We start from the raw sequence: 55,388 nt of genomic DNA, 5'->3' as shown, positions 1-55,388 counted from the left end.
GCCTGCAGATCATCGCGCGCGCGCGTGAGGCGGGCTGGCGGCTCACGCCGCGGCAGATCTTCGAGCATCCGACGATCAGCGGTCTCGCGCAGCGCGCGCAGCGGCTGGACGCACACGCGACGCAGGAAGCAGACGACGGCGCGCCGCTCGCACTGACGCCGATCCAGCGCCTGTTCTTCGAGCGTTATCCGCAGGGGGAATCGCACTGGAACCAGGCCGTGCTGCTGAAGGTCCGGGGGCGGCTCGCGCGTGCGGCGCTGGAGCGGGCGGTAGCGGCGCTGGAGGCGCGTCACGACGCGCTGCGGCTGCGGTTCGTGCGCGAGGCGGGGCAGTGGAAGCAGATGGCGGTGCCGGCACAGGCACAGGCACAGGCACAGGCACAGGCACAGGCACAGGCAGACAAAGCTGCTCCGGAGATCGGCGTATCGCAACGCGCCGACACACCCCAAACCGCAATCGTCCGCCACGAACAACTCGCGTCCCTCGCAGACCTGACAGCCGCCTGCGAGCGGATTCAGTCGAGCCTGGACATCGAGCACGGCCCGCTGTGGCGCGTCGGCCACTTCGAGACAGCGGACGAAACGCGTCTGCTGATTGCGATCCATCACCTGTCGGTGGACGGCGTCTCGTGGCGCGTGTTGCTGGAGGAACTGCAAACCGCCTACGAGCAGGCCGAACGCGACGAGCCGGTCCAGCTCCCCGCGCCGTCTATGCCCTGGCGTGCATGGGTGCGTGCGCTTCATCAGTATGCCGAATCATCTGAGCGCGTCGCCGAGCTGGCATGGTGGCAAACTGCACTCGACTCACCCGCACTGCGCGCCGGTCCTCTCTTCGCCGCCCTCGCGCCGGAACCTCAGCCGCAGAAGACACTGCTGAAAAAGCTCTCGCCCGAGCTGACCGCTGCGCTGCTGCGCGAAGCGCCGCGCGCGTACCGGATGCGCGTCGACGAAGTGCTGCTTGCCGCACTGGCGCGCGCCATCGGCGACGAGCTTTCACGCGACGAAGTGCTGATCGAGCTGGAGGGCCACGGTCGCGAGGACGTGATCGACGGTGCAGACTTGAGCCGCACGGTGGGCTGGTTCACGACCCAGTATCCGCTCGCGTTGCCGCGTGGCACCAGTTGCGCCGACGCGCTGCTGCGCGTGCGCGAGCGTCTTGCGGCAGTCCCGTTGCGCGGACTCGGCTGGGGGCTTCTCACCTGTTGCGCGGACGCCGCGAGCCAGGCAGCGCTGCGCGCGTTGCCCACGCCGGAGATCGGCTTCAACTACCTTGGCCGCTTCGACCAAACGTTCGACGACGCAAGCCGCTTCGGCTTTGCCACCGAGGCGTCGGGCGATGCTATCGCGGCTCGCGCCAGCCTGCCCGATCGCGCGCTCGACATCAACGGCTGGATTGCCGGCGACTCGCTGGCGCTCAATTGGGGCTACGCGCCGCAGTTCATGTCCGACGCTCTTGCAGAACGACTGTTCGCGTCGTTCGAATCCGCGCTTGGCGAGCTGCTGGAGCACTTGCGCGGCGCGGCGCCTGAACCGGAGGTGCCCGCGTTGCGGCGAGCTGTTCCCGAGTCGCTCGAGACGCTGGCGCGACACGATGCCGTCGCCGCGAGCTGGACCGCGCGCGCCGTCTACGAGGCAAGCCTGCCTGTGCCGCCCGTCGACGCGCTGGCCGCGTGGTTCGCGCGACGCCGGCGGCAAGAGGCCGAGGTGCGCGTTGGCGCTGCGCTGTCGGCGGCCGTGCCGTTGAATGCGCTTGGCGCGCCTGCCACTTTATTCTGCCTGCATCCCGGCTACGGCATGGTCGGCGAATACCGGACGTTCGCGCAGGCGCTCAACGGTCGGGTGACGCTGATCGCGATCCAGGCGCCCGCGGTGCGCGGCGCGCGATGGCAGGGCGAGACTTTCGAGGCGCTCGCCGCCTACTACGCCGACTGCATTCAAGCACTGCAGCCAACCGGTGACTACGCGCTGCTGGGGTGGTCGTTCGGCGGCCGGCTCGCGATCGCCATTGCGGACCGGTTCGAACGGCTTGGCCTGGGCGTGTCGTTCGTCGGCATCGTCGATACCGCGACGCATCGGGACGAGGGCGCCGGGTCTGCTGCCGAAAAGGACGCGGCCACGGCCACTACCCAGGAAGAGGGCGCGCCGGCCGCCGCGCTCGCGCTGCTCGAGCAGTCGGAGTCGTCGCTGCTCGGAGAGGCGCTTGCCGCCGACGCCCTGCACGCCGAGCTGATGTCCCGACATCGGCTGCCGCGGGTCGGCTGCGATCTGCATGTGTGGCGCGCACTGCGCATTGCCGATCCGCGCCGCAGAATGGCGTGGGGCGACCATACGCGCGGCCGCTTGCGCGAGTTCGAGATCGATGCGAGCCACTCGAGCATCGTTCATCATCCGCTTCTGGCTACGCAGCTTGCGCAGTGGTTCGCGCAACGAGAGGCCGAAGGGGCCGCAAGGCATTCATGATCCGGTGAGCCGGGCCGCGGACGGCCCGACAAACATCGCCGTAAGCATGGGCGCGGGCAGCGCCGCAAGCAGCGCTAGACTTGACGGCGCTCAGCGCGACAGTCAGCGCAACACTCGGCGCAACACTCGGCGCAACACTCGGCGCGACAGTCAGCTCAACACTCAGAGCGGCGCTCAGCGCGACAGTTAGCCCGACACTCAGCGCAACACTCAGCCGCCGGCCGGTAGGCAACACACTCCCGGCCGGCTGCGAGGTCTCCAGCCACACGCGAACCGCTCGTGCGTCGCACACCGCTCGCCAGTCACCGCGCACTTCACGCGATGCCCCACGCGGCCGCCTCCACCGTCTCCAGGCGGCGCGAAACTCCCCTCATTCGGCCAGCCCATCGCACGACACCATGCAAACCATCCTGTCGCCCGCTCGCCACAGAAATATCCACATTGAATGCGAACGATTATTGTTTACATTAATATCCCGTCTTGAGAGAATCGCCGGGCACCAGCAACGGCGTCCACACGCCGAGCCTGGCTCGGGGATAAAAGAATGGGGATCAAGAAGAATGAACGTTGAGAAAGCAGGCAAATGCAGTTCTCTGCGCAAGCGCGGCTTGCCGCATCCGCGCCCGATTTACATTGCAATGATGTTGGGTCTGGCGAGCCTTGGCGCGCATGCGCAGCAGTCGCCGGCCGCCGCGTCCGGCACCGACGCCTCGAAGGAGCTGCCCGCCGTTCAGGTGCGTAGCGCTGCCGAAGATCCGCAAGGTCCGGGCGTCGGCTATGTCGCCAAACGTTCGATGACCGGCACCAAGACCGACTCCTCGTTGCTCACGAATCCGCAGAGCGTCTCCGTCGTCACGCGCCAGCAGATGGACGATCAGGGCGCGCAAACCGTCGACCAGGCGCTGCGCTACACGCCAGGCGTTTATTCGCAGGACGGCACCGACATCCGCTTCGACCAGCTGTATGGCCGCGGCTTTACGCTCGACTCGTATCTGGACGGCCTGCATCTGTACCAGTCGCCGCGTTTTGCGACGCCGCGCATCGACCCGTACTTCATGGAGCGCATGGAGGTGCTGCATGGCCCGGCTTCGGTGCTGTACGGGCAGGGCAGTCCGGGCGGTCTCGTCAACTACGTGAGCAAGCTGCCGATGGAGCAGCCGTATCACGAAGTGATGATGCAGATCGGCAACCACGACAACTATCAGCTGGGCTTCGACCTGAGCGGTCCCGTCGACAAGAACGGCACCGTGCTGTACCGCCTGACGGGCGTGGCCCGCACCGCGGAGACGCAGGTCAGCCAGATCAAGGACCAGCGGCTTGCCATCGCGCCGTCGGTCACCATCCGCCCGAACCGCGATACGACGTTTACGCTGCAAGGCAGTTTCCAGCGCGATCCGAATGGCGGCCTGTTCAATCCCGTGCCGGCAGGTGCCACACTGTTCAGTAACCCGAACGGTCAGCTTGGGCCCGACAAATACTTCGGCGATCCGGACCGCGACGGCATGCACCGCACGCAGTACTGGTTCGGCTATCAGTTCGACCACGCGATCAACGACAAGATCAGCGTGTCGCAGAACCTGCGCTATCTGCACATCGACCAGCATTACTACCAGACCTCGGTGACGAGCGCCCTCGGCGCGAATCAGCGCACGGTGTCCATGTGGGGCAACGTCGATAACGAGCACTACACGCAATTCCAGGTCGACACGCACGCACAGGCCAAGCTGGCGACCGGCGAGGTACAGCACACGCTGCTGTTCGGTCTGGACTACCAGCGCTCGATGCTTGGCGACACCGAAGGCAATGCCGTGGTCGGCACCGTGGATCTGTACAACCCGAATTTCTCGGCGCTGCCCACGCAGCAGGCCAACACGCGCCTCGACTATTCGCTGAGCACGGTGGGCGTGTATGCGCAGGACGAAGCGCGCTGGCGCAACTGGGTATTGACGTTCGGCGTGCGTGAAGACTGGACGGGCGGCAATCAGCAAACCACGTTGCTCACCACGGGCAAAGGCACGACCTACCACTCGAACGACCATGCGTTCACCTGGCGCGCCGGGCTCGCCTATGAGTTCGAGAACGGCATTGCGCCGTACATCGGCTATTCGCGATCGTTCCAGCCGGTGCTCGGCGCCACCTATTCAGGCGCCCCGTTTGCGCCGACCAAGGGGCGTCAGGTCGAAGCGGGCGTGCGTTACCAGCCGAAGTGGTTCGACGGCTTCTTCTCGCTCGCGGCGTTCACGCTGACGCAGGACAATGTGTCGGTGACCGACCCGAACCATCCGACCAACGCAATCCAGACGGGTCAGATCCGCTCGCGTGGTATCGAATTCGAAGCACACGCCAACGTCACGCCGGAGGTGAAGGTGATCGCTTCGTACACCTACCTTAACCAGGTGGTGACGAACAGCACGATGGCCAACCTCGGCAAGCGGCCGACCATCGCACCTCGCAACACGGCTTCGCTGTGGGCGGATTACACGTTCCACCACGGTCCGCTGCGCAACTTCGGCGTCGGCTCCGGCGTGCGCTACATGAGCAGTTCCGCGGGCGATCTGGCCAACACGTTCACGGTGCCGGGGCGCGTGCTGGTCGACCTGGGCGCGCATTACGACATCCAGAACTGGCGCCTGTCGCTGAACCTGAACAATGTGTTCGACCGCGAGTACATCTCGTACTGCACGACAGCGGCGGTCTGCTACTGGGGCGCGACGCGTACGGTGCTCGGCACGGCTCGCTACCAATGGTGATGGCAATGTGCAAGGCGCGCGCGCAGCGCATGCGGCTCACGTGGTCATGACGGTAGGCGCTCGCTTTAGCGGCAAGCGGCGCCTCGCGCTTGCCGGGCTCGGGGCGGCGGCGCTCACGGCGGCGGGCGCTGCGTGCGCGCGCGCGGCGGCGGACGGCTTTGCGAGCGTGTCGGCCGCCGGTGCAGTCGAAGGCGCAAACCGCAAGCCGCCCACTCGCGTCGTGGTGCTGGACTGGCCGCTCACGGAAGTGGTGCTGTCGCTAGGCGTGGTGCCGGTCGGCGTTTCGCGCCCCGCCTGGTATGCCAGGCTCGACGGGGTTCCGGCGTTGCCGCCTTCAGTCGTCGACACGGGTCTCCTGTATCAGCCGAACTTCGAGGTGCTCGCGGCGCTCAAGCCCGAACTCATCGTGATCACGCCGTGGCATGCGCCGCTGCGCGGCTTGCTGGAACGGATTGCGCCGACGCTTACGGTGCCGCTCTTCGGTCCCGGCGTCGACGTTTATCCGGCGGTGCAGGCCGCGACGCGCAAGCTCGCCGACACCCTCGGCCGCGGCGCCGCGGCGCAGGCGCTGTTCGCGCAAGCCGACGCGAGTCTCGCCGACGCGCGCGCGCGTCTCGCGGGTTTTCGCGCGACGCGGCGCCCTGTCTATCTACTGCGTCCGATTGACGACCGGCACATCGCCGTGTTCGGCAGAAACAGCCTGTTTGGCGGCGTGCTGCACGCGCTCGGCATCGATAACGCCTGGCAGGAGGCCGCCGATCCGCAAGGCACGACTGAGGCGGACCTGGGCGCGCTCGCCAAACGTGCCGATGCGCAGGTCGTGACAATCGGCGTGCCGCCCGGCGTGGCCGCACAACTTGCGCGCAGCCCATTGTGGGGCGCGCTGCCGTTCGTGAGGCAAAACCGCGTGCAGCACATCGGTCCGCTTCCGGCGCTGGGCGGCCTCGTTGCGTCGATGCGTTGTGCCGACAGCCTCGCGAAAGCACTCGAAGGAGTACGCACATGAACCGCTCGACGGCGACTCTTGCCGCCGCCGCGCCGCGCGCGTGGCGGCTGCCCGCGCTGCTGCTGATACTGGCTGCATGGCTCGTGTATCACACGTTGTCGGCGCGTCTGCCTGTCGCGCAATGGGCCGGTGCGCTGTTGCCGCACGCCGATGCCTCGCTGGCGCAACTGGTCGTGCGCTATGGCTGGCTGCCGCGTCTTGCCATCGCGCTGATTGGCGGCGCGGCGTTATCGCTTGCCGGCGTCGTGTTCCAGCAGGTGCTGCGCAATCCGCTGGCTGAGCCGCTCACGCTCGGCGTGTCGGCGGGCGCCTATCTGGCGTTGACGATAGCCGCGGTGGTGGCGCCTGCGCTCGCCGCGGACCTGCGCTTCACGGTCGCGCTGGCAGGCGCCGCGCTCGCCATGCTCGCGGCCATGGCGATGACGTGGCGCAAAGGTTACGCGGCGGTTTCCATCGTGCTTGCGGGAATGATCGTCAATCTGTACTGCGGTGCATTGTCAGTCATCCTGACTATTGTGTTCGAGCGCTCGCTCACCTCCGTGTTCATCTGGGGCGGCGGCTCGCTCGTGCAGAACGGCTGGGCTGGCGTGCTCTGGCTGCTGCCGCGCGTGCTCGCGTGCGGTTTCGCCACGGCGCTGCTGGTGCGCCCGCTCACGCTGTTTTCACTCGATGACGGCAGCGCGAGCCAGCTCGGCATGTCGCTCAAGTGGACGCGGCCCGTTGCGCTGGCCGTCGCTGTCACGTTGAGCGCGTTCGTGACGAGCGCGGTGGGCGTGATCGGCTTCATCGGACTCGGCGGGCCGGTGCTCGCGCGCCTGATGGGCGCGCGGCGCGTGCGCGACCAGTTGCTGTGGGCGCCGCTCGTCGGCGCGCTGCTGCTGGCCATTGCCGACCAGGCCGTGCAGAGCCTGCCGGGCGTGCTCGGAGAACTGCTGCCGACGGGCGCTGCGGTCGCGCTTTGCGGCGGCCCGCTGCTGCTGTGGATGCTGCGCCGCGTGCATATCGAGGCACCGCGTCCGGCGTCGGCCGACACTGCGCCGCCGCGTCGCGCGCTGACAGTGCCCGCGCTGCTGCTCGGCGGGCTGCTGGTTGTCGGGACGGTCGTTTCGCTGGGCTTTTCGATGACGCTGCACGGCTGGCAATGGACCGATGCGCAGCAATGGAGCGACGTGTGGTTCTGGCGCGTGCCGCGCCTCGTCGCCTCGCTCGGCGCCGGCGTCATGGTGGCGCTGGCGGGGACGATCCTGCAACGGGTCACCGGCAATCCGATGGCAAGCCCGGATCTGCTCGGCGTGAGCGGCGGGGCGATGCTCGGCATGCTGGCCGCGGCGCTGCTCGCGGCGGCGCCGTCGACTCCCGTGCTGCTCGCCGGCTCGTCGGCGGGCGCGCTGATCTGCCTCGTGACGATCGTCGCGCTTGGGCGGCGCAGCGGCTTCGCGCCGGAGCACGTGCTGCTCGCGGGCATTGCCATCAGCGCGTTTTCGCAGGCGGTGGTCATGCTCGCGACCGCGAGCGGCGGCGCCTATGCCAACTTGCTGCGTCCGCTGCAGTACGGCTCGACCTATCTGATCGTGCCCGCGACGGCAATTGCGGTCAGCGTGTGCGCGGTGCTGGCCGTGGTCATCGCGTATCTGGGCGCGCGCTGGCTCGAGATTCTGCCGCTGGGCGCCAACGTTGCCAATGCGCTTGGCGTCGGCGCGCAGCGCGCGCGGCTTACGCTGCTCGTAGTGGCCGCGGTGCTGACGGCGGGCGCGACCGTCGTGATCGGGCCCATGTCGTTCGTCGGCCTAATGGCGCCGCACCTCGCGCGGCTGCTTGGCTTTCCGCGCGCACGTTCGCAGATGCTCGTGGCGGCGCTGATTGGCGGCGTGCTGATGGTGTTGTCCGACTGGCTCGGAAGGAACATGATCTTCCCGCAGCAGATGCCTGCCGGAGTGATCGCGACGCTCCTCGGCGGACCTTATCTGATGTGGTTGTTGCGTCGCTGAAGCAGGTGCATGGTGCGCGTTTGGGGCTCGCGCTTGAGGCGCACGCTTTGAGCCCGTGCTTAGGGTACGCGCTGTGGGCTTGTGCTTCGGGTACGCGCTGTGGGCTTGTGCTTCGAGTCCGCGCTTAGGTCCGCGCTCAGGCCCGTGCTTCGGGCCCACGCTGGGGGCCCACGCTTCGGGCCCGCGCTCGCGCCCGCGCTTGGGGTCCACGCTTGCGACCCGTGCTTAGGGTTCACGCTTCGAGCCCACTCTTCGGCTCACGCATTGACCGCTTCGGTAATGCATTGCCCATCGTTGGAGCCAGGGGCCGGGCCCCGGCTCCATCACAAACGCCTTCAGAACGAGAACGTCGTGTTCAGCATCACGAGCCGCGACTCTCCGACCGCGATAATCAGATTGCTGTTGCTCGACGGATAGTAGGTCTTGTCGAACACGTTCTTCACGTTCAGCTGTACGTGCGTCGGAATCTTGCCGAGCTTGGTGTCGTAGGCAGCGAACACATCGGCTACGACATAACCCGGCAGCGTGAAACTGTTCGCGGTGTCGCCTGGCCGTTTGCTGACGAGCCGCGCACCGCCGCCAAAACGCCATTGCCCCGGCAGGTAAGGCAGCATCGTGTCGTAGACGGCGAACAGGCTGCCGGTATGACGCGCCGCGTTGACGAGGCGCGTGCCGTCGTCGCGGTCCGTGGCATTCGTGTACGCATAGCTGCCGATCAGGCTGACATGCTGCGTGAGCCGTCCGGCGACATCCAGTTCGATGCCCCGCGAACGCGCGCTGCCCACCGTTTCGGTCGTATCGCCGACAGTGACCGCCACGTTCTGCTTGTCGATCTGATAGACGGCGAGCGTGCCGGTAATGCCGTGCGCGTCGAACTTGAGGCCGGTTTCCAGAACGCGCCCGCGCTCCGGCGCGAGCGGCTCGCTCACCTCGGTGGCGACGTTCGGCACGAACGACTTGCTGAAGTTCGCATACGCGGAAAGCGCGGGCGTGAGCCGGTAGACGAGGCCGAATTGCGGCAGCCAGACCTGCCCATGCGAGTGATCGGCAATCACGAACGGACGGCCCACGCCCGACAGTTGCTGCCAGTTTTCCCAGCGCACGCCGCCGACCGCAATCAGTCGGTCGGTCAGATGAACCGTGTCCTGAGTCACCACGGAGTACGTGTGCACCTTCGAGAGGCTGTCGCTTTGCGTGCGGCTCGGCGTGCCGCCGGGCGACAGCAATCCGTAGACCGGGTCGTACAGATCGAAGCCGGAGACCGCCTTGCCGCGAATCGTATCGCCGCGGAAGCTGCGCTGGCGTTCGTACTCGCCGCCTACGTAGAGTTCGTGACGCATGCCCGCGAGGTTCAGGTCGCCGATCACGCCGACGGTCGCGATTTCGTCCGAATCGTTGCGTTGCAGATTCGCATCCGACGAGCGCGTCATGATGCCGGTCTTGCTGTTGAACGCCGTCGCACGCGTGATGTACTGGTCGTAGCGATCGCGGCTCCACCCATAGGTCGCGCGCACGCGCCATTCGTCGGAAAAGCGATGCTCGATCTTCGCGCGCAGCGTTTCCTGCTCGCCCGAGCTTTGCGCCCACGCTTCTTCGTAGCGCGTGTAGCGCAGCGCATCGTCGGGATGACCGTTCACCAGTACCGTGCCGCGGTCGAACGGCGTCGTGTAGTCGACGTACTGGTAGCTCACGTCAATCGACGTGTTCGCATCGTGCCAGGCCAGCGACGGCGCGATGAGCGCGTCGCGCTGACGGCCGAAGCTGCGCCAGTAGCGCGCCGTGTTGTACTCGCCGGTCAGGCGGAACGCCAGCGTACCGCCGGCCACCTGGCCCGGCTGGCCGATCGGCCCCGTGAGATCGAAGCCCGTGCCGCTACCGCGATGGCTCGTGTAGTTCGCGGACACCGAGCCGTGGAAAGTGTCTTCCGGCTTGCGCGTAATCAGGTTGATCACGCCGCCTGGCTCCTGAATGCCATAGAGCAGCGAAGCCGGGCCTTTGAGCACTTCCACGCGGTCGATCGTCGCGAGATAGTTGTGAAGCGTCGGCGAGCGCATGCCGTCGACCAGAATCGAGCCGTCGTCGTTGGAACCGAAGCCGCGCTTGATGAACGCGTCGCGCGTGCCGCCCAGCGTGTTCGTCTGCGTGATGCCGCTCACGTTGCCGAGCACGTCGTCGAGCGTGCGCGCCTGCTGGTCCTGCATCACGCTCGAACTGACCACCGCGACCGACTGCGGGATGTCGCTGATTTTCGTGGCGATGCCGCTTGCCGTTTCGCTGGTGCGCGGCCGATAGCCGACGGTCGGCTCGGCGAGCGCCGCGGCCTGCACCGCAACCGCCGGCAGTTCGGTCGAGGCCGCGGGCGGGGCGCCCGTGCCGTCGGCGGGCGCGGCGGCCAGCGCGGCGGGCGCGGTTGCGAGGTACATCCAGAGCGAAACGGGCAGGCGGAGAGCGGAACGACGAGGGCGGCCTGGCGGCGCGAAGGTTTTGACGGAGCGCATGGACGAATCGGACGGCGCGGTGTCCCACGCCGCAGCAGCGGCCGGGACGGGCCGGCGCCGTCACTTATTATTAAGGATGCGAGAGGATAATGTAAATGAGAATGATTATCAAATGAAAACTTAATGACGCTGTGTGGCGTGAGGTGACGTGGCGTGAGGTGAGGTGAGGTGGCGTGATGTGTCGTGTCGTGTCGTGACGCGACGTGACGTGACGTGACGGGACGTGGCGTGACGGGACGTGGCGCAGCGGGGCGCGGTCGAGGTGCGGAGCGGGCAGGTCGGCGCGCCGTGCGCTGTCATCAACCGTGGACATGCGCGTCAAGGCGCTGCGTCGCGCGCGAGCAGCAGCGACCAGGTTGCTTTACACTAGCCGCCGCTCCAGCCAGCCACGTCCACGCCACGACCTCGATGCCCCCCTTTCCCGCCGACTCCGACGACGCCACCCCTTCCACGCCCGTCAGCCTGCCGAAGCAGCCGGCGTTTCAGCGCTTCTGGTGCACGCGCATTCTCTCTTCGCTGTCGTTCCAGATGCTCGCGGTGGCGATGGGGTGGCATATCTACGCGCTCACGCACAGCGCGTTCGCGCTCGGCCTGGTCGGCCTCGCGCAGTTCCTGCCGATGTTTTTGCTGACGCTCGTCGTCGGCCATTTCGCGGACCGCTATGACCGGCGGCGCATCGCGGCGATCTGCCAAGGCCTCGAAAGCGTCGCCGCCGTGCTGTTTGCGTGCGGCACCTTCGGCGGCTGGATCAGCGCGCCGGTGATCTACGTGCTCGCGGCGTGCGTGGGCGCGGCGCGCGCTTTCGAGTCGCCGGCGGTTGCATCGCTGCTGCCCGGTGTGGTGCCGCGCGGACAATTGCCGAAGGCGACGGCCTGGGCGACGTCGGCGAACCAGACCGCGCAGATCGCCGGCCCCGCGCTCGGCGGCCTGCTGTATGGCATCGGTCCGGGCGCTGCGTATCTCGCGTGCACCTTGTCGTTCGCCGCGGCGGCCCTCGCCGTGTGGGGCATTCCGCTGCGCGCGAAGCCGGCGAGCCGCGCGCCGGTGACGCTCGAATCGGTGTTTTCCGGCATCGCGTTCATTCGCCGCGAGCCTGTGATACTCGGGGCGTTGTCGCTCGATCTGTTCGCGGTGCTGTTCGGCGGCGCAACCGCGCTATTGCCGGTGTTCGCACGCGACGTGCTGCATACGGGGCCGCTCGGGCTCGGCCTGTTGCGCTCCGGCACCGCGATCGGCGCGCTGGCGGGCACTATCTGGCTCGCGCATTTCCCGCTGCGCAACCGGCCCGGCGCGGCGATGTTCGGCGGCGTGATCGCGTTCGGCGTGGCTACGCTCGTGTTTGGCATGTCGCATCAATTCATTGTCTCGCTGCTCGCGCTGATGGCGCTCGGCGCGTCGGACACCATTAGCGTGGTCGTGCGTTTGTCGCTCGTGCAGTTGCGCACGCCGGACGACATGCTCGGGCGTGTCAGCGCCGTCAATTCGCTTTTCATTGGGACATCGAATCAATTAGGCGAATTCGAATCAGGCGTCACGGCCGACTGGTGGGGCGCGCGAACCGCGGTACTGGTGGGCGGCATCGCGACGATCAGCGTCGCACTGCTGTGGATGAAGCTGTTCCCCGAATTGAGGAACACGCGTTCGCTCGAACGCGAAGAGGAGTTGGCGCCGAGTGCGTGAGCGCCTCCTGGTGCTTGGGCGACTCGACTGGCGAGCTGTGCGGTGTGATGGGTTGGTCGACCGGGCTGGTGAGCGGGCGAGCGACTGAGCGCCCGAGAGAAGCGGAGGCGCACGGACGCAGAGGCAAAGAGGCAAAGAGGCGGAGAGGCCCGCCAGCGCGCTTCTCTCATCGAATGAAAAGCTGACTCTCGCGGAAGCGGGCTTCTGCACGACGACTCACGCGCGTAAAGTCGGATGCGTCTACCTGCGGAACAGTCCGCGAAGGAGCCGGTTCATGACACGCCTCGAATCACCGCCGCATGCTTATCCGAGTGACATCGCTTTCACGCCCACGGTGAAGGCATTGCAAAGCCGCCACGGCTCACGCGACGCGTACGCGCGCATGGAGGAAGAGCACGGCTGGCAGACGCGTCTTACGCCGGACGTCGCGCGTTTTATCGAGCAGCAGACGAGTGTGTTTCTCGCCACCGTCAGTTCGGAAGGGCAGCCGTATATCCAGCACCGCGGCGGTCCGGCCGGTTTTCTGCACGTGCTGGATGACCACACCATTGCTTTCGCCGATTTCGCCGGCAACCGGCAGTACGTGAGCGCGGGCAATCTTGCGGACAATCCGAAGGCGCATCTGTTTCTGCTCGACTATGCGCATCGGCGGCGCATCAAGATATGGGGCGAGGCGCGCATGATCGACGACGACCCCGCGCTGCTCGCGAAGCTGATGCCCGAGGGTTACAAGGCGCGCGGCGAACGGGTGCTCGTGATGACCGTGCGCGCCTGGGACGTGAATTGCCCGAAGCATATTCCGCAGCGTTTCGACGCTGCCGACGTGGCCGCCGCATTGCAGGAACGCGACGAGCGGATTCAGCAACTCGAGGCGCAGGTGGCTGAACTCAAACGTAACGCGGTGAACACGCGCGCTTGATGTCCGGGCGGTGGGTCTGTATGTGCGGACAGCGGTTGTGCAGGAGCGGGCGCTGCTTCTACAAGGGCGGGCGCAGGTTCTACAAGCGCGGGCGCTGGTCTGCAGTAGCGGGTGCCGAGGAGCGGGCGCTGCTTCCGCAAACGCGCGGCGCCTGCCGTGTCATGCGAGAACCGCCCCGCGCCAGCCCCTTCAGTTCGACAACAGTCTCACGCAGCCTGCGCAGCCGAAATGAGCGCCGTCCGTATCGCATTCGCGAGTTCGCTGGCCTGGAACTTCGCGACGTAGCCGTTGGCGCCGGCATTCTTCACATGCGCCTCGTTGGCCGCGCCTGTCAGCGACGAATGAATGATCACCGGAATGTCGCGGGTCCGTTCGTCGGCCTTGATCTGACGGGTCAGCATGAAGCCGTCCATCTCGGGCATTTCGAGGTCGGTCAGCACGAGCGCAATCCTGTCCTTCACGCGCGCGCCGTCAGATTGCGCTTCCTCGGCGACCTGCTGCAAGGTCTGCCAGGCTTCTTCGCCGGTCTTGGTCATCACGAACTCCGCGCCGATCGCGGTCAATGCCTGCTCGATCAGCTTGCGCGCGAAGCCGGAGTCGTCGGCCGCGAGAATCCTGGCGCCTGGGCGGATGCCGAGTGCGTCGCCGACAGAGGTCGGGTCCACGCTCGGATGCTGCGACGGGAATACGTCGCGCAGCACCTGCTCGACGTCGATCACCTGCGCGAGTCGTGAGTCGCCGGTATTGCCGTCGATCCGCGCAATGCTCGTGACGAGGTTGCCGCCCGCCGCGCCTTCCGCCGAGAGCACCTGATTCCATTCGAGCCGCACGATGTCGTCCACTTCTTCGACTGCGAAGGCCTGCGTGGAGCGGGCGAATTCGGTCACCAGCAGAATGTTGAGCCCGCGCGTGGGCTCGCAGCCCATCAGCCGCGGCAGGTCGATGACGGGAATGATCTGCCCGCGAATGTCGACCGCGCCCATCACGAACGGCGAGGACCCGGCGATCGGCGTGACCGGCGGCATGGTCGAAATTTCGCGGACCTTGAACACGTTGATGCCGTAAAGCTCGTGCGCGTCGCTGCCGGGCACCGACCCCAGCCGGTACAGCAGCAGCTCGAATTTGTTGGAACTGGTCAGGTTGGTGCGTTCATCGTGCGAGCGGTTATCTGCTGCCATGGAATCTCTCCGGGATTGCGGTGCGTGGGCGCGCGCGTGCGTCAATGCCGCCGCGCTCCTTACTTTCTGTTATCGGCGCGGCTGCCGAAAAATTCAGCGCCCCGACAGTTTTCTGCTCGCAATCCCTGGGTCAACTGTCTAGCCGCGCATACCGACGCGCGTGATTCGTGTGAAGGTTACCTAACGTTACACAAGCCACAGCGTCGTATCACATGGTGCGGCGCGTCGCTTCTAGAATTTTTCGACGATGAACACGCCGCTTCGCTATTAATCCAAGGAGAACATATGATCCGCTTGCCTCTCGCCACTTTTTCCAGCGCCTGTATGGCGAGCTTGCTGATGCTCGCTGCCTCGGCGACGACAGCCAGCGCCCAGAGCACGCCGGACGCGGGCCGCCTGCACGCGGCCGACCAGACGTTCATCGCCGAGGGCACGAAGGCCGTGGCCACGCAACGCGATGCCGCTCGCATCGCGAGTTCGCGCTCGACCGACCGCGACGTCAAAGCCTTCGCTGAGCGCATCTCGACGGATAACGCCAGAATCTCGGACGCACTGCGCGCCGCAAGCCCGCGCGGCGTCGATGTGCCGAAAAACAACCCGGACACGGCCGTGCTCGCGAGCATCAACAACCTGCGCGGCGCGGAGTTCGACAAGACGTATATCGAGCAGGTCGCGCTCGCCGGCGAGCAGAAGGCGCTGTCCGCATTCCAGGCCGAGATCGCGTCGGGCCGCGATCCGCAACTCAAGGCCGCGGCGCAAAAGGCGTTGCCGACCATCCAGGAGCATTACGCGATGGCGCAGGAACTGGCCAAACGCAAGCATCTGCCGAGCGCCGCGCAGTGAAGTCATGCAGTCACGTCACGTAGAGTCACCCAGTAAGGTCGCGCAGTAACGGCGCGAAATCGGGCCGCACGGTAAGGCGGCACAGCATAGGCGCAAAGCGCGCTGGCGTCGCGGGCTCTGATTGCGCGCGACATGGATGAACGCACACCGACGCCGCGTATTTGCACAGCGCCTCAGTCAGCCGGGGGGCCGCCCGGATCGGCGGCCCCTTCAAGCGGCCTTTGAGGTGAACCGTTGAGGGCAGTTATTCAGCAACCCTTCCAAGCAGCGCTGCGCCGCCCACTGCGCTCCCCGCCGACGCTCGCCCCCCGACCGGCGTAGACTGACTCTCCGTTCAAACGACGGCTATGCCACGGAGATTCATCAATGGAATATCGACATCTGGGTGCATCCGGTTTCAAGGTGCCTGTGCTGAGCTTCGGCACGGGCACGTTCGGCGGCAAGGGCGAATTCTTTCAGGCGTGGGGCTCGACGGAGGTCGACGAAGCGCGGCGCCTGATCGACATCTGCCTCGATGCCGGCGTGACCATGTTCGACACGGCCGACATCTATTCGAGCGGCGCGTCGGAGTCGGTGCTCGGCGAAGCGCTGAAGGGCAAGCGCGACAAGGCGATCATCTCGACCAAGGCGACCTTCCGTTTCGACGACGGTCCGAACAATGTCGGCTCGTCGCGCTTCCATCTGATCCAGGCGGTCGATGCGGCGCTCAAGCGTCTGCAAACCGATTACATCGACCTCTTCCAGTTGCACGGTTTCGACGCGCGCACGCCGGTCGCGGAAGTGCTGTCCACGCTCGACGACCTGGTGCGCGCGGGCAAGATCCGCTACACGGGCGTGTCCAATTTCTCGGGCTGGCATCTGATGAAGTCGCTCGATACAGCGGACCGCTACGGCTATCCGCGCTATGTCGCGAACCAGACGTATTACTCGCTGGTGGGCCGCGACTACGAGTGGGAGCTGATGCCGCTCGGCATCGACCAGGGCGTGGGAGCGGTGGTGTGGAGTCCGCTCGGCTGGGGACGTCTGACCGGCAAGCTCAAGCGCGGCCAGCCGTTGCCCGACACGAGCCGCCTGCACAAGACCGCCGACATGGGGCCGCCGGTGCCGGAGGAGTATCTGTTCCGCGTGCTCGACGCGATCGACGAAATCGCCTCCGAAACCGGCAAGACCGTGCCGCAGATCGCACTGAACTGGCTGCTGCAGCGCCCGACCGTCTCGACGGTGCTGATCGGCGCTCGCAATGAAGAGCAATTGCGCCAGAACCTCGGCGCGGTCGGCTGGAACCTCACGCCCGAGCAGGTCGCGCGGCTCGACGCGGCAAGCGCGGTGCGGCCCGCCTATCCGTACTGGCATCAGGAAGGATTTGCCGAGCGCAACCCGAAAGCGGTGTAGACGCGCGGCCTGCCGTCGCGGTGCGTCGCGCTGGCCCGGTGCCCCTTGTCCCGCGGCCGAACCAGCGCGCGCGTCATGCCAGCCCGCCGTTCGCGCGCAACACCTGGCCGTTGACCCAGCCGGCCTGCGAGCTCGCGAGGAACGCCACCACCGACGCGATATCGTCCGGTTGGCCGAGCCGCTCGAGCGGCGGCATTTTTGCGAAGTGCTGGATCTGCTCGTTGGTCTTGCCGTCGAGGAACAGCGACGTGGCAACCGGCCCTGGCGCGACCGCATTCACAGTGATGTTGCGCCCGCGCAGTTCCTTCGCGAACACATGCGTGAATGCTTCCACGGAGGCCTTCGTCGCGTTGTAGATCGCATAGCCCGGCATGTTCAGCGCCAGCGTGGTGCTCGAAAAATTGACGATGCGGCCGCCGTCGTTCATGCGGCGCGCCGCTTCGCGCAACGTGTTGAAGGTGCCGCGCACGTTGGTGTCGAACGCGCGGTCGTACAGTTCGTCGCTCGTGTCGGCAAGCGGCGTCGGCTTGATCACGCCGGCATTGTTGACCAGCACGTCAACCTTTCCCAGTTGCTGCTCCGCCGCCTCGAACATGCGGCGCACGTCGCCGGCGCTCGAGACGTCGGCTTTCACTGCTATCGCCCGGCCGCCGGCTGCATTCAGTTCGGCGACGAGCGCTTCGGCTTCGCCCGAGCTCGCTGCGTAGTTCACGACGACGGCAAAGCCGTCGGCCGCGAGACGCCGTGCAACGGCTGCGCCGATGCCGCGCGAAGCGCCGGTGACAATCGCAATCTGAGCGTTTGTGGTCGTGTTCATGGTGCGTTTCCTCTTGAGTGTTGAATCGGTGAGTGAATGATCGGCTTTTTTCGTTCTGGGATAATCGGGTCGCTATGACCATCATCATTCCAATCTCTTCAACAATATTCACGACGAGGCGCGGCTGACATGGATCGTTTCGAGGAAATGCGCGTTTTCGTACGCGTCGCCGAGCGGCAGAGCTTCACGCGCGCGTCGGACGACCTGCAGATACCGCGCGCGACCGTCACCAACCTGGTCAAGCGGATGGAGGAGCGGCTGGGCGCGCGGCTGCTCGAGCGCACCACGCGCACGGTGCGCCTGACGCCCGACGGGCAGGCGTATTACGGCCGCTGCGTGCGGCTCATTGCTGACCTGGAGGAAGCCGAGGGCTCGTTCTCGAACCTCGCGCCCAAGGGCCTGTTGCGGGTCAACCTGCAAGGTACGCTGGCGCGACACTTCATCGTGCCGGCCTTGCCGGCGTTCCTTGCGCGCTACCCCGGCATCGAACTGACCATCGGCGAGGACGACCGGCTCGTCGACCTCGTGCGTGAAGGCATAGACTGCGTGCTGCGCGCGGGCAACCTGCAGGATTCGTCGATGGTCGGGCGGCGCGTCGCGCAGCTGCCGCAAGTCACGGTGGCAAGCCCGGAGTATCTGCAAAAGTACGGCGAGCCGGCCGACCCGCAAGCGCTCTCTGCACACCGCGCCGTCAACTATGTGTCGAGCGCCACGGGCAGGCCGTTGCCGCTCGAGTTCAGCATCGAAGGACGCAACACGCCGATGCTGCTGCCGGGCGCGGTTTCGGTCACGGGCGTGGAGCTTTACACCGGCTCGGCGGTGGCCGGGCTAGGAATCGTGCAGGTGCCGCGCTACCGGGTGCGCGACGAACTGGCGGACGGGCGCCTGAAGATCATTCTCGCCGACTTCCCGCCGCCCTCGTTGCCCGTTTCGGTGCTGTATCCGCAGAACCGGCAACTGTCGTCGCGCGTGCGGGTATTTTCACAGTGGCTGCGCGATGTGTTCGAGACGGCCGCCACGGAGTAGGCGCGGCGCGGGCGCCGACTGGCGCTTCGGATAAAGCACCGGCCGGCGCCCGCGGCGGTTCGTGGAAAACTGTATAGATATACAGTATAGTGTCCAACTGCACGCGGGCGCGCCTCCACCTCGCCGCGCCGCTTGTGCTGAACTTGCGCGGGCGCGCGGCGTCCGTGAGAGGTGGCCCACTCATTCAGACGGTCGAAAAATTGTCATCCAACGGCATTATCAAGATTCGCGGCGCGCGCCAGCACAACCTGAAAAACGTCGATCTCGACGTGAAAACCGGCGAAATGACGGTCGTAACGGGCCCGTCCGGTTCCGGCAAGTCGAGCCTCGTGTTCGACACGCTCTACGCAGAAGGGCAGCGGCGCTATGTCGAAACCTTCAGCGCCTACGCCCGGCAGTTTCTCGACCGGATGGACCGGCCGCAGGTCGACCGGGTGGACGGCGTGCCGCCCGCCATCGCGATCGACCAGACCAACCCGGTGCGCAGTTCACGCTCCACGGTCGGCACCATGACGGAGCTCAACGACCACCTCAAGCTGCTCTACGCCCGCGCGGCCGAGCTGTTCGACCGCAAGACGGCGCGGCAAGTGCGGCACGACACGCCGGAAACCATTTACGCGGAGCTGCTCGAGCGCACTGAAGGGAGCGATCCGCGGCTGGTGGTGACGTTTCCGGTCGAGTTGCCGGAGTCGGCTACCGAGCAGGAGGTCGAGCAATGGCTTTCCGCAAGCGGCTACACGCGCGTGCAGGCACAGCGTGAGGTGGATTCGCCCACCGGCAGGCGCAAACTGCTCGACGTGGTCGCCGACCGCTTTCGCGTGCGCCAGGCCGACAAGCAGCGGGTGATCGAGGCGCTCGAGGCGTCGCTCAAGCGCGGCGGCGGGCGCGTCAATATCTATGTGCTGCCGGCCGCCGAGGCGCCGCTCGCGCCCACGGCGCAGCCGCCGGAGCCGGAAATCTGGCGCTTTTCAACGGGGCTGCACAGCCCGGAGAGCGACCTGCGCTATGCCGACCCGCAGCCTGCGCTGTTCTCGTTCAACTCGGCCTACGGCGCGTGCGAGGTCTGCCGCGGCTTTGGCCGCGTGATCGGCGTCGATCTCGGCCTTGTCATTCCCGACGCCCGCAAGACTCTGCGCGACGGCGCGATCAAGCCGATGCAAACCCCCGCGTGGAAGGAGTGTCAGGACGATCTGATGCGCTACGCGGCGAAGGCCGACATCCGCCGCGGCACGCCCTGGGGCGAACTGACGGATGCCGAGCGCGACTGGGTCATCAACGGTTCGCCGGACTGGAACGGCAAGTGGCAAAGCCAGTGGTATGGCGTCAAACGCTTCTTCGAATATCTCGAATCGAAGGCGTACAAGATGCATATCCGGGTGCTGCTGTCCAAGTACCGCAGCTACACGCCATGCGAAACCTGCGGCGGCGCGCGTCTGAAAACCGAATCGCTGTTATGGCGTCTGGGCAGCAAAGCGAATGCAGACCAGGTTCTGCCGGCCGCGCAGCGCTTCATGCCGCGCGGTGTCGAATGGAATCGCGCACAGCTCGAGGCGCTGCCCGGTTTGACCGTGCACGACCTGATGCTGATGCCGATTGAGCGCATCCGGCGCTTCTTCGACGAGATCAGCCTGCCAAGCGCGTTGCTGGACGACGCGCTCAAGCTATTGCTCGCCGAAGTGCGCACGCGCCTGAAGTATCTGTGCGACGTCGGGCTCGGTTATCTGACGCTGGACCGGCAAAGCCGCACGCTGTCGGGCGGCGAAGTGCAGCGGATCAACCTGACCACCGCGCTCGGCACCTCGCTCACCAAAACGCTCTTCGTGCTGGACGAACCCAGCATCGGCCTGCATCCGCGCGACCTGAACCGGATCGTGGAGGCCATGCACCGCCTGCGCGACGCGGGCAATACGCTTGTCGTGGTGGAGCACGACCCGTCGGTCATGCTGGCGGCGGACCGGCTGATCGACATGGGGCCGGGGCCCGGCGAGCGCGGCGGCTCCATTATTTTCGACGGCGCGCCGGAGGCCATCCGCTCGTCGGGCACGCTCACGGGCGAATACCTCGGCGGGCGCCGCCATGTCGCGGACGCCGCGCACTGGTCGCGGCGCCCGGTGGATGCAAACACGCCGCGCATCGTGCTGGAAGGCGCGACCGAGCACAACCTGCGCGACGTCACGGTGGAAATTCCGCTGCAGCGGCTCGTCTGTGTGACGGGCGTATCCGGCTCGGGCAAGTCCACGCTGTTGCAAGACGTGCTGTACCCGGCCATGGCGCGGCACTTCGGCCTCGCTACAGAATCGCCGGGCGCGTTTCGCAGCCTGAGCGGCGCGGACCAGGTGACCGACGTGGTGTTTGTCGACCAGTCGCCAATCGGCAAGACCGCGCGCTCGAATCCGGCCAGCTACGTGGGCGCGTTCGACGAGATCCGCAAGCTTTTCGCCAAGGCGCCGCTCGCGCAGCAACGCGGCTACGGGCCCGGCATGTTCAGCTTCAATTCGGGCGACGGGCGTTGTCCGACTTGCGGCGGCTCGGGCTTCGAACACATTGAAATGCAGTTCCTGAGCGACGTCTACCTGCGCTGTCCCGATTGCGACGGGCGCCGGTATCGCGCCGAACTGCTCGAGGTGAAGATCGAACGGGGCGAACCCGCGCGTGCCTTGAGCATTGCAGATGTGCTGGAGCTGACCGTGAGCGAGGCCGCCGGCTACTTTGCGAACGACGCGGAAGTGCTGCGCGTTCTGCAGCCCATTGTCGATGTCGGCCTGGAGTATGTGAAGCTCGGCCAGCCGGTGCCCACCCTGTCCGGCGGCGAAGCGCAGCGGCTCAAGCTGGCGGGCTTCCTGGCCGAATCGGCGCAGGCGCGCAGCGCGCGCAATGCGAAGCAGGCGGTCGCGAGGCGGCTCTTCATGTTCGACGAGCCCACCACCGGCCTGCATTTCGACGACATTGCCAAGCTCATGCAGGCGTTCGGCAAGCTGCTGGCAAGCGGCCATTCGCTGATCGTGATCGAGCATAACCTCGACGTGATCCGCGCGGCAGACTGGATCATCGACCTCGGTCCGGAAGGCGGCGACGGCGGTGGCCGCGTGCTGTGCGCGGGCACGCCCGAAGAAGTCAAGGCCTGCGCCGAATCGCATACCGGCGAAGCGCTGCTGCAGTACGACCGCGCGATGAGCGCGGTCGCGCAACCGGCGGATACCGCTTCGCAAGGCGTGCCGTTGCAGAAGGCGCTGAGCGCGGCGCGGGCGCGCCGCGCCATCGAAGGCGAGGACGTGGTGCGCATTGTCAATGCGCGCGAGCACAACCTGAAAGCGCTGGATGTCGACATTCCGCACGGCAAGTTCAATGTGATTACCGGCGTGTCGGGTTCGGGCAAATCAACCCTTGCGTTCGACATTCTCTTTCACGAAGGGCAGCGCCGTTACCTCGAATCTCTGAATGCGTACGCGCGCTCCATCGTGCAGCCCGCCGGGCGTCCGGAGGTCGACGCCGTGTACGGCATTCCGCCGACCGTCGCGATCGAGCAGCGTTTGTCGCGCGGCGGTCGCAAGAGTACGGTCGCGACCACCTCGGAGGTATGGCATTTCCTGCGTCTGCTCTATGTGAAGCTCGGTCTGCAACATTGCATTCATGACGGCACGCCTGTCACGTCGCAAAGCACCGAGTCGATCGCGGCGCAGTTGCTGCGCGACCACAAGGGGCAACACGTCGGCTTTCTCGCGCCGCTCGTGGTGAACCGCAAGGGCGTGTACACCGATCTCGCGAAGTGGGCCAAGGCGCGCGGCAATACGCATCTGCGCGTGGACGGCGAATTCGTGCCGGTGGACCCGTGGCCGAAGCTCGACCGCTTCCGCGAGCACACGATTGAATTGCCGGTGGCCGACCTGATCGTGTCGGCGGACAACGAAGCGGCACTGCGTCACGCGCTAGACCAGACCCTGGACCTCGGCAAGGGAGTGATGCATCTGCTCGCGCCGCTCGACGGCTTGCACGACGCGATGCACGGCGGCCTGCCCACCGCGAAGCTCGGTACCGTCAAGGTGCTGTCCACGAGGCGCGCCTGTCCGGTGTGCGGTACGAGCTATCCGGAACTCGACCCGCGCATGTTCTCGTATAACAGCAAGCACGGCTGGTGCACCACCTGTGTGGGCACGGGCCTCGCACTCACGCGCGAGCAACGTGCGGCGTACGACGACACGATCGTCGTGGACGACAATCGCGGCCGCGAACAGAGCTTGCCGTCGGAAGAGCAGGAACCGGAGGGCCTTGTCGACGAACCATGTCCGGACTGCGCGGGCACGCGGCTGAATCCGACGGCGCGCGCCGTCACGTTCGACGCGCACGCCATTACCGACGTCGCGCAATGGACCGTCTCGGACACGCGCGCGTGGATCGACAGCTTGCAGATGACAGGGCGTGACGCGGAAATCGCGCGCGACGTGGTGAGCGAAATCGGCAGCCGTTTGCAGTTTCTCGAAGAAGTCGGGCTCGGTTATCTGAGTCTCGACCGCGCGGCGCCGAGCCTGTCGGGCGGCGAGGCGCAGCGCATCCGGCTCGCTGCGCAGTTGGGCAGCAACCTGCAAGGCGTCTGCTATGTGCTGGACGAGCCGACCATCGGTTTGCATCCGCGCGACAACCAGATTCTGCTGAACGCGCTGCGCAAGCTCGGCGACAAGGGCAACACGCTGGTGGTCGTCGAGCATGACGAAGACACGATCCGGCGGGCCGATCACATCATCGACATTGGGCCGGGCGCCGGCAAGCGCGGCGGTACGCTGATCGCACAAGGCAGTGTGGCCGACCTCTCCGCGCAACCCGAATCGCTCACCGGGCAGTTTCTCGCCACGCCCATCGTGCATCCGCTGCAGCCGCGCCGCAAGGTTGTTGCGCCGGGCAAACGCGCGGCGGCGGTGCCGGAAAACTGGCTGACCGTGCACGGCGGCAAGCTGCACAATCTGCGCAATGTGACGGTGGGCATTCCGCTGTCGCGGCTCGTCGCGGTGACGGGCGTGAGCGGATCGGGCAAATCCACGCTCGCTCGCGACGTGCTGATGGCCAACCTGCTCGACGCCGTTGGTCGCTCGGTGTTGTCGTCACCGGCCACGCGGCGCGCCCGCGCGGCCGCCGAGGAACAGCCTGCCTCCAACCGCCGCTCGAGCGTGCTCGCGCGCAGCGCGCCGCGTGCGCCGCTGAACGTCACACATGCGTGGCAGGGCTGCGATTCGATTACGGGTTGGGAAAGCATCGACCGGGTGCTGGAAGTCGATCAGACGCCCATCGGCAAAACGCCGCGCTCGTGTCCTGCCACCTACATCGGCGTGTGGGACGCAATCCGCAAGCTGTTCGCCGGCACGCTCGAGGCGCGGGCGCGCGGCTACACCGCGTCGCGCTTCTCGTTCAATACGGGCGAGGGCCGTTGCCCCGCGTGTGAAGGGCAGGGCGTGCGCACCATCGGCATGAGCTTTTTACCGGACGTGAAAGTGCCATGCGACGTCTGTCATGGGCAGCGTTTCAATCCGGAAACGCTCGCGGTGACATGGCGCGGCAAGAATATCGGCGACGTGCTGACCATGGAAATCGACGAGGCGGTCGAATTCTTTGCGCCCATCTCCAACATCGCTCACCCGTTGCAGTTGATGAAAGACGTCGGGCTCGGCTACCTCACGCTTGGCCAACCGTCGCCTACGTTGTCGGGCGGGGAGGCGCAGCGCATCAAGCTCGTCACTGAACTGAGCAAGGTGCGCGACGACGTGACGCGGCGCGGCCAGAAAGCGCCGCACACGTTGTACGTGCTCGACGAGCCGACCGTCGGTCTGCACATGGCGGATGTCGCGAAACTGATCCGTGTACTGCATCGTCTGACGGACGGCGGACATAGCGTGGTGGTGATCGAGCACGATCTCGACGTAATCGCCGAGGCGGACTGGATTATCGACCTCGGTCCCGAAGGTGGCGTGGGCGGCGGCACCATTGTCGCTGCGGCGGATCCGGAAGGCATCGTTCAGGTTCGCGCAAGTCATACAGGGGCCGCATTGAAGCCGGTGCTCGAGCGTACCGCCAGCGGCGGCGCGGGCAGACGAGCCGCCGCGACAGTCGCAACTGTCGCGGGCGAGGAAGCAGGCGAAGGCACGCACGGCTAGCCCAAGTTGTCAGGCCATGGCAGTAGTTCCGCATTCCGCACGAGGGGGGCGGAGCTACTGCTACCTGCCGCGTTTCCGCCGACTTTTGAATACGGCTTTAAATCGTCTGGCAATTCCGCAAGGCAAATGAAGGCGCCGTCCCAAACTTTAAAATCAGACAAATACCCATGCGATGTTTCATAATTGAAACATTTCCGCGCACTCCCGTACTCCGAATATATTCCGTTAATTCCCCGATTTGATTTGCGAATGCTGAATTGCCAATGGAAAAGCGGCGGATTCAGGATTGGCGAATAACCAACGCAATCAAAACGGCCACGCCGCTGCATACGCGTGTTCAGTTGTGAAACATTTCTCGCGGAAGCCAAAAGCGGCCGCCCGTGTGACCAATGCATATCGCATCGTGAAGCGCCGCCGTGTCGTGGGCTGGGAGGCCGCAGCCTGGGCCGTTCTACGAGCAGTCGGAGTTGCGGACGGTATGTTTTTCCGCTGCATATCAATGCACCGTCCATTATTACTTGCACCGAATGAGAATATTCTCGTCATACATTTAATCGGTTGCTATTTTCCATTGTTTTCAAATTTACTAACGCGATTCATTCGGCTAACATCGCTAATAATCCATCCAGCGGCGTTTCCGATCTCGAATTGCGATTATCAATTCGCTGATATCGTCGGACTAACGCGCGTCCTCGTCCAACCAAGTAGACATTTTGAGGAAGACCATGTCCCACATCCACGTCGATTCTGCGAGGGTTACCTGGTTACATACGCCGACCGTCAATGTCCGCACTGCCGCGCGCCGCATCGGCGTGTTGCTGTTCGATGGTTTCTGGCTGCTAGGCCCCGGCACCGTCGTCGAAATGTTTCAGACCGCCAACGAACTGGCCGGCACGCGACCTGGTGAAGAGCCGCCGTATGAAGTGCAATTCCTGTCGCTCGACGGCGGCAGCGTGCCGAGTTCCTCCGCCGCGCGCATCTGGACTGACCGCATCGACACGCGTTATGGAACCGGCTTCGACGTTCTGTTTATTGCCGGCGGACACGGCGCGCACCAGGCTGCCCGCGACCAGCGGCTGCTCGGCTGGCTGCGCTCGGTCCAGGCGCGCACCCGTGCAATCGAAACCATTGGCGAAGGGCGGCTCGTGCTGGAAGCCGCCAATCCCGGCGAACCGGAGGCGCTGCAAATCGGCCGCTACGGTCATGGCGCGGCAGATGCGATTCTCAGCGCATCAAACGATCGCAACGACTGCGCCCGCAGCGCGCTGATGTTCATCAAACGCGATCTCGGCGCCGAACTGGCGCGCAGCGTTGCCGAGCGCGTGATGCCGGGCATGGCCGCGACGTGGGTGCCGCTGCCTGCGGAAGGCGGCACGCTGAGCGTCGCGGAGAAGATTCGCGCGGCGGCGCGCTGGATGGAAGCCAACTGCGACCGGCCGGTATCGGTAGCGGACGCGGCACAGGTCGCTGCCATGAGCGAGCGCAATTTCCTGCGCCGCTTCAAGCATGAAATGCATGTCACGCCGTCCGACTATCTGCTTCAGGTGCGCTTGCGCATTGCGTGCAATTTCCTGACCGAAACCGAATTACCCGTCGACAAGATCGCGCGGCGCAGCGGTACCGGCAACGGCGACCGTCTCGCAAAGATTTTCCGCAAGCGCATGGCATTGTCGCCAACCGAGTACCGGGCCCGCAGCCGGCTTGCCTCGTCGGAGCTCTGACACACTCAACCGCGCCGCACACGCAGGCGTGTAACGACCGCTGCGCGAGCGCGCGGCGGTATCCGTTTTGTCGGCAGTTTCTTACGGGCATAGTGGCATGGGCAACCAGGTGTTGGGGACGGCACTACCGGAAGTGAAACTGATCGAACCCGAGGTGTTTGGCGACGAATCCGGCTTCTGTTACGAGAGCTTCAGCGCGGACGAGTTCGTGGACGACGTCGCGCGCGGTTTCGACTTCGTGCAGGACCGCCACCTGCGTGCGGTGCACGGCGTGCTGCGCGGGCTGCACTATCAGGTGCAACGACCGCAAGGCCGGCTCATGCAGGTCGTGGTCGGCGAGATATTCGACGTCGCCGTGGACGTGCGGCTCAATTCCCCCAACTTCGGCAAATGGTGCGGGGCTTATCTGAGCGCGGAAAATCACCGACAGGTGTGGGTGCCGCCCGGCTTCGCGCATGGCTTCGTGGTGCTGTCCGACGTCGCCGAATGTTTGTGGAAGGCAACCGAATACTGGTTTCCGGAACTGGAGCGCTGCATCTTGTGGAGCGATCCGGACATCGGCATTGAGTGGCCGATCGACTTCGAGCCGATTGTCGGCCCCAAGGATGCGGCGGGGCGTCGTTTGTACGAGGCGGAGAACATGGCGTAACGGCGCGGGCGTTGCATGGCGCGCTCGCCTGTGTGTGCGTGTGTGGTGCGGTGTGCGTCCGGCCAAAGGCGCGGCGGGGGAGCCGACGCGCGGCGGCGGCCACAGTGCCGACACTCGTGGCTTCACTCACGCTCTAACGCGCGCGTCGCTAGCTCGGGAAGCATGAAGCCCGACTCACAGCAAGAACAGCAATAACTCGCAGTCAGTGTGCCGGCTATCGCGCAGCCACCACAGCGCCGACGCTTGCGGTCACCACCAGCAGCGTGCCCGCGATCTGCAAAACACCCATCGGCTGATGCAATACGACAAAGCCTGCTATCGCACCAATCGCCGGCTCGACACTCATCAGGATACCGAACGATCCTGCCGGCATGTGACGCAGTGCCACCATTTCGAGCGCATACGGCAAAAGCGGAACCAGAATCGCGAGCCCTGCCGTGGTCGCAAGCTGACCGGCCGCGACATGCATGCCGCTTTGCGCGAGGCCGAACGGCGTGGCGACGAGCGCCGCCGCAATCAGCGAGACCGACAGTCCCTCGAGTCCGGCAAACAGCTTGCCGGTCTTTTTCATGAGCACGATGTAGCTGCCCCAGCCGCAGGCCGCCGCGCAGGCGAGCAATACGCCGAGCGGCTCGCCGACCCAGCCGGCGCGATCGCGCGAGAGCAGCACCACGCCGGCGATGGCCAGCGCCGGCCACAGCAGCGCGCGGGCGCGGCGCACCGAGAGCGTGGCGACCGTGAGCGGTCCGAGAAAGTCGATGGCCACCGCCAGTCCCAGCGGAATGCGCTGGAGCGCCGTGAAAAAGCACAACGTCATGCCGGCCATCGCGGCGCCGAGCGCGCCCGCGGCCAGCCAGTGCGCGCGCGAGTAGCTGCGAAAACGCGGACGCACCAGCACGGCGAGAACGAGTGCGGCCCAGCTCAGGCGCAGCCACGTAGTGCTGAGCGAACCGTAAACGGCCATTGTCGGTTCGGACAGTGCAGCGCCAAATTGCACGCTCGACATGGACAGCACGCACAGCAACGCGGCGCCCGCCGCGGCGCTTACGGGCTTGGCCGGGGAAGGGTCAGGGGCTTGGTCGGCTGTGCACTTGATCGTCGTGTCCGGCATGTATGTTTGCATCGCTGTGAAAGGTCTACCTATCTTATCGGCTCCCGGGCCACTAAGATAAGTTGATATTCCTTATGACGACTTCAATTTTCCTGATGAGCCGTGATCTCGACAGCAGTCTGCTTCGCACCTTCGTGACCGTCGCGGAAACGGCCGCAGTGGGCGTGGCCGCAAGACGCCTCGCGCGCACCCAGGCAGCCGTGAGCATGCAATTGCGCCGCCTTGAGGAAGATCTGGGCCAGCGTCTGCTCGAGCGCTCGCCGCGCGGCGTGCAGCTCACCGAAGCCGGTCACCTGTTGCTGCCTTACGCGCACACCATTCTTGGTGCGGGTGCTGATGCGCGCCGCGCGCTGAGCGCGGGGCAGGTGTCGGGCACGGTGCGGCTCGGCATGCTCGAGGACATTGCGGTTGGGCGTCTGCCCCGCGCGTTGCGGCGCTTCTCGATTGCGTATCCGCGCGTGGCACTGGAAATCGTGGTGGACAGCAGCGCTGCGTTGTCGAACCGTCTTGCGGATGGCGCTCTCGATCTGGTGGTTGCCGATCCGGCCTTAGTCACCGGCACGCCGCTTTTCACGTGGACGCTGCCGCTCTTCTGGGTCGGTGCACGCGGCTATGCGCGCGATCCGCAGGCGCCGCTGCCTCTCGTTGCGTTCGGCGGGCCTTGTCTGTGGCAGCAGCAGGTGTCGACGGTGCTGCGCCGCGCGAGCATTGGCTGGCGGATCGTCTGCACCAGTACGAGCCTGCCCGCCGTGCAGTCGGCGGTGGAAGCGGGGTTGGGCGTGTCCGTTCTGCTCGAAGGCAATATTCGTTCGGAGTCCATGAAGATTCTCGGCCGCGCCGATGGCTTACCCGATGCGCCTGCTGCCGACTTCGGTCTTTTCATGCGTGAAGTCGCGAGCGCGCAGGCAGCGGCCGTGCACACGTTGCAAGGTTTCTTGTGCGAAGAATTGCATCTGGGCTTGCCGTCACGTGCGCACGACAGCGAAGCGCAAATGCGAGTGGGGCAATAGCGAGAACGGGGTTGACGCGGAAGAAGAAGGAGAAGAAGCGGCAGCCTTGCTTTCGAAGCGCAGCCACACGAGCCTGAGCACTGCAACCGCAATTGCGCGTGCTGCGTTGCGGGAGGCCCCGGCGCAGCGGCAACTATTGCAATACGCCGTGGCAGGTATTGCAACAGGCTGCTCGCGCGCGCGCCGGGGCCGGTATTGCTCCGCTTACACGGTCCGTGCGGCGATCATCGCCGCATCACGCCCATCAGCAAGGTGACGAGGAAGATCACCACGAAGATGAAGAACAGCACCTTGGCGATTTCGGTCGCGCCGGCGGCGATGCCGCCAAAGCCGAATACCGCGGCGATGATTGCGATGACGAAAAAGATAGCAGCGTATCGAAGCATGAGGCCTCCCACCGATGAGTTGCTGGATTGACGTTAAACGGCGACTCGCAGGCGGCACAGCGTGCCTTGCGCAAGCGATCTACCGGCGTGCGGAGTTCAGCAATAGCTGTGCCCGTGCGTTGCGCGCCTGGACGGCGTCCGGATACCGCAGCCGCGACGCGCCGAGCGAAAACTGTCGCTTCACTGCAACAAGGCGGCTGTCGGGCCGGGCGCGACGATATGGCCGTGACCGGGCGCAACATGCGGCGCACCGGGCGGCGCACCGGGCGGCGCGCGTTGCGCACGCGAAAACGTCCGATGAACGAGTTTGCATTCACGGCAACGTTTGCGAGCGTTAATAACGACCGCAATTAAACCATTTGGTCGGTCGTCGGAAAAAGGTTGTCCGTTCAACGAACTGCTTTCAAAGTTCAAATGGTTAATTAAGTTTTAACAGAGTTTGACCTATGCAGGCTCAATTCGCATTGGCCGGTGCGAAAACGCATGGAAAAATTCCGCGGACCTGCTTGCCAAGTGCTTGAGAAGCACGCCAGAATGCGCGCTAGACGGGTGCGGCAACGCATCGCGCAACGCCGGTTGAAACCGGTGCGAATGGTACGGCTCCAATTTGGGTAAACCATGTGCATACCGTGCGCAGCGCAAAACCGGCTATCCGTCGAATGAACAATAAATAGATATTCCGGGTTCAGGCGCATTGAAATTAATCCAATGCCGCGGCCCGCGGGGTGTGAAGCAAAAAACCAAATAGGGACCGGGGGTGGTCATGTCAATCAAGGTTTTGTCGATTTTCGGCACGCGGCCGGAAGCCATCAAAATGGCGCCGCTCATCAAGCAGATGGAGGCCGATGCCGCAATCGACTCCGTGGTGTGCGTCACGGGCCAGCATCAGCAGATGCTCGACCAGGTGCTCGAGCTTTTCGCCATCCAGCCGGACCACAACCTCGCGCTCATGACGGCCAACCAGACGCTGAACGGGCTTGCTTCGCGTCTGATCGCCTCGCTCGACGAGGTGCTCGCGAACGTGCAGCCCGATCGCGTGCTCGTGCACGGCGACACGACCACGGCATCCGCCGCCGCACTCGCCGCGTTTCACCGCCGCATTCCCATTGGCCACGTCGAAGCCGGGCTGCGCACGCGCGACCTCTCGCAGCCGTGGCCGGAAGAAATGAACCGCCGCATCGTCGACGTCATGAGCGATCTGATGTTTGCGCCAACCCCCGGTTCGAAGGAGCGGCTCGCGGAGGAAACGCTGCAGGGGCGCGTCGTCGTCACCGGCAATACGGTGATCGACGCGCTGAATCTGACCGCAGCCCGCATCGACAACGACCCCGCCTTGCGCGCTTCGCTCGACGCGCGCCTGCCGTTTATCGACGACGCGCGGCCCATGCTGCTCGTCACAGGCCACCGGCGCGAGAGTTTCGGCACCGGCTTTGCCAACATCTGCGCGGCGCTCGGCGATCTCGCCGAACGCGGCACTGTGCAGATTGTTTATCCGGTTCACCTCAATCCCAATGTGCGCGGCCCCGTGCAGGAATCGCTCGGTTCCCGGCGCAATGTTCATCTGATCGATCCGCTCGACTACCTGGGTTTTGTGCGGCTGATGCAACGTGCTGCGCTGATTCTCACCGATTCCGGCGGCGTGCAGGAAGAAGCGCCGGCGCTCGGCAAGCCGGTGCTCGTGATGCGCGACGTGACCGAGCGTCCCGAGGCAGTTGCGGCCGGCACCGTGCGTCTGGTCGGCACGCAACGCGAGGCGATCGTGCGGGCCGTCAGCGCGCTCGTCGACGACGCAGGCGAGCGTGAACGTTTCGCACATCGTATGAATCCGTATGGCGACGGCCATGCGTCGCGGCGCATCGTGGCCGCACTGACGGGCCGTCCGTTCGACGAATTTGCGCCCGCAGCGCCGGCCCGGTCGCCGGAGACTGCATTGGCAACCTCGTTGGCCACCTCGTCGGCAACCTCGTCGGCAACCTCATCGGCCATTCCAGCGGCCAACTCATCGCCCGGCTCGCCGGTCGGTTCTCCAGCCCTTGCCTCGATGCCGCGCGTCGCCGCGGCAGCGTTCGCGAAGTAAAACCCGAGCGAACGCGGGCCCAGGTCCGCGTTCGCACGCGAGCACAGGCAGGTGGTTTTCCCGGAGCAGGGCATGTATCGGCACAGGGCGCCTTCAGGTCACGCGCGAGCGTGCCGATATACCGGACAGGACGACTGGCGAAACGGGGCATGCCCCGCGGCGGCCGTCGAAATCCGGCAGAGTGCGCAGCTCAGGGCAGACCGCGGCCTTACTCCTAGCTCATTCAACCATGGCGGGCAACGTCGCATGTGTCGCCCGCAGGCCAATCCAGGTCAAGACAATATGATGCTCACCACGAAGCTGCGAATTCAGGTTTCCGAAGCGCTTTGCGCGCGTCCATCCCTCGTCCCGAGTCCACGTTTGACCGCGCTCGCGGGGCTGCTGCTGTGCGCATTCGGCGCGCATGCCCAGCAGCCGGCGGATCTTGCGGCCAGTTTCGCGCAGCTTGGCCATGGCCGTCTCGCGAGCCGCAGCATATCGCTGGCCGAACTCGGCATGCGTGATCCGCTCGTGCTGCGCGCGCCGGGTGCCCGCCAGGAACTTTATCTGCCGGTGCCGGCCGGCGTGCCGCTCACGGACGCCAGCTTGCAGATCGACGGCAACTATCTGCGCGGCAACGGCGGCCGCACGACCATGCTGGTTTCGCTCGACGGCTCACCGGTACTCTCGCGCAGCCCGACTCAGGAGCAGGGCGACGGCTCGGCGACGCTCGGCGTGGACGGCGCCGCGCGACCAGGCGGCTTCGTGCGGCTGGGCCTGGACTGGTCGTCGGTGATCAACGACAACGTCTGCGCCGACCAGACCGCGATCGGCAATGTCTGGCGCATTGCGCCGACGTCCCGCCTGACGTATCGCTACGATCCCGACGCGATTGTCGATCTGCGCGGCGCGTGGAGCGCGCTGCCGCACAAGCCCGTCGTCATGCTCGGCGCACGCAGCGTGGCTGCGCCGGCGTTCAACGCGGGCTGGCGCGTCGAAGCGCTGCTGCAACGCGAAGGCCGCACACCGGCCACGCGCGCGTGGCCGGCCGCGGGCGACACGGTGAACCTGAGCGGTATCGAAGTGCCCGCGCCGTTGCGCGCGGTTCCCGCTTTCGCCGCGCTTGCGGCGGGCGGCTCGCACAAGCTGGCCAATCCCGCGGAAGCCGGTGCGCTGATCGCGCTCGCGCCCGGCGCGGCATTCGCGCCCGACGTGATCGTCGCTGACGACGCGTTGCGTACAGCCGTGAAGACTTCGCTCGACGCGCTGCGCGAACAGGTGGCGGGCGTATCACCCGCCGCAGCGGAAGCGTTCGACGCCTGGCGCGCGCGCAGCGTCGAGCCGGTCGAAAAGCCGCTTGCGGCCGGCGAAGTGCGCGTCGCGCACGTCGGCGGGCAAACCGCCATCGTGGTGGGCGACAACGACGGCGTCGCAGTGCTCGCGCAGACCTGGCGCCCCATCGACGTGGCGAGCCGCCTCGTGGTCCATCAGATCGACAACGCGCCGGATACGCGCGGCGATCAGATCGCGCTGTCCTTGCTCGGCGGCGAGCCGCGCACGCTCGACGTGCAGGTGCGCGCGAGCTGGGACGCGAACTTCGATCTCGGCGCGGCCTCGGGTAACGGCAAGCTGCCGGACGCCGTCGTGCTCGACGTGGCCGCTGCGCCGACGCTCGACGATTCCGGGCAAACCGCGTCGGTGTACTTCAACGACGTGCTGATCGGCTCGCAATTGCTCAGCGCGAACGGCAAGCTGCAACGTATCACCGCGCACGTGCCGCGTTTCGCGCTCGCGCCGCGCAACCAGGTGAGGGTCGAGTTTCAGCGTCAGCCGGAAGGCGGTTGCCGTGCGCGCGACGGGGGCCATCCGATTGCGGTGCTGCCGAGCAGCCATTTGCGTCTTGCCGACGTGAGTCTCGGCGACGACTTCACCGGCATGGTGGCGCGCTTTGCTTCGCAGGCCGAAGTGATCGTGCCGGCAGCCTATCTCGGCGATGCGACCGAGGCGCTGCCGCGCGTTGCGCGTCTCGCGAACGCGAGCGGCATTGCGCCGACGCGCGCGGCGTTCAGCGTCGCGCGTGACGGCGAGGCGGTAAAGCCGCAAGGCGCGTTTCTCGCCGCGGACGTTGCGCTCGCCGATGAAAAGAGCATTGCGCGTCTTGCCAAAGACCGCCTGTCGTTCACGGATCCGTCCGGCAAGATGCTCGCGGATCTGTCGGGGCTGAACCGCGTCGGCGTGATTGAAGTGGTGAGTTCGGGCAGTGTGCAGGGCGTGTCCTACCGTACCGTGGGCGACACGCCGGCGGTGCTGCCCGCTTCGCTGCAACTGTCGCGCGGCGACGTGGCCATTGTCGACGGCAGCGGCACGCTGCGCCAGTTCGATACGCGTCATCCGGGGCAGGTGATCGACACGCGCGACATCGAAGGTCCGTGGATCATGCAGAGCTGGCTGCGCTGGGGCGTGCCGGCTGCGCTGATCGGTCTTCTCGTCGTGCTGCTGCTGGTGGCCAATATTGCGCGCCGCAGGAACCGGGACAAGTCGTGAGCATCGCGCTGATCAAATGGTATGCGGGCTACGCGGTAGCTCACTACTACCACGGGCTCGAATACCTTGCCGCGCTGGTGGCGTTCCTGATCGTGCTCTCCAGCATCGACGACCTGTTCATCGATCTCTGGTACTGGAGCCGCATGCTCTACCGCCGCCTGACTGTCGAGCGGACCTACAAGCCGCTGACCGCCGCGCAGCTTTATCAGCGCGAAGAGCAGCCGATTGCGATCATGGTGCCCGCGTGGCACGAGTACGACGTGGTCGCGGCGATGATCGAAGATCTGGTGCGGGTGATGGACTACCGCAACTATGTGGTGTTCGTCGGCACGTATCAGAACGACCCGCAGACCATCGCCGAAGTGGAACGCATGCGCCGCCGCTACAAGCAGTTGCGCCGCGTGGAAGTGCCGCACGACGGCCCCACCTGCAAGGCCGATTGCCTGAACTGGGTGATTCAGGCGATCTTCGCTTACGAGCGCGAGGCGGGCATCGAATTCGCGGGTGTCGTGCTGCACGACAGCGAGGACGTGCTGCATCCAGTCGAGCTGCGCTTTTTCAATTACCTGTTGCCGCGCAAGGACATGATCCAGTTGCCGGTCGCGTCGCTCGAACGCAACTGGTTCGAACTCGTGGCCGGCACCTATATGGACGAGTTCGCGGAGTGGCACGCCAAGGACCTCGTGGTGCGCGAGAGCCTGGTGGGCTCGGTGCCCTCGGCGGGCGTGGGCACGTGTTTTTCGCGGCGCGCGCTGCTTTCGCTGATCGCCGAGACCGACAATCAGCCGTTCAACACAGAGAGTCTCACCGAAGACTACGACGTCGGCGCGCGCCTCGCGAAGATGGGCATGCAATCCATTTTCGCGCGCTTTCCGGTGCAGTTCGCGACGCGCCGCAAGGCATGGTTCGGCTTCGGCGCCGAGCGCGACATTACGGTGACCATGCCTTTGTGCGTGCGCGAGTTCTTCCCCGATACGTTTCGGACCGCTTATCGGCAACGCGCGCGCTGGACGCTCGGCATCGGTCTGCAAGGCTGGAAGCAGACCGGCTGGACTGGCTCGCTCGCGAACCGCTATCTGCTGTTTCGCGACCGCAAGGGCGTCGTGACCGCGTTCGTCGGCATGATTGCCTATGCGCTGGTTCTGCAGTTCCTGCTGTTCGCGGGCGCGAGTCTGCTGGGTTTGATGCCGGAGCTGATCGCCTCGCCGTTCGTCGACTCGCCGTGGCTGCGCGCGTTGCTATGGGTGAACGCGGCGGCGCTCGTATTGCGTGTCGTGCAGCGCGTCTACTTCGTCACGCGGCTGTATGGCTGGGAGCATGGCGTGTTGTCGGTGCCGCGCATGGTGGTCGGCAACTTCGTCAACTTCATGGCGGTCTCGCGTGCATGGAAGATGTTCATCGTGCATCTCGTGACGGGCAAGCGGCTCGCATGGGACAAGACCATGCACGATTTTCCGTCCGCCGACGGCTTTAACAATCGCCGCCAGCGTCTGGGCGAACTGCTGCTGTCGTGGCAGGCCATCGACCCCGACAGGCTCGAGCAGGCACTCGGCGAGAGCCATGCGCGCGAGGCGCCGCTTGGCCGCGTGCTGATGGCCAAAGGCTGGCTCGACGAGGAGACGCTCGCCGAAGCGATCGCGTTCCAGACCGATTTGCCGCGCGGTCGCCTGAACCTCGAACAGCTTCGAAGGGACGCCGCTTGTCTGCCGCTCGAGACAATCGTGCGGCACCGCGTGCTGCCGCAAATCGACGTCACGCATGGTTCTCATCGCCGCACGGTTCTGCTGAGCGCGAGTCCGCTTTCCGACGAAGTGCTCGCTCAACTGAGCGCGCTGATCGACGGCCCGGTGGCTCAGGAGATCGTGCGCGAGGGCGAGATCGCGGCGGGTCTGCGCATGCTGCGCGGCGTCGACATGGCCGTGCCCGCCGACCCAGGCGCTGGTTCCACGCCCGCGCGCAGCGTGCCGCTGATCGGCGATCTGCTGATCGAACACGGGCACGTGCGCCGCGAAGACTTCGAGTCCGCGATGCAGCACTATCGTCCGGACCGTCATGGCCGTATCGGCGACTATATGGTGGCACGCGAGGTGATCTCGATTGCCGCGCTCGAAAACGTAATTCAGGAACAGCGCCGCCTGCAGGCCGCGTTGGCGGCGACAGAATGATCGACTCGATTTTTATGCGGCGCGCAGACGCGCCGCCGGCGCACGCGGTCCAGCGCGTGCCGCGTTCATGGGGACTGTTGACCGCGACGCGCGAAGCGCGCGCGTCGCGCCAGCGCAGCCGTGCAACTCCGTTCGTGCTGCGCGCTATTGCCGCTGCGGCAGTAGCCGGCGCACTGGGCCTCGCGCCACATGCCTATGCACAGAACCCGGCCGCTGCCGCGCCGAACGCGCTGCCGCTTAGCGGGGCCGCTTACCGTGTCGCGCAGGAAGCGTACGCCGCCTATGCGCGCGGCGACTATGCGGGCGCCGTCGCGCGAACTCGCGAAGCGATTCGCCAGCGACCCGACGTGGTGTCGCTGCGCGTGCTGCTCGCCAACTCGCTCGCTGCTGAGCGCCGCTATGGCGAAGCGAGCCGCTCGCTCGGCGACGCAATCGCGCAACTCGGCCCCGATCCGGCGTTGACCGCACGGCGCAGGCAGATCGACGCGCTGAACGCGTCGACCCGCGCGGTTGCACGCGGCGGCCGTCAGCCGGCGGGCGACCCGAATGCGCTGAGCGGCGCGGCGCTCGACGCGGCCCAGCACGCATACAAAGCCTATGCGGCGAAGGATTTTGCGGCCACCATCCGCTATGCCAACGACGCGCTCGCGCTGCGTCCCGACCTGTTGCGTCTGCATCTGCTGCTGATCGACGCGGCGAGCGCCGCAGGCGACGATGCCGGTGCATGGGCCGCCGACCTCGAGGCGGTGAAGCGCTTCGGTGACAACGACGAGCTGCGCTTGCGGCGCGGTTTCATCGGCAGCCGGCTCGCGCCGAAGTCGGCCGCGGCCTCCTATGAAGCGCGCGAGCAGGGCGACGAGGCCCGCGCCGCGGCACTCGCGCGCGAGGCCGTGCTGTATGCGCCGGAGCGCCTCGGCTACCGGATGCAGCTGATCGACGCGCTTTTCGCGGCGAACGACCTGCCCGCCGTGCAGGCCGCCGCAAGCGCGGCAATCGCCGATTTGCCCGCCGCCGACGCGTCGCTCATGCCGCTCACGTTGCGCGGCTATGCGTTGGCCGCGCAGGGCCGCGCTTCGGATGCCGATGCGGACTTCGCGCGCGCGTTGAAGGCGAGCCACGCAAGCGCGCGAGACCAGCGGGTCGCGCGCATCATCATTGCCGATGTGTGGATTGCGGCCGGCGAGCCGCAGCGCGCGCTGGATCTGCTCGCGCCGTTGCAAGCCGAGCGCGACGATACGGATGCGGCGATTGCGCTGCGCCGCGCGCGGGCGCGGGCTGCGTTGGCGCATCCGGTGGCGGCGTCGCTCGATCCGTTGCGCCGGCCGATCATCGAGTGTCTACTCGACGAGTATGGCTCGAGTTGCTATGTCCATCCAGCCGATCCGGGATTTGCTGCGGCACGCGCTGCGCAGAAAGCGTCCGCGGCGAACGACAGGACCGCTGCGCTGCGCGAAGCGCGCGCGGCGGTGCAAGCCGCGCCGGATGATCCGCAACATCGCGTGCAGCTGATCGACGCATTGGTAGCCGCGGGCAACCCGCGCGAGGCAGACGACGAGGCGCGCCAGATGGTCGCTACGGGCATGCTCGACGCGCTGCCGGACACCACCGCAGCGTACATCGCGCAACGCGCCGGCAACGCGCGCGTGGCCTCCGAGCGCTTCAGCCTCGCCGACAAGGCCGGCGCACTGCCGCCGGGCGCGGCCGCGGATGCCGGCTATGCGGCGATGCACGCGCATCGCAATCGCGAGGCCGCGCAGTACTTCGAGCGGGCCATCGACGCGAGTACCGCGCCGTCGTCCGACGCGCGAGGCGTCGCTGCGCCCACGGAATCGACGCCCACGCAACTGAACGATCTGCGCAGCGCGCACGCGGACGTGACGCGCAACTGGGGCTTCAATGCATCGCTCAATTATCGCGGTGCGGGCATGCAGCCAGGGTACGCGTCGTCGCCCACGCCGGGCACGTCGAACAACTGGCAAAGCGGTGTGGAAGCCTACTGGCGGCCGTTCGGCAGTCTCGGCGAGCGCATGTTCGAAGTCTATGCACGCGGCTACGAAAGCTTCGGCGTGAAGAACGGCGGCGCCACCGGCGTCGATACGTTGCAGGCGACGCTCGGCGCGCGCGCCAAACCGTTCACGCAGATCGACGCGATCGTCGCATTCGAGCGCATCATTCCGATCGGCTCGCGCGTCAATCCCGACTGGCTCGCGCGGCTCGCGTATTCGGGCGGCTTCGGCACCGAGCGTCGTGTGGACGTGCCCGCGTGGTGGACCACGCGCATCTACGCGGAAACGGGCACGTATCTGAACACGGGTTCCGTTTATGCGACCACCAACGTGCAGATGGGCCGCACGTTCCGCATGGACAGCTATAGTCCGAAGTGGACCGTATTCCCGTATCTGGTGCTGGGTGCGGATTACGATTCGAGCATCAATCACAGCATTCCGCTGGGCGCGGGCGCCGGCATCTCGACGCGCTACTGGTTCCGCGACAGCCAATACGATGCGCCGCGCTCGTATGTCGATCTGTCGGTGCAGTACCGGTTGAAAATCAGCGGCGACGAGCGTGCGCGTGGTGTGTTCTTCGGCGCGGTGTTTGCGTATTGACGCGGCGGGTATTTGTTGGCGAGTCTCTGTTTCGACGCAGCGAGGTGGTATGTCGAAGGCTGACGGCAAGGGGAAATGCGATTCGCGAGACCGCCGCGCGGCGCTCGCGGGTCCACGCTCGCGGCGCCGTCGCGCGCTGCTGGCCGCAGGGGCGTTGAGCGCGTTGCTCGGCGGCTGCGCAACGAACCGTTCCGGCGACGCAGACGGCCTCGCGCAAGGCGTGGTATGGCAGCCGGACGCCGATCATCTCGATCCACGCGGCGACTGGCAGCGTCTCGGCGTGAGCGATCTGCTGGTGCAGTGGACCGCCGTGGACGACACGGCTTATCTGCCGGGGCTGGAGGGGGCGGGCTCGTCGGGCTCCGCTGCCGCAGCGGCGAATGCCCTGAAAACCGCTCGCCGCTTGCCCGACTGGACCCGCATTGCCAACGAGCCGTGGGCGCGCAATGTGATCGTCGGCCTCGCGGGCCGTTTCGACGAGACCTCGGCGCGCGCCCATGCGGCTCAACTGATCGAGCAGTCACGCAGGCTCGCCGACATGCGGCCGCCGGTTCACGTCGCGGGCTATTACTTTCCCGTCGAAGTCGACCCGACATGGAAAGACGCCGCGGCGCTCGGGCCCTTGCTTGGTGGTTTGCCGCGGCCTTTGTGGATCAGCGTCTACGACAATTCGAACATTGGCGGCAAGGCGCTTGCCGCGTGGCTCAACGGCTGGTTGCCGCGCGACGTCGGCGTGTTTTTCCAGGACGGCTGCGGCCTCTACACGCGCGGCCCGGCCGCCGCGCGCGAGTACGCGGACGCTTTGGCAGCACGGCTGGGGGCAAGCCGCGTGCGGATCATCGCCGAGGCGTTTCGTCCCGCCGTGGGCGGCGCCTTTGGCTCGGCGAGCGCAGCGGAGCTTGCGCCGCAACTGCGCGCGTATCGCGGCCATCGGGTTTATCTGTTCGATGGCCCGCATTATGTGTCGGCGCAACTCGTGCAAGAACTGCTCGCTCTCGAAGGGCCGCGAAGCTAGTGCGCCGGAGGCGTTGCGCAATGCTTGCGCCTAGCGCAACTGCGTCACCGCCAGCAACAACACCATGCTGCCGATTGCGCCGTCCAGCACGCGCCACGCATTCGCGCGGCGAAACAGCGGCGCCAGTGCGCGCGCACCGTAACCCAGCCCGATAAACCACACGCAGCTCACGGCCATCGCGCCCACTGCGAACGCGACGCGTGCGCCTTCCGGTTCGCGCGCACCGGCCGTACCGACCAGCAGGAAGGTGTCCAGATAAACATGCGGATTCAGCCAGGTGAAGGCGAGCGTCATGAGCACGATCGGCATCGCGCGTTGTGCGGGCGGCGCGGCGGAGCCGTTGTCGGCGTCCATCACCGCGTGGCCGGGGCGTACCGCGCGACGCAGCGCGTTGATGCCGAACCATGCGAGGTAAGCGAGCCCCACATACAGCATGACGTGCACAAAAACCGGATAGCGCTCCATTAGCACGGACGCGCCGCCGACGCCTGCGCTGATCAGAATGCAGTCCGACAGCGCGCACAGCGCGACGATCTTGCCGACGTGCGAGCGCATGATGCCTTGCCTGAGCACGAACGCGTTTTGCGCGCCGATGGTGACGATCAGCGACGCGCATAACGCCGCGCCGTGTGAAAAAGACAGCCAGTTCATAGTCGATCCAGTAGACGGAAGGAGCCAACCCCGCTAGTCTGCGGATCGGGAAGCAGTAAGAGAAGCTAATTTACCTAATTCCAATTAAGGAACGCTAATGCTCGATTATGCGTTGCTCGACGCACTCGCCGCAGTGGTGCGCCACGGTTCGTTCGACCGTGCCGCGAGCGAACTGAACGTGACGCCCTCGGCGGTCTCGCAGCGCGTCAAGCTGCTCGAGGAGCGTGTGGGCAGCGTGCTCGTCAAGCGCGGCCAGCCGTGCGTCGCGACCACTTCGGGCGCGTTGCTGTGCCGTCATACTGAACGCGTGCAAATGCTCGAAGCGGAATTGACGGGCCGCGTGCCCGCGCTGCCGGGCGGTCTCGTCGAAAGCTGGCCCGCGCTGCGCGTCGCGGTCAACGACGACAGCGTGGGCACCTGGTTTATCGACGCCGTTGCGCCGTTTTGCGCGGAGCGCCAGATGCTGCTTGACCTCGTGATCGACGACCAGGATCACACCGCGCAGCGGATTCGCGACGGCAGCGTGCAAGGCGCGGTGACCACTCAGGCCGAGCCGGTGCAAGGCTGCCGCTCCACGCGGCTGGGACGCATGCGTTATCTCGCGGTCTGCTCGCCGGCATTTCTCGAGCGCCATTTCGCGGACGGCGTCGGGCGCGACAGTTTGCGCCGCGCGCCGTGCGTGGATTTCAATCCGAAGGATCAGTTGCAAAAGCGCTTCATGCGGCGGGTCACGCGGGCGGACGTGAATCCGCCGTTGCACTGGATACCGCACGTCGCCGGATTCCTGCGTGCCTGCGTGACGGGGCTCGGCTGGGGTATGTGTCCGGAGCGCATGATCGCGTCGCATCTGACGAGCGGCGAACTCGTGCAGATGGCGCCGGGCAAGCATATCGACGTGGATCTCTACTGGCAGAGCTGGCGTTTGTCGATTGGCTGGCTCGACGACTTCAGCGCGGTATTGCGCAAGCGCGCAGCCGAATTTCTCGACTAGCTGCGCCTGCGACCGCGCCTGCGTGGCCGGCGGCGATGCAGGCGCTTCTTGCGCTTTTTGCTCTTCGCGCGCTTCTGGCGCTTTTCACGCGCCGCATTAGCTTTTATCTGACCGCCGAGCCGCCTTCACCGGCAACCGGCTCGCCGTTCTCCGCGGCGGCGGCGTCGCGCGTTTCGGGCATGGCCGCCCACACCAGCAGAACGGCCAGCGCCCCGGCCGCGGCGAGCCCGAAGAAGGCCACCGCATTGCCGAAATGATCGGCGATGAAACCCGCCAACGTGGTGCTCAACGTAGCGCCGATGCCCGCCGCCAGTCCGAACAGGCCAATGCACAGGTTGTAGCGTCCCTTGCCGCCGGCCACGTCGGCGGCAATCAGCGGCAGCATCACGCCGAACACAGCCGCGCTCAGTCCGTCGAGTACCTGCACCGGCACGAGCAGATAAGGGCTGCTGATTCCGGCGAACAGCAGTGCCCGCACCGGCAGCGCCGAAAAGCCGAGCAGCAGGATCGGCCGGCGTCCCCAACGCTCGGCGGAACGGCCGACCCACGGCGACATCATCGCGACGATCGCTTGCGGCACGATGATGCACGCCGCGATCACGAGCTGCACGTTATCGCCCATGCTGGCGGTCACTTCGCCCGCGGCGAGATTGAGCATCGCCGCATTGGACAGATGGAACAGCACGATGCAGGCGGCGAACAGCAGCATCCGCTTGTCGCGCAGCAAATCGCGCAGGCTCTCGCGCCGCTCGGTCTGCGCAGGCGTCGGCGCGGCTGTCGGCAACTGGATCGTGTCGGTGCGCTGGATCATCGAGAGGGCGATCAGCGCCGGCACGGCAAGCCCCGCGGTTAACCAGAACACCGCGCGCGGCGAATAGTATTCGCCGAACACGCCCATCAGCCCGGCTGCGACCGCGCTGCCTATCGACGCCCAGCGCGCGTTACGCCCGAGCCGGTCGCCGAGATTGGCGCGCCCGACGAGTGCAAACGAAATCGCGGCGAGCGCCGGCGTCAGCATGCAACTGGCGAAGCCGTGGAAGACCTCGGCGGCGAACACCGGCAGCACCGTAGGACTCGCGGCGAGCAGCACGGCGCTCAGGATGATCGCGATGATCGCCCACGCAGCCGCGCCTTTCTTGTTGCGCAATGCGTCGACGGCGGCGCCGCCGGGCACCTGGCTCACCATCGCGCTGATCGTGCCCACCGAGAGCGCGAGGCCGATCTCGCCCTGGGTCCACTTGTGCGAGGCCAGATACGACGCGATGAACGGACCGAAGCCCGTTTGCACGTTGGCGACGAAGAAATTGAGCCAGTCGAGCGCGCGCAGGCTCCGCGCTGTAACCAGAGTGCGGCCTGTCATCGGACCGCCCGTGCGCTTGAACCCACTGCGGAACCCGCCGCGGAAGTAGAGGCCGCCGCTGCGGAACCGCTCGACGCGCCGGGCGCCGTGGCGGCAGCGGCCGCGGACGCGGCGGGCGGGGCCGGCGAGACGGCGCGGACAGGTTTGTCGGCCGCATACGGCGGCGCGGCGTTGATCTGCGCGTCGCTCAAGTCGAGTTGCGGGTGCAGTTCCTTGTCTTTCGCGACGAAGCGCAGCGCCGACCAGTTGGCCGCAATCGTGCGCCGCTCCGTGCTCACTATCCCGTTGACGTCGAGCACGACTGCCTGCGGCTGCGCGCTCGCGTCGATCAGCACGTCGATCACGCGGCCCACCTTCGCGCCGTTCGAGCGCTCGACGGTTGCGTCGATCAGCGGGACCTGCATCGCCGTGTTCGACTTTGCCGGACTCACCGGCGCAGCCGACGGGTTCAGCGTGATCGGCGCGCTCTTCGCGGTCGGCGTGAAGCGGAATGCATTCCACGCGAAATTGACCTTGCGGTCGCCCACGCCCAGGAAGCCTTGCAGATTGACCACGACTTCACGCGGCTTGCCGCTCGCATCCGCGATCATGTCGACCGCCCGTCCGACGACCTTGCCATCCGGCTTCTGCACCTCGCTGTCGAGCAGCGTGCGGGCGTAGCTGCGCTCGATCGTGCGCACGAAAATCAGCGGCGGGGGCGGCGGCGGAGGAGGCGGCGGCGCGACCACGGGCGGCGGCGGTTCGACCTTGTGCGGCTTGACGACCGGCTTCTTCGGTTTTTTCGGCTGCTCGGGCTCGGCGGCTTCGGTCTCGACGGGCTCGGGCGCCGACGCGGCCACCGGCGCGCTCGCGGCTTCGACCGGCATTACCGTGGCTTCGACAATCGGCGCCTGGCGCGTGCCCCACAACAGGCTGCTGCAGCCGGACAGCGCGAGAAGCGCCAGCAGCGCGAATGCGGCGAGAAGGGTTTGGCGCCAGGCAGGAAGCGAAAAGCCGCCACTCATCGGGAGAAACTCCATGGACCGGGGCGGCCCGTAAAGGGCCGCGGGTGAACAGTACGGCCAAGAGTTTAACCCGCGACGCCGGGTGGTCCCGTTTTGAGGGCCGTTTGAGCGCGAGGCGGCAAGCACGGTTCGTGCCGCGCGGCGGATATCGCAGCCCGGCTCCGAGGCTCTCAAATTGCTTTCATATGACGCCGGCCGCCGGTCATAAACCGTAGGTGTAAACGCGTGGATCGTGGGCGCGCGGTGCCGTCGTCTGAACGATATAAGCGTCGCGACATGCCCGGCATGCCATTCATGCGATGGGAGATATATCCACGGTGGCCTACATTTCGAGACACAAAAACATGACACAAAAAAACACAAAGCCGCCGGGAAGCGATTCCAAAGCGGTTTTGCGGTTTAGACGCGGGCAGAAAGCGGACCAAAAAAAGCGGACCAAAAGCGGACCGAAAGCGACCAAAAGCGCGCCACCCCGCGCGACATTAATCAACGCAAAGAGACGAACCTGATGACGGCCACGATGACGGCCGTTTCAGCATGCTGATAAAGGAGGCACTCATCATGATGGAACCCCACGCCCAGCCGCTTTCCGAAGCCGGCGCCGAGTCGTTAGACACGAGGGGGCTGCTCGACCGCTACTTCGAGATTACCGCGCGCGGCAGCTCGCAGCGCCAGGAGATCGTCGCGGGCATCACCACTTTTCTCGCGATGGTCTATTCCGTGTTCGTCGTGCCAGGCATGTTCGGCAAGGCGGGCTTCGACACGAGCGCAGTGTTCGTCGCCGTGTGCCTGACGACAGCGTTCGGCTCTCTGCTGATGGGCGTGTGGGCGCGCCTGCCTATCGCGATTGGCTGCGCCATTTCGCTGACCGCTTTCACTGCGTTCGGTCTCGTGCTCGGCAAGGGCTTGCATCCGACGGTGGCGCTCGGCGCCGTATTCCTGATGGGCGTGGTGTTCACCGCGATTTCGGTGACGGGCGTGCGTTCGTGGATTCTGCGCAATCTGCCCTCGGGCATCGCGCACGGCACGGGCATCGGCATTGGTCTTTTCCTGCTGCTGATCGCCGCCAACGACGTGGGTCTCGTCGTCCGGAATCCGGGCGCCGGTCTGCCGGTCGCGCTCGGGCATATCACGGCGTTGCCCGCGCTCATGTCGGTGGCTGGACTCGCGGCGATTTTCGGCCTGGTGCGCCGGCGCGTGCCGGGCTCGATTCTGATCGTGATCGTCGCGATTTCGGCGCTTGCGCTGCTGGTCGATCCGGCCGTGTCGTTTCATGGCGTGTTCGCGGTGCCGTCGCTGAGCGCGCCGGGGCACGAGTCGCTGATCGGCGCGATGGACCTCAAGGGCGCGCTCTCGATGGCGGTGCTGCCGAGCGTACTCGCACTCGTGATGACGGCCGTGTTCGACGCCACCGGCACGATCCGCGCGGTGGCCGGCCAGGCGGGACAGCTCGACGCGAACGGCCGCATCATCAACGGCGGGCGGGCGCTGACGGCGGATTCGGTCAGCTCGATTTTTTCGGGGCTGCTCGGCGGCGCGCCGGCTGCCGCGTACATCGAATCGACCGTCGGCGTGGCGGCCGGCGCGAAGACCGGCATGGCCGCGGCCGTGGTCGGCCTGCTGTTTCTCGGCGTGATGTTCTTCTCGCCGCTCGCGGGACTCGTGCCTTCGTACGCGACGGCGCCCGCGCTGATGTACGTGGGCCTGCTGATGCTCTCCAACGTCAGCAAGCTGCATATGGACGATATGGTCGACGCGATGTCGGGTCTCATGTGCGCGGTCTTCATCGTGCTCACGGCGAATATCGTGACCGGCATCATGCTGGGCTTCGCGACGCTCGTGATCGGCCGCGTGGTGAGCGGCGAATACCGCAAGCTGAACGTGGGCACGGTGGTGATTGCAATCGTGCTGGTCGGTTTTTACCTGGGCGGCTGGGCGATCTGATGCGGTAGGGGCGCGGCGGCGGTTCGCCGATGCGGCGGCACGCCGCGAACGCCGCGCGCGCCGTGGACGCCGTGGACGCGCCAGGTGCCGCACGCCCCGCACGCCGACGCGCCGCGCACGCCGCACATCTAATCGCCGCGCACGCTTCGCCGCCTGGTTGCACAATGACGCTGCATGTCACTGTCACGGAGGCGAAAATGGAATCTCAGAGAGACCCGCAACACCGGACGGCTTCAAGAGAAGAATGGCTCGCGGCGAGCAGGGCGCTCGTCGCCGAGGAGAAAGCCCACATGCGCGCGGGCGACGAACTGGCGCGCAAACGCCGCGAATTGCCGTGGGTGAAGGTCGAGAAGACCTATACATTCGACACGCCGCAGGGCGCAAAGACACTTGCCGATCTGTTCGACGGACGTAGCCAGTTGATCGTCTACCACTTCATGTTCGGCGCGGACTGGGAAGAGGGCTGCGTCGGCTGCTCGTTCCTGTCGGATCATATGTCGGGAATCGTCACGCATCTCGAACATCACGATGTGTCGTACGTGACGGTGTCGCATGCGCCGCTCGCGAAGATCGCCGCGTTCAAGGAGCGCATGGGCTGGACGTTTCGTTGGGTGTCGTCGGCGGGAAGCGACTTCAATTTCGACTATCACGTGTCGTTCACGCCCGAGCAGCTCGCGAGCAAAAAGGCGTTGTACAACTTTACCGAGCAGGACGTGGGCATCGACGAACAGCACGGCCACAGCGTCTTCTATCGGGACTCGCACGGCGACGTGTACCACACCTATTCGTGCTACGGCCGCGGCGACGAGCGCTTCATCAACACGTGCGCGCATCTGGACGTGACGCCGAAGGGCCGCAATGAAACCAGCAGTCTGACCGATTGGGTCAGACACCACGACCGCTATGAGGACGAGCGGCCTCGCGGCGCTTGCGCCGGTTGCGGCTCGTGAGCGGATAGTTCGCGGAGCGGCGTTGGGCAGAAGCGGGCCGAAAACAAGCCGGCCGAAAACGAGCCGACCGAAAAAGACCTGCGCGCGCCGCGCTCACAACGCCATGTCGAAAGCAGGCTTGAGGAACAGTTCGATCGCCATCACGGCGAGGCTCATCACGGCCGCCGACAGCGTCAACGTGCCGTACTCGTCGTAGCGTGCATCGTAAATGCAGGCTACGACGAAGAGAATTGCCAGCAGGTTGGTCAGCCAGTCGAAATTCAGCGCCAAGGTCATTGCAAGGTCATCGCAACGTCATCGCAACGTCATCAATTAATCCGGGCTCATGGGCGGCTCGCACTGCGAACCGCGGAGCAAAGCCGGTCCGCGCAATTGCGTGGACCGGTTGAGCGGGATTTTATCGACTGGAGCTTACGGATTAGCAACGTCGGCGCTTACGCAGCTTACGCTGCCTGGCCTTTCATCATGTCCTGCTCGATCCACTCGATCACCGAGGTGCGCTTCGGCTGCCAGCCGAGCAGCTTGCGAGCGCGCTCGCCGCGCACGCGGCTGTTCGAGCCGAGCCCATACGAAGCCATTTCGTAGCCCCATTCCTTTTGCGCTTCTTCGAGCGGCCAGTCTTGCGGCGCGCCGAGCTTCATTGCGCGCGCAATCGCGGCGCTCATGTCGCGAAACGACGCTTCGCCGCTCTCGACGAAGTAGAACGTGCCCGCCGGGGTTTTTTCGAGCGCGAGCCGGTAGAGTTCGGCGACGTCGTCGATATGCACGTTCGACCACGTATTGCCGCCGCTGCCGACATGGCGCACCACGCCGCTCTTTTGCGCCTGTCGCACGAGCCGCGGCAACTGCACGCTCGCGCTACCCGCCACCGCGCCATGGCCGTAGATCAGTGTGTTGCACAGCACGGCCGAGCGGATATTGCGTTGGGCCGCCTCCAGCACCTGGCGGTCGATGGCCACGCGCGCGGCCTTGTCGGCGGTCGGCTGGGGCAGCGCGTCTTCGTGATAGATGCGTGCCTCGGCTGCTTCGCCGCCCGACGCATCGCCGACGATGCTCGAGCCGCTCGTATGCAGAAACACTTTGCCCGAGCCCGCGAGCCCTTCGATCAGCGCGCTCACCGCGCCTTCGTGATCGCTGCTCGCGGCGTTGATGACCGCGTCGGCCGCTTGCGCTTCGGCAATCAGCAATGCGCGGTCGTCGAGCGTGCCGAGCACCGGCTCGATGCCGAGCCGCTTCAGCTCGCCGCTATGTTCGGGCTTGCGGATCAGACCGCGCACCTGGTGACCCGCGCGCACGAGATGCGCCGCAATCGAACCGCCGATAAAACCGCTTGCGCCTGTAATGAAAATCTTCAAGAGCTTCTCCCGAGTGGAAACACGATGACAGGCATGCAGTATCCGCCGTCTCGATTCTCGCAAAAAGCGTGTTAGTCTCAAATCAATCTTGACCCGGAATCAATAATGAAAACTTCCACGGACGAATTGCAGGTGTTCGTCAGCGTGATCGACAGCGGCTCGATCACGGCGGCCGCCGAAAAGCTGGGGCAGACCGTTTCGGGCGTGAGCCGCGCGCTCACGCGCCTCGAAAAGAAGCTCGACACCGCGCTCGTGCGGCGCACGACGCGCCGCTTGCAATTGACGGAAGAGGGCGAAGGATTCTTGCAGCGTGCGCGCGCCATTCTGGACGCGATGGAAGAGGCCGAGGAATCCGTCACGCTCAAGCGCCGCCGCCCATCGGGAAGGCTGCGCGTGGACGCGGCGTCGCCGTTCATGCTCCACTGCATCGCCCCGCACATGACGGCGTTTTCCGAGCTGTATCCCGAGATTCGTCTCGAGCTGACCAGCAACGAGCGCATCGTCGATCTGCTCGAACAGAAGGTGGACATCGCGATTCGCATCGGCGCGCTGCAGGACTCCACGCTGCATGCGCGCGCGCTCGGGCGCAGCAAGCTGCGCGTGGTCGCGAGCCCCGCGTACCTTGCGGCACACGGCGAGCCGAAAACGGTGGATGCGCTGCGCGGGCACCGGCTGATCGGCTTTACCGCGCCCGAGCATTTGAACCGCTGGCCGTTGCGCGAGCGAGGCGGCCACAAACGGACGAAGGGCGAGAGCAGCAGCTCGGCTGCCGACCGCAAGCCCGAACCGTTGAAGATCGAGCCGTCCATCACAGCGTCGAGCGGCGAGACGTTGCGGCAGCTCGCGCTCGCCGGCTGGGGCATCGCATGTCTCGCCGATTTCATGGCCGCCGCCGACATCCGCGACGGACGGCTCGTGCCCATTCTCGGCGGCGCGTTGCTGGACGAGCGCCAGCCGGTCAGTGCCGTGTATTACCAGAGTGCGTCGCTCGCGGGGCGCGTGCAGTGTTTCCTGGATTTCATTGCGGCACGCGTCCAGTTGTAGCGGCGCGAATTCTGAAGGTGTATATACAGGTTCAGGCGGCCTCTCCCGGCAGCTTGCGGCACGCAGCGCCGCGCCGTGCTCGTCCCGGCTGACGTGCCACGCCCCGTCAGCGCTTGGCCCGGCCGGCATTAGTGGAAAGTCCTGGGCACCCGAATATTGAAAACAAGTTGTATATACAACGCCGCCCGGCTAGACTTCTCCGAAATTGTATAGACAGGACAACCACCATGATGACTCTGAAGCCCGGCCACCTGACCCTCCCGCAACTGCGCCAGATCGCGCGCGGCCACGTGCCGCTGCAACTCGACCCGGCGAGCCATGCGGCCATCGACGCATGCGCGAAAGCCGTCGCGCAGATCGCCGCCAAGGGGGAGCCGGCCTACGGCATCAATACGGGCTTCGGGCGTCTTGCCAGCACGCACATTCCGCACGATCAACTGGAACTGCTGCAACGCAATCTGGTGCTCTCGCACGCCGTGGGCGTGGGTGAGCCGATGTCGCGTCCGGTCGTGCGCCTGTTGATCGCGCTGAAGCTGTCCAGTCTCGGCCGCGGCAATTCGGGCATCCGTCGCGAAGTCATGGAAGCGCTCATCACGCTGTACAACACGGACGTACTGCCGGTGATTCCGGTCAAGGGCTCGGTCGGCGCGTCCGGCGACCTTGCGCCGCTCGCGCACATGTCGGCGGTGCTGCTCGGCGTCGGCGAAGTGTTCGCGAAGGGCGAGCGCCTGCCGGCCACCGAGGGCCTTGCGCTGGTCGGCCTGAAGCCGCTCACGCTGCAAGCCAAGGAAGGTCTCGCGCTGCTGAACGGCACGCAGGCATCCACGGCGCTCGCGCTCTACAACATGTTCGCGATCGAAGACCTGTACCGCACCGCGCTGGTGGCGGGCGCATTGTCGGTGGATGCGGCGGCCGGCTCGGTCAAGCCGTTCGACGCGCGTATTCACGAATTGCGCGGTCATCAAGGCCAGATTGACGCAGCCGCGGCTTACCGTTCCCTGTTGCAAGGCTCGGGCATTAACGCGTCGCACGCCGGCTGCGACAAGGTGCAGGACCCGTACAGCCTGCGCTGCCAGCCGCAGGTGATGGGCGCGTGTCTCGACCAGATGCGCCATGCCGCGGACGTGCTGCTCGTCGAAGCAAACGCCGTCTCCGACAATCCGCTGATTTTCCCGGACACGGGCGAAGTGCTGTCGGGCGGCAACTTCCACGCCGAGCCGGTGGCGTTCGCCGCGGACAATCTCGCGCTCGCCGCCGCGGAAATCGGCGCGCTGGCCGAGCGCCGCATCGCGCTGCTGATCGACGCCACGCTGTCCGGCCTGCCGCCGTTTCTCGTGCGCGACGGCGGCGTGAACTCCGGCTTCATGATCGCTCACGTGACCGCCGCCGCGCTGGCATCGGAAAACAAGACGCTCGCGCATCCGGCGTCCGTCGATTCATTGCCCACATCGGCCAACCAGGAAGACCATGTTTCGATGGCCACGTTCGCCGCGCGCAAGCTCGGCGACATCGCGGACAACACGGCCAATATCCTCTCGATCGAACTGCTTGCCGCGGCTCAGGGCGTCGACCTGCGCGCGCCGCACAAGACGAGTCCGAGCCTGCAAAAAGTGATGGACGTGGTGCGCAACGAGGTCGCGCATTACGAGCTCGACCACTACTTTGCGCCGGACATCGCGGCCGTGACGCGTCTCGTGCAGGACGGCACGATCGCGAAGCTGAGCCCGTTTTCCTTCGTCTCCGAACAATAAGCGCACAGCGAGCGGCAGCCCATGAACGCACCGGCCTACCAGGGCATCAAGGACTTCATCCTCGCGCGCATCCATGCGGGCGAATGGGCTGAAGGCGACCAGGTGCCGTCCGAAAACGAGCTCGCGCGCGAATTCAACGTCGCGCGCATGACGGTCAACCGCGCGTTGCGCGAGTTGACCTCGGAGCAGGTGCTCACGCGCGTGCAGGGCTCGGGCACTTTCGTGGCGCGTCCCAAGTACGAGTCGACGCTGGTCGCGATCCGCAGCATTTCCGACGAAATCGTCGCGCGCGGGCATCGCTACCACGCGAAGGTGCTGCACATCGGCGCGAGCATTGCAGACGCGGCGCTTGCCGAGGAAATGCAGGTGAGCGCGGGCAGTCCGGTGTTCCATTCGCGCGTGCTGCATTTCGAAAACGACGAGCCGGTGCAGCTCGAAGAGCGCTGGGTCAATCCGGCGGTCGCGCCGGACTACGCGTCGCAGGACTTCACGAACACCACGCCGAACCAGTATCTCGTGCGGGTCGCGCCGCTGCAGCGCGTCGAATACCGCATCGAGGCATTGGCGGCGGACGGCGACACCCGCGAGCTGCTGACCATGGACGAGCTCGAGCCCTGCCTCGTGCTGCATCGGCGCACGTGGTCGCAAAGCCAGGTTGCGTCGATTGCGAACCTCTGGCACCCGGGCAGCCGCTACCGCTTCACCGGACACTTCTGATCGGACATCGATCAACGCTTAGTTAACGCTCAGTCAACGCTCAATCCACGGTTAATCAACGGTTTTTCTTCAACGCTTTTCGTTCATCTTCGACTTATTCCGATCATCTCAGGCATTCCGAGGGCCACCATGAACAATCCGAAACACATCGATCCGCGTCTCGATCCCACTCGCACGATCCGCGCGCCGCGCGGTGCGCAGAAGACCTGCAAGACCTGGATCGCGGAAGCCGCGTACCGGATGATCCAGAACAATCTGGATCCCGAAGTAGCCGAGCATCCGCATGCGCTGGTGGTGTACGGCGGCATTGGCCGCGCGGCGCGCAACTGGGATTGCTTCGACCAGATTCTCGAGTCGCTGAAAGACCTGAACGAAGACGAAACGCTGCTGATCCAGTCGGGCAAGCCGGTCGGCGTGTTCCGCACGCATGCCGACGCGCCGCGCGTGCTGCTCGCCAATTCGAACCTCGTTCCGCATTGGGCGACGTGGGAGCATTTCCACGAACTCGACCGCAAGGGCCTGATGATGTACGGGCAGATGACGGCGGGCAGCTGGATCTACATCGGCAGCCAGGGCATCGTGCAGGGCACGTACGAAACGTTCTTCTCGGTGGCGAACCAGCATTTCAACGGCGACCCGAAGGGCCGCTGGATCCTGACCGGCGGCTTGGGCGGCATGGGCGGCGCGCAGCCGCTCGCGGCCACGATGGCCGGCTTCTCGATGATCGCCGTGGAATGCGACGAGACGCGCATCGACTTCCGTCTGAAGACGCGTTACGTCGATAAAAAGGCGCACACGCTCGACGAAGCGCTCGCAATGCTCGACGAAGCGAAGCAGGCGGGCAAGGCGGTATCCATCGGTTTGCTCGGCAATGCCGCGGACGTGTTCGCCGAGTGCGTGGCGCGCGGCATCACGCCTGACTGCGTGACCGACCAGACGAGCGCGCACGATCCGATTCACGGCTACCTGCCGCAAGGCTGGAAGCTGGAAGACTGGCGCGAGCGTCAGAAGACCGCGCCGGACTCTATTGTCGTTCCGGCCAAGCAGTCCATGGCCAAACAGGTGCAGGCCATGTTGACGCTGCAGCAGCGCGGCGCGGCCACGCTGGATTACGGCAATAACATTCGTCAAATGGCGCTGGAAATGGGCGTGGAAAACGCCTTCGACTTTCCGGGCTTCGTGCCGGCGTATATCCGACCGCTCTTCTGCGAAGGCAAGGGGCCGTTCCGTTGGGTCGCGCTGTCGGGCGATCCCGAAGACATCTACAAGACGGACGCGAAGGTCAAGGAGCTGATTCCCGACGATCCGCATCTGCACAACTGGCTCGACATGGCACGCGAGCGTATCGCGTTCCAGGGCTTGCCGGCGCGCATCTGCTGGGTCGGCGTGAAGGATCGCTACCGCCTCGGCCAGGCTTTCAACGAAATGGTGAAGAACGGCGAGCTGAAGGCGCCGATCGTGATCGGCCGCGATCACCTCGACACCGGTTCGGTGGCAAGCCCGAATCGCGAAACCGAATCGATGAAGGACGGCTCGGACGCCGTGAGCGACTGGCCGTTGCTCAATGCGCTGCTGAACACCGCGGGCGGCGCGTCGTGGGTATCGCTGCATCACGGCGGCGGCGTCGGCATGGGCTTTAGCCAGCATGCGGGCGTCGTGATCGTCGCGGACGGCACGGATGCCGCGAAGGAGCGCCTTGGCCGCGTGCTGTTCAACGATCCGGCAACCGGCGTGATGCGTCATGCGGACGCCGGCTACGAGCTCGCGCAGCAAACGGCGCGCGAGGCGGGTCTCAAGCTGCCGATGCTGGGCCGTTGAGCATGACGCTGGCGGGCAGCAGTGAGGCGGGGGCGAACCCTCGCTCGAACGCGGGAGTAAATGGCAGTAGCAGTGCTTCTGCCGGCGCCGTCACGTTGATTCGCGCGGCGCAACTGGTGGCGTCGCCGTGGAAAAACGGCGGCGGCGTCACGCGCGAAGTGGCGGCGCATCCGGCAGACGCGGGGCTCGATACGTTCGTATGGCGCGTGAGCGTGGCGGACGTTGCGCAAGCCGGGCCGTTTTCGCGCTTTGCAGGAATCGATCGCACGCTGGTGCTGCTCGCCGGTGCGGGCATGCTGCTCGACGAAGTGCAAAGCGACGCTGCCGTGACGACCCATGCATTGACGCAACCGCTCGATATTGCGCGGTTTGCGGGCGAGGCGCGCATCGACGCGCGCCTGGTCGACGGCGCGACGCGCGACTTCAATCTGATGGTGCGGCGCGGCTTTGCGCAAGGCGAGCTGGAGGTGTGGCGCGGGACGCAGCAGCAAGGGCAGCAAAATGCGCAGCATGAAGCGCAGCAGCAGTCGCAGCAACTTCGACGCACGCTATCCGCCGACGTTGCGCTGCTGTACTGCGCGAGCGGGGCGCCGACCATCACTCTGAGCGATGCAGCAGCGCCCGCTGAAGCGCAACCCCAGGCACACCCCAAGCCGCCCGCAGCCTCGCACGCGCATGCGGACACACAAGCGTACGCGCTGCAAGCGGGCGACACCTTGCGCATCGACGCCCCGAACGCGCTGTCGTGCACGATAGAAGGCGCGGGCGCGTTGCTCGCAATCAGCATCCGCTACACGCAACGATGACGACGCTTCGCGCGTCTGCCCACGTGGCGCATGCGCGCGAAGCTCCACAGTACGCAACAGGCAGCGAGAAGCTGCAAAGAGCATGCGATGAAGCAAACCGTCTGGCATCAATTGAAGCTGTGCCCTGAGGGCGATCCGAACCATGTGCTGCCCGACGCCGCCATTGCGGTGGAAGACGGCAAGATAGCGTGGCTCGGCGCGGCCGCCGAACTGCCTGCGTCTTTCGCCGCGTGGCCGCGCGAGGATTTGCAGGGCGCCTGGGTGACGCCGGGTCTCGTCGACTGTCACACGCATCTCGTGTACGGCGGGCAGCGCGCCGACGAATTCGCGCAGCGCCTCGCGGGCGTCAGCTATGAAGAGATCGCGCGCCAGGGCGGTGGCATCGTGTCCACGGTGCGCGCCACGCGTGCGGCCAGTGAAGAAGCGTTGTTCAGCCAGGCGGCCGCGCGGCTTGAAGCGCTGCTCGCCGAAGGCGTGAGCACGGTCGAGATCAAGTCGGGTTACGGACTGGATCTCGCCAGCGAGCGCAAGATGCTGCGCGTCGCGCGCCAACTGGGCGAGCGTTATCCGGTGACGGTGTACACGACCTTTCTCGGCGCGCACGCATTGCCGCCGGAATTCGCGGGCCGCGCCGACGCGTATATCGACGAGGTCTGCAACACGATGCTGCCCGCGCTCGTCGACGAAGGTCTGGTCGACGCCGTCGATGTGTTCTGCGAGCGCATCGGTTTTTCGCTGGAACAGAGCGAGCGCGTGTTCAATGCCGCGGCGCGCTACCGGCTCCCCGTCAAGATGCACGCGGAGCAGTTGTCCAACGGCGGCGGCACGGCGCTTGCCGCGCGGCATCGCGCGCTGTCCGCGGACCATCTCGAGTTTCTCGACGAAGCAGGCGTCGCCGCGATGAAACAAGCAGGCATGGTGGCCGTGCTGCTGCCCGGCGCGTACTACTTCATTCGCGAGACGCAACTGCCGCCGCTGGAACTGCTGCGGCGCTACGAAGTGCCCATTGCCATTTCGACGGACAGCAATCCCGGCACC

The 55,388-nt window shown here is 65.9% G+C and carries 37 protein-coding genes (1 of these 37 running past the window's edge); 27 read left to right on the top strand and 10 right to left on the bottom strand.

Annotated elements, in window-relative coordinates:
• From JNB89_RS14855 to fhuB, 4 genes are all read left to right on the top strand, one after another.
• The coding region (locus tag JNB89_RS14855; protein ID WP_431026591.1) for a condensation domain-containing protein at positions 1–2,459 on the top strand (2,459 nt) is incomplete at its 5' end.
• 560 nt (positions 2,460–3,019) lie between these two features.
• Positions 3,020–5,209, top strand: a complete 2,190-nt coding sequence (locus tag JNB89_RS14850; RefSeq protein WP_220362681.1) for a TonB-dependent siderophore receptor — start codon at positions 3,020–3,022, stop codon at positions 5,207–5,209.
• Between the two features lie 46 nt (positions 5,210–5,255).
• The gene (locus JNB89_RS14845; RefSeq protein WP_220362680.1) at positions 5,256–6,215 is read left to right on the top strand and encodes an iron-siderophore ABC transporter substrate-binding protein; all 960 of its coding nucleotides are present in this window, start codon (positions 5,256–5,258) and stop codon (positions 6,213–6,215) included.
• On the top strand, positions 6,212–8,203 hold the full coding sequence (gene fhuB, locus JNB89_RS14840) for a Fe(3+)-hydroxamate ABC transporter permease FhuB (RefSeq protein WP_220362679.1): 1,992 nt from the start codon (positions 6,212–6,214) through the stop codon (positions 8,201–8,203). The genes JNB89_RS14845 and fhuB overlap by 4 nt, the downstream gene beginning before the upstream one ends.
• Before the next feature lie 335 nt (positions 8,204–8,538).
• On the opposite strand, the gene JNB89_RS14835 is transcribed toward fhuB, so the two are convergent.
• On the bottom strand, positions 8,539–10,626 hold the full coding sequence (locus JNB89_RS14835) for a TonB-dependent siderophore receptor (RefSeq protein WP_223216764.1): 2,088 nt from the start codon (positions 10,624–10,626) through the stop codon (positions 8,539–8,541).
• Positions 10,627–11,109: 483 nt separating this feature from the next.
• Between JNB89_RS14835 and JNB89_RS14830 the strand changes: the two genes are divergently transcribed.
• Both JNB89_RS14830 and JNB89_RS14825 read left to right on the top strand, forming a co-directional pair.
• On the top strand, positions 11,110–12,381 hold the full coding sequence (locus JNB89_RS14830; protein ID WP_220362678.1) for an MFS transporter: 1,272 nt from the start codon (positions 11,110–11,112) through the stop codon (positions 12,379–12,381).
• Positions 12,382–12,655: 274 nt separating this feature from the next.
• On the top strand, positions 12,656–13,300 hold the full coding sequence (locus tag JNB89_RS14825; RefSeq protein ID WP_220362677.1) for a pyridoxamine 5'-phosphate oxidase family protein: 645 nt from the start codon (positions 12,656–12,658) through the stop codon (positions 13,298–13,300).
• 206 nt (positions 13,301–13,506) lie between these two features.
• Here JNB89_RS14825 and JNB89_RS14820 read toward each other — a convergent pair whose 3' ends face one another.
• Positions 13,507–14,478 (bottom strand): chemotaxis protein CheV, encoded by a 972-nt coding sequence (locus JNB89_RS14820; RefSeq protein WP_013339767.1) that lies wholly within the window; start codon positions 14,476–14,478, stop codon positions 13,507–13,509.
• A gap of 285 nt (positions 14,479–14,763) precedes the next feature.
• Here JNB89_RS14820 and JNB89_RS14815 point away from each other — a divergent pair, with 285 nt between their 5' ends.
• Together JNB89_RS14815 and JNB89_RS14810 are read left to right on the top strand one after the other, a co-directional pair.
• Positions 14,764–15,321, top strand: a complete 558-nt coding sequence (locus JNB89_RS14815; protein WP_220362676.1) for a DUF4142 domain-containing protein — start codon at positions 14,764–14,766, stop codon at positions 15,319–15,321.
• A 366-nt stretch (positions 15,322–15,687) separates the two neighbouring features.
• Positions 15,688–16,713 (top strand): aldo/keto reductase, encoded by a 1,026-nt coding sequence (locus JNB89_RS14810; RefSeq protein ID WP_013339765.1) that lies wholly within the window; start codon positions 15,688–15,690, stop codon positions 16,711–16,713.
• 73 nt (positions 16,714–16,786) lie between these two features.
• On the opposite strand, the gene JNB89_RS14805 is transcribed toward JNB89_RS14810, so the two are convergent.
• Positions 16,787–17,530 carry an SDR family oxidoreductase gene (locus JNB89_RS14805; RefSeq protein ID WP_220362675.1) on the bottom strand — a complete coding sequence of 248 codons (744 nt, stop codon included), beginning with the start codon at positions 17,528–17,530 and terminating at the stop codon, positions 16,787–16,789.
• Positions 17,531–17,659: 129 nt separating this feature from the next.
• On the opposite strand from JNB89_RS14805, the gene JNB89_RS14800 reads away from it, so the two are divergent.
• From JNB89_RS14800 to rfbC, 4 genes are all read left to right on the top strand, one after another.
• A complete protein-coding gene (locus JNB89_RS14800; RefSeq protein WP_013339763.1) occupies positions 17,660–18,556 on the top strand; it encodes a LysR family transcriptional regulator in 897 nt (298 codons plus the stop codon).
• 200 nt (positions 18,557–18,756) lie between these two features.
• On the top strand, positions 18,757–24,696 hold the full coding sequence (uvrA, locus tag JNB89_RS14795) for an excinuclease ABC subunit UvrA (protein WP_222858968.1): 5,940 nt from the start codon (positions 18,757–18,759) through the stop codon (positions 24,694–24,696).
• A gap of 725 nt (positions 24,697–25,421) precedes the next feature.
• Positions 25,422–26,417 carry a GlxA family transcriptional regulator gene (locus JNB89_RS14790; RefSeq protein WP_025598366.1) on the top strand — a complete coding sequence of 332 codons (996 nt, stop codon included), beginning with the start codon at positions 25,422–25,424 and terminating at the stop codon, positions 26,415–26,417.
• Positions 26,418–26,514: 97 nt separating this feature from the next.
• The gene (gene rfbC, locus JNB89_RS14785; protein ID WP_220362673.1) at positions 26,515–27,066 is read left to right on the top strand and encodes a dTDP-4-dehydrorhamnose 3,5-epimerase; all 552 of its coding nucleotides are present in this window, start codon (positions 26,515–26,517) and stop codon (positions 27,064–27,066) included.
• Positions 27,067–27,280: 214 nt separating this feature from the next.
• Here rfbC and JNB89_RS14780 read toward each other — a convergent pair whose 3' ends face one another.
• Positions 27,281–28,177 carry an EamA family transporter gene (locus JNB89_RS14780; RefSeq protein ID WP_220362672.1) on the bottom strand — a complete coding sequence of 299 codons (897 nt, stop codon included), beginning with the start codon at positions 28,175–28,177 and terminating at the stop codon, positions 27,281–27,283.
• Positions 28,178–28,251: 74 nt separating this feature from the next.
• Here JNB89_RS14780 and JNB89_RS14775 point away from each other — a divergent pair, with 74 nt between their 5' ends.
• Positions 28,252–29,187, top strand: a complete 936-nt coding sequence (locus tag JNB89_RS14775; RefSeq protein ID WP_223216758.1) for a LysR substrate-binding domain-containing protein — start codon at positions 28,252–28,254, stop codon at positions 29,185–29,187.
• Positions 29,188–29,411: 224 nt separating this feature from the next.
• Here the strand turns inward: JNB89_RS14775 and JNB89_RS14770 are convergent, their stop codons facing one another.
• Positions 29,412–29,573, bottom strand: a complete 162-nt coding sequence (locus tag JNB89_RS14770) for a DUF1328 domain-containing protein (RefSeq protein WP_006051149.1) — start codon at positions 29,571–29,573, stop codon at positions 29,412–29,414.
• Between the two features lie 763 nt (positions 29,574–30,336).
• Between JNB89_RS14770 and wecB the strand changes: the two genes are divergently transcribed.
• From wecB to JNB89_RS14745, 5 genes are all read left to right on the top strand, one after another.
• Positions 30,337–31,650 (top strand): non-hydrolyzing UDP-N-acetylglucosamine 2-epimerase, encoded by a 1,314-nt coding sequence (wecB, locus tag JNB89_RS14765; protein WP_220362671.1) that lies wholly within the window; start codon positions 30,337–30,339, stop codon positions 31,648–31,650.
• A gap of 282 nt (positions 31,651–31,932) precedes the next feature.
• Positions 31,933–34,173, top strand: coding sequence for a cellulose biosynthesis cyclic di-GMP-binding regulatory protein BcsB (locus JNB89_RS14760; RefSeq protein WP_220362670.1), 2,241 nt, complete (start codon positions 31,933–31,935; stop codon positions 34,171–34,173).
• Positions 34,170–36,338 carry a glycosyl transferase family protein gene (locus tag JNB89_RS14755; protein ID WP_220362669.1) on the top strand — a complete coding sequence of 723 codons (2,169 nt, stop codon included), beginning with the start codon at positions 34,170–34,172 and terminating at the stop codon, positions 36,336–36,338. The genes JNB89_RS14760 and JNB89_RS14755 overlap by 4 nt, the downstream gene beginning before the upstream one ends.
• A complete protein-coding gene (locus JNB89_RS14750; protein WP_220362668.1) occupies positions 36,335–38,944 on the top strand; it encodes an NfrA family protein in 2,610 nt (869 codons plus the stop codon). Before JNB89_RS14755 ends, JNB89_RS14750 begins: the two co-directional genes overlap by 4 nt.
• 49 nt (positions 38,945–38,993) lie before the next feature.
• A complete protein-coding gene (locus JNB89_RS14745) occupies positions 38,994–39,959 on the top strand; it encodes a hypothetical protein (protein WP_220362667.1) in 966 nt (321 codons plus the stop codon).
• Positions 39,960–39,989: 30 nt separating this feature from the next.
• Here the strand turns inward: JNB89_RS14745 and JNB89_RS14740 are convergent, their stop codons facing one another.
• Positions 39,990–40,610, bottom strand: coding sequence for a LysE/ArgO family amino acid transporter (locus tag JNB89_RS14740; RefSeq protein ID WP_013339752.1), 621 nt, complete (start codon positions 40,608–40,610; stop codon positions 39,990–39,992).
• Between the two features lie 97 nt (positions 40,611–40,707).
• On the opposite strand from JNB89_RS14740, the gene JNB89_RS14735 reads away from it, so the two are divergent.
• Entirely contained in the window at positions 40,708–41,601 is an 894-nt protein-coding gene (locus tag JNB89_RS14735; protein ID WP_013339751.1) for a LysR family transcriptional regulator ArgP, read from the top strand.
• Positions 41,602–41,704: 103 nt separating this feature from the next.
• Here JNB89_RS14735 and JNB89_RS14730 read toward each other — a convergent pair whose 3' ends face one another.
• Entirely contained in the window at positions 41,705–42,961 is a 1,257-nt protein-coding gene (locus JNB89_RS14730; protein ID WP_220362666.1) for an MFS transporter, read from the bottom strand.
• The gene (locus JNB89_RS14725) at positions 42,958–43,965 is read right to left on the bottom strand and encodes a PRC-barrel domain-containing protein (RefSeq protein ID WP_220362665.1); all 1,008 of its coding nucleotides are present in this window, start codon (positions 43,963–43,965) and stop codon (positions 42,958–42,960) included. The genes JNB89_RS14730 and JNB89_RS14725 overlap by 4 nt, the downstream gene beginning before the upstream one ends.
• A 561-nt stretch (positions 43,966–44,526) precedes the next feature.
• Here JNB89_RS14725 and JNB89_RS14720 point away from each other — a divergent pair.
• Both JNB89_RS14720 and JNB89_RS14715 read left to right on the top strand, forming a co-directional pair.
• Positions 44,527–45,909 carry an NCS2 family permease gene (locus JNB89_RS14720; RefSeq protein WP_220362664.1) on the top strand — a complete coding sequence of 461 codons (1,383 nt, stop codon included), beginning with the start codon at positions 44,527–44,529 and terminating at the stop codon, positions 45,907–45,909.
• Between the two features lie 197 nt (positions 45,910–46,106).
• The gene (locus JNB89_RS14715) at positions 46,107–46,859 is read left to right on the top strand and encodes a DUF899 domain-containing protein (protein WP_220362663.1); all 753 of its coding nucleotides are present in this window, start codon (positions 46,107–46,109) and stop codon (positions 46,857–46,859) included.
• Between the two features lie 93 nt (positions 46,860–46,952).
• Here JNB89_RS14715 and JNB89_RS14710 read toward each other — a convergent pair whose 3' ends face one another.
• Positions 46,953–47,135: a hypothetical protein gene (locus JNB89_RS14710; protein ID WP_013339746.1), complete on the bottom strand. Its 183-nt coding sequence runs from the start codon at positions 47,133–47,135 to the stop codon at positions 46,953–46,955.
• Positions 47,136–47,302: 167 nt separating this feature from the next.
• Positions 47,303–48,214 carry an NAD-dependent epimerase/dehydratase family protein gene (locus tag JNB89_RS14705; protein WP_013339745.1) on the bottom strand — a complete coding sequence of 304 codons (912 nt, stop codon included), beginning with the start codon at positions 48,212–48,214 and terminating at the stop codon, positions 47,303–47,305.
• A 105-nt stretch (positions 48,215–48,319) separates the two neighbouring features.
• On the opposite strand from JNB89_RS14705, the gene JNB89_RS14700 reads away from it, so the two are divergent.
• The 6 genes from JNB89_RS14700 to hutI form a co-directional block, all read left to right on the top strand.
• Positions 48,320–49,258, top strand: coding sequence for a LysR family transcriptional regulator (locus JNB89_RS14700; protein WP_220362662.1), 939 nt, complete (start codon positions 48,320–48,322; stop codon positions 49,256–49,258).
• A gap of 227 nt (positions 49,259–49,485) precedes the next feature.
• Positions 49,486–51,009, top strand: coding sequence for a histidine ammonia-lyase (gene hutH / locus JNB89_RS14695; protein ID WP_220362661.1), 1,524 nt, complete (start codon positions 49,486–49,488; stop codon positions 51,007–51,009).
• Between the two features lie 21 nt (positions 51,010–51,030).
• Positions 51,031–51,726, top strand: coding sequence for a histidine utilization repressor (hutC, locus tag JNB89_RS14690; protein ID WP_220362660.1), 696 nt, complete (start codon positions 51,031–51,033; stop codon positions 51,724–51,726).
• A 129-nt stretch (positions 51,727–51,855) separates the two neighbouring features.
• Positions 51,856–53,544 carry a urocanate hydratase gene (hutU, locus tag JNB89_RS14685; protein ID WP_013339741.1) on the top strand — a complete coding sequence of 563 codons (1,689 nt, stop codon included), beginning with the start codon at positions 51,856–51,858 and terminating at the stop codon, positions 53,542–53,544.
• Positions 53,545–53,546: 2 nt separating this feature from the next.
• A complete protein-coding gene (locus tag JNB89_RS14680; protein ID WP_223216763.1) occupies positions 53,547–54,350 on the top strand; it encodes a HutD/Ves family protein in 804 nt (267 codons plus the stop codon).
• An 87-nt stretch (positions 54,351–54,437) separates the two neighbouring features.
• On the top strand, positions 54,438–55,388 hold the 5' portion of the coding sequence (hutI, locus tag JNB89_RS14675; protein ID WP_220362659.1) for an imidazolonepropionase. 291 nt of this gene lie beyond the right edge of the window; only the first 951 of its 1,242 coding nucleotides appear in the window; its start codon is at positions 54,438–54,440; the stop codon falls past the right edge of the window.

The organism is Paraburkholderia phenoliruptrix, from assembly GCF_019511605.1.
Classification (GTDB): domain Bacteria; phylum Pseudomonadota; class Gammaproteobacteria; order Burkholderiales; family Burkholderiaceae; genus Paraburkholderia; species Paraburkholderia phenoliruptrix_A.
This window is presented reverse-complemented; position numbering and strand designations above follow the sequence as displayed.

What these genes read in the sequence shown, in the direction of transcription:
- JNB89_RS14805 (WP_220362675.1), bottom strand. Translation starts at nt 17,530, where the DNA reads ATGAACACGACCACAAACGCTCAGATTGCGATTGTCACCGGCGCTTCG.
- JNB89_RS14845 (WP_220362680.1), top strand. Translation starts at nt 5,256, where the DNA reads ATGACGGTAGGCGCTCGCTTTAGCGGCAAGCGGCGCCTCGCGCTTGCC.
- rfbC (WP_220362673.1), top strand. Translation starts at nt 26,515, where the DNA reads ATGGGCAACCAGGTGTTGGGGACGGCACTACCGGAAGTGAAACTGATC.
- JNB89_RS14820 (WP_013339767.1), bottom strand. Translation starts at nt 14,478, where the DNA reads ATGGCAGCAGATAACCGCTCGCACGATGAACGCACCAACCTGACCAGT.
- JNB89_RS14730 (WP_220362666.1), bottom strand. Translation starts at nt 42,961, where the DNA reads ATGACAGGCCGCACTCTGGTTACAGCGCGGAGCCTGCGCGCGCTCGAC.
- JNB89_RS14725 (WP_220362665.1), bottom strand. Translation starts at nt 43,965, where the DNA reads ATGAGTGGCGGCTTTTCGCTTCCTGCCTGGCGCCAAACCCTTCTCGCC.
- JNB89_RS14745 (WP_220362667.1), top strand. Translation starts at nt 38,994, where the DNA reads ATGTCGAAGGCTGACGGCAAGGGGAAATGCGATTCGCGAGACCGCCGC.
- JNB89_RS14735 (WP_013339751.1), top strand. Translation starts at nt 40,708, where the DNA reads ATGCTCGATTATGCGTTGCTCGACGCACTCGCCGCAGTGGTGCGCCAC.
- wecB (WP_220362671.1), top strand. Translation starts at nt 30,337, where the DNA reads ATGTCAATCAAGGTTTTGTCGATTTTCGGCACGCGGCCGGAAGCCATC.
- JNB89_RS14830 (WP_220362678.1), top strand. Translation starts at nt 11,110, where the DNA reads ATGCCCCCCTTTCCCGCCGACTCCGACGACGCCACCCCTTCCACGCCC.
- JNB89_RS14815 (WP_220362676.1), top strand. Translation starts at nt 14,764, where the DNA reads ATGATCCGCTTGCCTCTCGCCACTTTTTCCAGCGCCTGTATGGCGAGC.
- hutH (WP_220362661.1), top strand. Translation starts at nt 49,486, where the DNA reads ATGATGACTCTGAAGCCCGGCCACCTGACCCTCCCGCAACTGCGCCAG.
- JNB89_RS14680 (WP_223216763.1), top strand. Translation starts at nt 53,547, where the DNA reads ATGACGCTGGCGGGCAGCAGTGAGGCGGGGGCGAACCCTCGCTCGAAC.
- hutC (WP_220362660.1), top strand. Translation starts at nt 51,031, where the DNA reads ATGAACGCACCGGCCTACCAGGGCATCAAGGACTTCATCCTCGCGCGC.
- JNB89_RS14760 (WP_220362670.1), top strand. Translation starts at nt 31,933, where the DNA reads ATGATGCTCACCACGAAGCTGCGAATTCAGGTTTCCGAAGCGCTTTGC.
- JNB89_RS14850 (WP_220362681.1), top strand. Translation starts at nt 3,020, where the DNA reads ATGAACGTTGAGAAAGCAGGCAAATGCAGTTCTCTGCGCAAGCGCGGC.
- hutU (WP_013339741.1), top strand. Translation starts at nt 51,856, where the DNA reads ATGAACAATCCGAAACACATCGATCCGCGTCTCGATCCCACTCGCACG.
- JNB89_RS14775 (WP_223216758.1), top strand. Translation starts at nt 28,252, where the DNA reads ATGACGACTTCAATTTTCCTGATGAGCCGTGATCTCGACAGCAGTCTG.
- JNB89_RS14700 (WP_220362662.1), top strand. Translation starts at nt 48,320, where the DNA reads ATGAAAACTTCCACGGACGAATTGCAGGTGTTCGTCAGCGTGATCGAC.
- JNB89_RS14790 (WP_025598366.1), top strand. Translation starts at nt 25,422, where the DNA reads ATGTCCCACATCCACGTCGATTCTGCGAGGGTTACCTGGTTACATACG.
- JNB89_RS14810 (WP_013339765.1), top strand. Translation starts at nt 15,688, where the DNA reads ATGGAATATCGACATCTGGGTGCATCCGGTTTCAAGGTGCCTGTGCTG.
- fhuB (WP_220362679.1), top strand. Translation starts at nt 6,212, where the DNA reads ATGAACCGCTCGACGGCGACTCTTGCCGCCGCCGCGCCGCGCGCGTGG.
- JNB89_RS14825 (WP_220362677.1), top strand. Translation starts at nt 12,656, where the DNA reads ATGACACGCCTCGAATCACCGCCGCATGCTTATCCGAGTGACATCGCT.
- JNB89_RS14750 (WP_220362668.1), top strand. Translation starts at nt 36,335, where the DNA reads ATGATCGACTCGATTTTTATGCGGCGCGCAGACGCGCCGCCGGCGCAC.
- JNB89_RS14710 (WP_013339746.1), bottom strand. Translation starts at nt 47,135, where the DNA reads ATGACCTTGGCGCTGAATTTCGACTGGCTGACCAACCTGCTGGCAATT.
- JNB89_RS14800 (WP_013339763.1), top strand. Translation starts at nt 17,660, where the DNA reads ATGGATCGTTTCGAGGAAATGCGCGTTTTCGTACGCGTCGCCGAGCGG.
- JNB89_RS14770 (WP_006051149.1), bottom strand. Translation starts at nt 29,573, where the DNA reads ATGCTTCGATACGCTGCTATCTTTTTCGTCATCGCAATCATCGCCGCG.
- JNB89_RS14740 (WP_013339752.1), bottom strand. Translation starts at nt 40,610, where the DNA reads ATGAACTGGCTGTCTTTTTCACACGGCGCGGCGTTATGCGCGTCGCTG.
- JNB89_RS14720 (WP_220362664.1), top strand. Translation starts at nt 44,527, where the DNA reads ATGATGGAACCCCACGCCCAGCCGCTTTCCGAAGCCGGCGCCGAGTCG.
- JNB89_RS14780 (WP_220362672.1), bottom strand. Translation starts at nt 28,177, where the DNA reads ATGCCGGACACGACGATCAAGTGCACAGCCGACCAAGCCCCTGACCCT.
- JNB89_RS14715 (WP_220362663.1), top strand. Translation starts at nt 46,107, where the DNA reads ATGGAATCTCAGAGAGACCCGCAACACCGGACGGCTTCAAGAGAAGAA.
- JNB89_RS14835 (WP_223216764.1), bottom strand. Translation starts at nt 10,626, where the DNA reads ATGTACCTCGCAACCGCGCCCGCCGCGCTGGCCGCCGCGCCCGCCGAC.